The sequence below is a fragment of the Streptomyces sp. NPDC001714 genome, from assembly GCF_042892755.1.
In the GTDB taxonomy this organism is placed as follows: domain Bacteria; phylum Actinomycetota; class Actinomycetes; order Streptomycetales; family Streptomycetaceae; genus Streptomyces.
On sequence record NZ_JBIAUL010000022.1, the window covers coordinates 56234 to 112290 of the forward strand.

Here is a 56057-nt window from a genome sequence, read left to right on the forward strand (position 1 = left end):
CGTACAACAACGAGCACGCCAAGTTCCTGACGAGCGACGGCCTGATGCTCTCCGACCACGACCCGATCACGGTCGGCTTCTCCTGGTCCGAGAACGCGAACTTCCAGCTGAGCGACCAGTTCGGCGGTCCGCACGGCGACTACTACCAGGACATCGACAAGGTGGCCGCCGGCGCCCGCGCCAGCAGCATCTCGCTGCGCTCCGGCTCCCGCGTCGACCAGGTCGGCGTCACCCTCGCCGACGGCACGACGCTGACCCACGGCGGCACCGGCGGCACGGCCTCCTCGCTGACGCTGGGCGGCAGCGAGTACGTGACGACGGCGTACCTGTGCGAGGGCAAGTACAACAACACCACCCGCATCTTCTACGCGAAGTTCACCACCAACCTGGGCCGCACCCTCGCCGGTGGTACGACGACCTCGGACTGCGTGACCCGCACCGCCCCGTCGGGCTGGCAGATCGCCGGCTTCCACGGCCGGTCCGGTGACGAGCTGGACAAGGTCGGCTTCATCTACACGAAGCGCTGACCGCACCCGGCCGGGCCGGCGGACCGCGCATGGCGTCCGCCGACCCGGCCGGTGCGAGCGGCGCATCGGCGATGATGGCCGCATGGCCGCCCTGGGACTCCGCATCGACGCCACCGACCTGCCCGGCCGCTCCTGCGCGGCGCCCGAAGGCAGCGGTTTCTCCCGCTACGGCGACATCCATGTCGCCGTACAGCGCCGCAACCGCCCCGCCGAGCTGCTCGACCCGCAGCCCGGCGACGCCGCCTCCGCGACCTGGACGCTGCCGTGCGCCGCGGCGGTGTCGGCCACCGGCGTCGACTTCACGGGGCCCTACGTCCAGGGCGGTCCCGGCGGCCGGTTCGTCTACCTGTCCTGGGGGACCGTGGGCGCCGGGGGCGCCTTCACGATGTTCCGCCGGGCCAAGCTGCTGCTCGGCGCCGTCCCCGGCGCGGTGGCCGAGGCGGCGGCGCGGAACGGGCTGCTGATCGGCCGCCTCGGGCTGACCGACGGCCGGGGCATGCCGCTGTGCGCGCGGGTCGTACCGCCGGCCGTCGTCTGGAGTGCCGGGAGCGGTCCTCAGCCCAGGGCCTCGCGGTAGTCGGCGAGCGCGGTCTCGGTGTCCGTCAGGGGGCAGCGGGCGCCGAGGTGGCCGCCAGGGCGGACGACGAAGCCGGTGGGGCCGTCGGGGTGGTAGAGGCGGGCGAACTCGTCGGCCGTGTCCGGGTGTCCGGGGACGAGGGGCATGTGCGCGCCGTCTTCCGTGCGGATGGCCAGGACGTCCCAGCCGGGGGCGAGGAGGGCCTTGATCACGTCGGTGGGGTCCGCAGCACGACGTGGTCCGGGCGGTCCCGCAGGATGTCGAGCAGGTGCAACGGGTACGCGGCGAGCGGGGTGGTGAGACCGGCGCAGCCCGGGGCGCGGTCGCCGGGTTTTGCGGGACGTCCGCAGGGCCGTGGGGGCGGTGGCCAGAGGGCCGTCCCGGTAGCCGACGAGGAGCTGGGCCTCGCGGTCGGGCGTCCACGGCTCGGCGCCGGACTTCCGCAGCAGCCGGACGCGGGGAACCGGCCTTGTCCGTGCCGTTCTGGAGGGTACGGGCGGTGGTCGTGCGGCTCCCCCGGAATGTGCACGTGGGTTGCGCACGACGCTGCCGCACAGCGGTCGGGCAAGCGCTACCTGTTCAGCCCGGCGAACAGGCCGAGGGACGCGGACCGTTCGCCCCATGGTCCGTGCGTTGACCATCGATGGTTTTGATTGAGCTTTGTACCATTTTAGAGAAACCGCTTCACTCAAACACCGGCCGATCCCGATCTCTGGGTGTTAGAAATTGGCCACAGAACGTCGGGCTGTGCACAGCCCTGCACGCCATCCCTGTTGTGAAATGGGACGATCTTGTCCAAGTCGAGACCTCTGACCGGCAATTGGCCCGTCGCAAGACGCCTCCAGGCCATTCTGCTCATCCCCGTGCTCGTCGCCCTCGGCCTCGGCGGCGTCCGGGTGAAGCACTCGATCGACACGCTGCGCGACGCCAACGACGCGGTGCACGTCGCGGAGTTGGTGCAGGCGGCGAACGCCTACGCCAGTGACGCGATCAACGAGCGCGACGTGTCGGTCATCCCGCTCCTGGAGGGCAAGCGGGACGCGCCCGCCGTGGTGGCGGCCCGCAAGGTCACCGACGCCGACGCGAAGGCGTTCGACACGGCAGTGGCCCGGGCACCGAAGACCGCGGGACTCACCCGGCGGATCGAGCTGGTGCGGGCGGGCGAGAAACAGCTGGCGGCGGTACGGGCCAGCGCGTTCACGGCCAAGTCGTCGGGGGTGCAGACGGAGGAGAGCTACCACGCCGTCCAGCACCCGCTGATGGAGCTCTCGAACGAACTGGGCTTCGGCAGCAACAACCAGGCGAGCTTCGGGCGGACCCTGTACGCCATCTCCCTGACCCAGGCGGCCGAGTCCCTCGTGCGCGCCATCGGCACGCACCTGCTGGTCGAGGACCGTGACACCCTCGCCGGTGGCGAACTGCAGAACCAGCTCGGCTCGTTCAGCTCCTACGCCTACCTGGAGCAGGTGGGCCTCCAGGAGTACGCGGGCGCCGGTACCGCCGGTGACATGACCCGGCTGCGGACGGCGCTGGCGGACGCGCAGCAAAAGGGTGCGCAGCAGACGGCCAAGGCGGCCGAGGAGGCCAAGGCGGCCGGGCAGGCCTTCGTGGCGCCGCCGGCGCTGACGAAGATGATCAGCGAGATCGCCACCGGGAAGACGACCGGGCAGCTGGCCGCCGAAGGCATCACGCCCGAGTCGTTCTTCGCCGCCTCCGCGCTCGCCTTCGACGCCTACCGGGGTATCGAGGTGCATCTCACCGACACCTCGCTCGCCGGTGCCCGCAGCGTCGCCGCCGACGCCAGACGGGACGCGATCACCAACGGCTCCGCCGCGCTCGGCGCCGTACTCGCGGCTGTTCTCCTCGCCGCGTGGGTGGCCCGCTCGATGAGCCGTGGCATGCGCAGGCTCAGCGCCTCGGCGATGGAGATCGCCGCGCAGCGGCTGCCGGCGGTGATCACCCAGTTGTCGCAGGCCGTGCCCGGCCAGGTGGACACCAGGGTCGCGCCGATCCCGATCACCACCACCGACGAGATAGGCGAGGTCGCCCGCGCCTTCGACCATGTGCACCGGGAGGCGGTCCGGCTGGCCGCCGAACAGGCCCTGCTGCGCGGCAACGTCAACACGATCTTCACCAACCTCTCCCGCCGCAACCAGTCGCTGATCGAGCGCCAGCTCGCCCTGATCACCGACCTGGAGGAGCGCGAGGCCGACCCCGAGCAGCTGGCGAACCTGTTCAAGCTGGACCACCTGGCCACGCGGGTGCGCCGCAACGGCGAGAACCTGCTGGTACTCGGCGGCGAGCGCCCCACCCAGCAGTGGGACCACCCGCTGCCCCTGGTCGACGTCATCCGGGCGGCGGCCTCCGAGGTGGAGCAGTACGAGCGGATCGAGCTGGAGGGCATCCCGGAGGCGGAGATCCACGGCCGCGCCGTCACCGACCTGGTGCATCTGCTCGCCGAGCTGCTGGAGAACGCCACCTCGTTCTCCTCGCCGCGCTCGACGGTCCGGGTCACGGCGACGCGGCTGCCGGACACCCGGATCATGGTGGAGATCCATGACCAGGGCATCGGCCTGGTGCCCGAGGACTTCGCGCTGATCAACCACAAGCTGGCGAACCCGCCGACCGCCGATGCCGACGTCTACCAGTACATGGGCCTGTTCGTGGTGGGCAGGCTCGCCGACCGGCACGGCATCCGCGTCCAGCTGCGGCCGGCCGCCGGGGAGTCCGGCACGACCTCCCTCGTCATGCTCCCGGGCTCCATCACCTGGAGCAGCGACACCGAGTCCGACGCCGACACGCTGGCGCTCGCGGCCTTCACGGCGCGCGCCACGCCCGGTCTGGCGGACCTGCTCGCGGCCGGGCCGGTGGACCCGTTCGGCGCACACGAGGCATGGGACGACGGCACCCTCGCAGCCGGCTCCGCGGCGCGGCCCGGCCCTGCCGCCCCGTCCGGTGCTCCCGCCACGGCCCGACCTCCCGGCGCCTCCGCTGCTCCGGCCGGGTCCGCCGTTCCCGCCGCGCCCGACGCGCCAGCATCGTCCGGTCGTCCCCGTCGCGCGTCCAAGCGCGGCCGCCGCCCCGCCAAGGACGGCTGAGCCCGCGGCACCGGGGGTCAGGGCGGCGGCACCGGGCGCAGGGCCCGCGCCACCGCCCAGACGACCGAGATGAACGGCACGGCCACGACGGCGCCGATCACCCCCGCGACGATGCTGCCCGCGATGACGGACACGGCGACGACGAGGGGGTGCAGCCGCACCGCCCAGCTCATCACCAGCGGATGCAGCACGTGCCCTTCCAGCTGGCCGATGACGACGATGAGCACGAGGACGGCGGCGGCCGTGAGCGGGCCCCGCCCGGCCAGCGCCACCACCGTGGCCACGCTCAGCGCGACCGGTGAGCCGACCAGCGGGACGAACGCGGCGAAGAACTCCAGCAGGGTGAGCGGCAGCGCGAGTGGCACCCGCAGGACGAGCAGCGCGATGCCGACGAGGACGGCGTTGGTGGCGGCGACGATGATGATGCCGCGGGTGTATCCGGCGAACGTCCGCCAGGCCGCGCGCCCCGCCCGGTCCCAGGCCCCGCGGGCACCGGCTGGCAGCAGTTCGCTGCTCGTCCAGGCCCACAGCCGTTCGCCGGAGTGGATGAAGAAGACCGAGGTGAAGAGCGCGAGCGCGCCGCCGGTGACCAGTTCGACGAGGGTGCCGAAGCCGCTGAGCGCCCTGCTCGCGAGGTTCGAGCGGTGGGCCTGGATGTAGTTGACGATCTGCTGCTGGAGATGCGACAGGGCGCCCGGCCCGAGCCGGAAGGGCGGGCGCTGCAGCCAGACCTCGATGCGGTGGATGCCGCCGCGGAACTCTTCGGCCAGCGTCGCCGACTCCTGCGCGACCGCGTTGCCCACCAGGGCCAGCAGGCCGAAGAACAGGCAGATGCTGCCGACCAGGCTCACCGCCACGGACAGCGGCCTGGGGAGCCACCGGGCCAGCAGGTCGGCGAGCGGGCGCAGCACCGAGGTGATGACCAGGGCCAGGAACACGGCCACCGCGATCAGCTGGAAACGGCCGAGGACGACGAAGACGCCGTAGACGACGGCGCCGACCACGATGAGCCGCCAGGCGTAGGCGGCGGCGATCCGCAGGGCGGGGACGACGACCGCGCTGACATCGGCGGCGGCGCGCGGGTCGCGGGCCCGTTTCGGGAGCCGGAGCGCGCGTGCGGTCCGGCTGCCCGGTGCCGCGCCCCGGGCCCGGCGCGCGCGGCCCCGCCCGGCCACCGGCCCGCCCGCACCCGCCACCGCGCCTCCCGTTGCCGGCCTTGGTCACCTCTCATGCACGTTAGGGGCATTTCGGGCGGCAGGCGGGCTGCGGTGGGCCAAGGGGGTCAGCCGGCGGCGGTCTCGGAGACGGCGGTGCGGACGGCTCGTTCCACCAGGTTCACGCCGTCCGCCATGGACGCGTTGCCGTCGGAGAGGACCGCGACCAGGTAGTGGTGGCCGCCGGTCGTGACCCGTCCGATGCTGTTGATGTCCCAGAGGCCGGTCGTGGTGCGCATGAGCCAGCCGTTCTTCAGCGCCCATCCCGAGTCGGCGGCGGCCGAGACGCCCCAGGACTGGTCGGCGGCGATCTCGGTCATCAGGGTGCCGATACGGTTTCGGGACGCCGTGTCGAGGGGCGTGGGGCCGCTGCCGAAGATCGCACGCAGCAGTCGTATCTGGTCGGCGGCGGTGGTCCGGGTGAGTCCCCAGAGGCCACCGGGTCCGCCCTCGGTCGAGGTGAGTCCGAGCCGCTTGTTGGCCGATGCCAGACCTGGGGCCTCGCCTATGGCCCGCCACAGGGCGGTGGCCGCGGTGTTGTCGCTGTCGCGGATCATCACCTCCGCCTCGGCGCTCTCCCGGGTGGTGAGGGCGCGCCGGTGGTCCCGCGCGTGGAGCAGCATGGCGGAGAGGATGTCGACCTTGACGATGCTCGCCGTGTCGTACGGCGTGTCGTCGCCGTAGAGGGCGGGTTCCCCGGCGGTGCCGTCCAGGTCGAGGACGGCGGCGGTCACCCGGGCCCTGCCCTGCGCCTCGACGGCGGTGCGGAAGGCGGCGGAGCCGGAACCGGCGTCGGCCGCCATGGCCGCCGGCGCGGCTCCGGCGAGCAGGGTCACCACCGTGGCCACCACGGACAGGGTTCGGTTGAGCATGGCGGGAGCCTTCGCAGTTCGGAGGGGAGGGACGCAGAACTGCGAACGTAGACAAAATGCCCGTCCCGCGACATGACCGCCGCCACGACGCGACCCGTTACGGGCCGATTGTGAGCAGGGCAACAGGGCCGCTTGTGAGCGGGGCAACAGGGCCGCGCGCGAAACGGAGCTTCCGTTTGACGGAACACGAATTCCGCATGCCTCATCCGGATCCGTCCGGGGGAAGAATGTGGTCAGAGCGACGGACCGGGCCCCTGGGAGGTGCCATGAGCACATCGGCGGAACCGCGGGTCAGCGGTCTGGAGGTCCGGTCCATCGACTACGTGCCGCTGGACGAGCGGCACGGCAAGCTGTGGCACCTCGGGCCGCTGTGGTTCATGTCCAACGCGCAGATCGCCACCCTGGCCGTGGGGCTGATCAGCATCACGGAGGGCGGCAATCTGATCTGGTCGCTGCTGGCGATCGTCGCGGGCACGCTGATCGGGACGTTCTTCATGGCGTTCCACTCGGCGCAGGGGCCGCAGCTGGGACTGCCGCAGATGATCCAGTCCCGCCCGCAGTTCGGCTACGTCGGGGCGCTGCTGGTGTGGCTGTTCGCGTATGTGCAGTACGCGGGCTTCAACGTGTTCAACACCATCCTGGCCGGTCAGGCCCTGAACACGACGATCCACGGCGGCGTGAAGCTGTGGGTGGTCGTGGTCACGGTGATCGGGCTGGTCGTGGCGCTGGTGGGGTACGACGTCATCCACAAGGCGGAGCGGTTCCTGACCTACACGTTCCTGGTGGTCTTCGGGATCTTCACCGTCGGCGTCCTGGTCACGCTGCACTACCCGGCGGGCTCCTTCGACCTCGGCGCCTTCAAGGCCACCCCGTTCCTGGCGCAGTTCGGCGTGGTCGCGGGCTACCAGATCAGCTGGGCCATCTACGTATCGGACTACTCGCGCTATCTCCCCCCGGACGTCACCGTCCGCAAGACGTTCTACTGGACGTACTTCGGCTCCGCGCTCGGCGGGATCTGGCTGATGGTGCTCGGGACGCTGCTGGCCGGCTGGGCGGGCGACAGCTTCGACACGATCCCGTCGATCAACGCCGCCGGCGACAAGGTCTTCGACGGCTTCGGCGCGATCGTGCTGCTGTTCTCCGCGCTGGGCCTGATCTCCGTCACGGCGCTGAACATGTACGGCGGATCGCTGACCCTGATCAGCGCCATCGACTCGTTCAAACGGGTGCGGCCGACCCTGGGCGTGCGTCTGGTCACCCTCGTGGTGACCGCGGCGCTCTCCCTGATCGGCGCGCTGGCGGCGACGTCGAACTTCCTGACGAACTTCAACAACTTCCTGCTGCTGGTGCTCTACCTGTTCATCCCGTGGACGTCCGTGAACCTGATGGACTACTACGTGGTGCGCCGGGGCCACTACGCGATCGCCGAGATCTTCAAGCCGAACGGCATCTACGGCCGCTGGGGCTGGCAGGGGATCGTCTCGTACCTGGTCGGGTTCGCCGTCATGATCCCGTTCTTCTCCGTCGGCACCCTCTATGTCGGTCCCGCCGCCAAGGCCCTCGACGGCGCCGACATCTCCCTGTTCGTCGGGTTGCCGGTGTCGGCGCTGCTGTACTGGTGGCTGACCCGCTCGATCGACGTCGAGGAGGAGACCCGCATCGCCGAGGCGGAGGCCGCCGCCCTGGAGCAGGCGGCACACGAGCACCGCGAGCCCTGACCAGCGGTTGTCAGAGGCGGCAGCTGATCTCCATGCCGTCCTCCACGGGGAAGGCGACGCTGCGGTAGCCGTTGGCCACCTGGCGCACGTATGCGAGGTACGGCTGCATGCTCGCGAAGGAGGAGTCGTCGGCCACGACGAGGGTGCCGGGCGCCAGGCGCGGCTCCAGCAGCTTCAGCACGGGCAGGCAGAGGTCCTTCCAGCCGTCGAGGAGCACGAAGTCGGCCGGGGCGTCGAGGCCGGCGAGGCTGTCCCGGGCGTCCCCCTCCAGCACGGTGATCACGTCGTCCAGGCCGGTCTCGGCGAAGGTGCGGCGGGCGGCGGCGATCTTCTCCTTGCTGAGCTCCGTGGTGACGACGCGGCCGGCACCGTTGTCCCGGACCGCGGCCGCGAGATAGAGCGTGGAGATCCCGTACGACATCCCGAACTCGACCACCGTGGCCGGGCGGACCGCGCGGACCAGGCTGTAGAGGAGCTCGCCGCCCGCGGCCGAGATCGGCATGTAGATCTCCGCGGCCGCGTCGGCATGTTCCTGGGGGGACATCGACCCCGTGCCGGATCCCCAGTCGACCCGGGACGCGACGGCGTCGTCCTGCTCGGCCTGCTCGAACATCCGGCGCAGGGCCGCCGCGACCCGGACGTCGGTGAGTGTGTGGGTGTGTGTCATGAACGCTAGAGTAGACGCGACGTTGCGTCACTTCTAGAGAATTTCGGCCGTATCGCGGGGCGAACACCCTTGCGGAAGGAAGGGACGACATGACACCCGGTCCGGAACGACGGCACCACGGCAACCGGCACGGACGGAGCGAGGAGGCCCGGCTGGCCGTACTGGAGGCGGCCGACGACCTGCTAGTCGAGAAGGGCTTCGCGGGCGTCACCATGGAGGGCATCGCCGCGCGGGCGGGGGTGGCCAAGCAGACGATCTACCGCTGGTGGCGGACGAAGACCGACGTCCTGATGGACGCCTTCCTCCAGGACGCGGCCGAGGATCTGACTCCGCGCGACTCCGGGGACCTCGCCGCCGATCTGCGCGCCTATCTGCGGCGACTCGCCGCGTTCCTGGGCACGTCCCACGCCGGCGCCGTCTACCGGGCCCTGATCGCCCAGGCCCAGCACGATCCGGCGTTCGCCCGCGAGTTCCGCGCCCGCTGCCTGGCGGCTCAGCGCCACCGCGACGTGGTCCTGCTCGAACGGGCCGTGGCGGCGGGCCGGTTGCCCGCCGGGCTCGATCTGGACGCGGAGGCGGACCAACTGGTGGGTCCGCTCTACTACCGCGTGCTGGTGTCGGCCGGTCCGGTGGACGAGGGGTTCGTGGACACCCTCGTCGACACGTTCCTGCTACGGCACGACGGCCAGGTCAGTACGCCGAGTTGACGTTGTCGATCGAGCCGTACCGGTGGGCGGCGTAGTTGGCGGCGGCGGTGATGTTGGCCACCGGGTCGGTGACGCTGTGGGCCGTGCCGGCCACGTGGTACGCGTTGAAGGTCGGGTCGATGACCTGGAGCAGCCCCTTGGAGGGGGTGCCCTTCTGGGCGTTGACGTCCCAGTTGTTCTGGGCGCTCGGGTTGCCGCCGGACTCGCGCATGATGTTGCGCTTGAGGCCCTCGTAGCTGCCCGGGATGCCCTTGGACTTCATGATCTGCAGGGACTGCTTGATCCAGCCGTCGAGGTTGCCGGCGGAGCCGGACTGCGAGGCGGTGCGGCTGCTGTCGCCGGAGGTGGCCGTGACCGCGGTCGAGCTGTGCGCCTGCGTCATTTCCGCGGCCTGTGCGTTCGCCGGCATCAGGGTGAGGGCGGCGGCCGCGGCACCGGTGGTGGCCAGGCCGGTGAGGCCGAGGGTGCGCAGGCGGGCGATGCGGGTGCGAGTGGTCGTGGTCATGTGTGAGCAACTCTCCGGTGGGGGACGGCGTCGGCGCTGGCCGCGGTGGGCGGCGGCGGTGGGCGGAGCCCGTACTACCGGCGGGAGTGGGCGGGCCCGGCGGTGATCCGCTCGGCCCGTCGCCCGTCTCCCGGCGACGAGAGCAATGGTTAGCGGCAGCCGGAGCGGGTGGCAATGATGTGACGTACTACCCGACTTAGGAATCAATGACCGAAATGCCCACTTATATATGCCTTGCATGCAGTTCAGGGGGTTCCGTTCCTACGATGCCGGATAGGATGTGATCTGGCTCCTATGGGGGGTGTCACGCGTTCAGGGCCCTTCGCGGGGTCCACGACACGACGCCGGCGATCTCCACAGCGCATGTACAGGCCGCCACGAGAGCATCCGTCCATGTCCGACACCCCCACACCGGCGCCGGGCGCGATCATGCGCAGCACGCCCGGCGACACCCGGTTCACCGTCACCCTGCCGCTCGCCGCGGCACGGAACCGGTCCGCCGGCGGTGCCTGACGTCACCGCACCGCCGGCAGCTCCTCCCCCGCGGGCTTCCACCGCAGATGGACGCTCTCCCCCGGCTGCCCGGCCCGCAGCAGCGACAGGCGGGGGCGTACGGCGTCGGTGCGTGCGGTGGGCGGCTTGCGGCGGCCGGCCTGGAACTGCACGGGCCAGTCGGCGGCCGCTCCCGTGTACTCCTGCTCGGCGGCCGCGTGCAGCGTCCAGTGCGGGTCGTACAGGTGGGTACGGCCGAGGGCGCACAGGTCGGCGCGGCCGGCGAGGAGGATGGAGTTCACGTCGTCGTAGGAGGCGATGGCGCCGACGGCGATGACGGCCGCCCCGGTGGCGGCGGCGACCTCGTGCCGGATGCGGTCGGCGAAGGGCGTCTGGTAGGAGCGGCCGTAGGCGGGCTTCTCGTCCTTGGTGACCTGGCCGGTGGAGACGTCGACGCCGGCCGCGCCGTGGGCGACGAAGGCACGGGCGATCTCGACGGCGTCGTGCTCGGTGTTGCCGTCCGGCATCCAGTCGGTGGCGGAGATCCGCACGATCACAGGGCGGTCGGCGGGCCAGACGGCGCGGACGGCGTCGAAGACCTCCAGGGGGTAGCGCAGCCGGTTCTCCAGCGGCCCGCCGTACGCGTCGGTGCGGTGGTTGGCGACCGGCGAGAGGAACGAGGAGAGCAGGTAGCCGTGGGCGCAGTGGAGTTCGAGGAGGTCGAAGCCGGCGTCCGCACCGCGCCGGGCCGCAGCCGTGAACTCGGTCTTGATCCGGTCCAGGTCGGTGCGGGTGAGTTCGCGGGGTGCGGGTGAGCCGGGGCCGTACGGCAGCGGGGAGGGGCCGACGGTCTCCCAGTTGCCGTCCGGGAGCGGGTCGTCCATGCCCTCCCACATCCGGCGGGTCGAGCCCTTGCGGCCGGAGTGGCCGAGCTGGAGGCCGATGCGGGCGGTGCTGTTCGTGTGCACGAACTCCACGACGCGGCTCCAGGAGTCGCGTTGCGCGTCGTTCCACAGGCCGGTGCAGCCGGGGGTGATCCGGCCCTCGGGCGAGACGCAGACCATCTCGGTCATCACCAGGCCGGCCCCGCCCATGGCCTTCGAGCCGAGGTGGACGAGGTGGAAGTCCCCCGGAACCCCGTCGACGGCGGAGTACATGTCCATCGGGGAGACGATCACCCGGTTCTTGAGCTCCAGTCCGCCGATGCGGAACGGCTGGAACATGGCGGGAGCCCGGCCGCTCAGGCCCTGCGCCGCGGCGAAGGCGGTGTCGACGCGGTCGGCGAACTCGGCGTCGCGGGTGCGCAGGTTGTCGTAGGTGATGCGGCGGGAGCGGGTGAGGAGGTTGAAGCAGAACTGGGTGGGTTCCTGGCGGGCGTACATACCGATGTTCTCGAACCACTCCAGCGAGGCCTGCGCGGCCCGCTGGGTGGACTCCACCACCGGGCGCCGCTCCCTCTCGTACGCACTCAACGCGCTTTCCGTGTCCGGGTGTTCGTGCAGGCAGGCAGCGAGCGCGAGGGCGTCCTCCATGGCCAGTTTGGTGCCGGAGCCGATGGAGAAGTGGGCGGTGTGCGCGGCGTCGCCGATCAGGACCAGGTTCTCGTGATGCCACCGCTCGTTGCGCACCGTCGTGAAGTTGAGCCACTTGGAGTTGTTCGCGAACACCTGGTGCCCGTCGAGTTCCGCGGCGAACAGCTCACGGACCCGGGCCACCGCCTGCTCGTCGGAGGCGCCCGGCGCGAACACCGTGTCCTCGGTGGCGTCGAAGCCCGCCCGGCGCCAGACGTCCTCGTGCATCTCCACGATGAACGTCGAGCCGGCGTCCGAGTAGGGGTAGCCGTGGACCTGTACGACCCCCCACTCCGTCTCCTTGACGAAGAACTGGAAGGCCTCGAAGACCCGGTCCGTGCCCAGCCACATGTACTTGCTGTGCCGCCGGTCGAGGGAGGGGCCGAAGGCGTCCGCATGGGCCGTGCGCACACCCGAGTTGACGCCGTCCGCGCCGACGACGAGGTCGTACGCGGCGCGCAGCTCGGCGGCCTCCGGTGCGGGGGTGCGGAAGTGCAGGGTGACGCCCAGGTCGTGGCAGCGCTCCTGGAGGAGGCGCAGGAGTTCCTTGCGGCTCATCGCGGCGAACCCCTGGCCGCCGACGGTGTGACTCTCGCCCCGGTAGTGGATGTCGATGTCCGTCCAGCGGGCGAAGCGGCGGGCCATGGCCTCGGCGAAGACGGTGTCGGCGTTCTCGATGCCGCCGAGCGTCTCGTCGGAGAAGACCACGCCGAAGCCGAAGGTGTCGTCGGGGGCATTGCGTTCCCAGACGGTGATCTCGTGGGCGGGGTCCAGCTGCTTCATCAATGCCGCGAGGTAGAGCCCGCCCGGGCCACCGCCGATGATCGCGATTTTCACCGGAGTTCCTCTCACTGCTCGGCGACCGGCTCGGCGGCCCGCTCTTCTTCGATGGCCCGCTCTTCTTCGATGGCCTGCTCTTGGTCGATGATCCTGCGGAGCGCGAACCGCTGGAGCTTGCCGCTGGTGTTGCGCGGCAGGGTGTCGCGGAAGCGCACGTCCCGCGGGTACTTGTAGGGCGCCAGGACCTGCTTGACGTGGTCCTGGATCTCCTTGGCCTTCGCCGCGTCCCCGGCGACGCCCTCGCGCAGCACGACGAAGGCGCACACGACCGAGCCGCGCTCCGGGTCGGGCCGGGCGACCACCGCCGACTCGACGACGTCCGGGTGGGTGTCGACGGCCGCCTCCACCTCGGGTCCGCCGATGTTGTACCCGGAGGAGACGATCATGTTGTCGCTGCGCGCGTGGTAGTGGAAGTAGCCGTCCTCGTCGCGGTGGAAGATGTCGCCGGTCACGTTCCAGCCGCCCACGACGTAGTCCTGCTGCCGTTTGTCGTCGAGATAGCGGCAGCCCACCGGGCCGATGACGCCGAGCCGCCCCGGCTCCCCCGGGCCGAGCTCCTCGCCGTCGAGACCGAGGATCGTCGCCCGGTAACCGGGCACCGGGCGGCCCGTGGCGCCGGGCCTGATGTCGTCGCCGGCGGCCGAGATGAAGATGTGCAGCAGTTCGGTCGCGCCGATGCCGTCGATGACCTTCAGCCCGATGCGGTCGCGCAGTTCCTCCCAGGTGGTGAGGGGTATGTGCTCACCGGCGGACACCCCGGTCCGCAGTCGGCTCAGCTGGCCTTCCCTGCCGTCGCGGACGATCGCCTTGTAGGCGGTGGGTGCGGTGGCGAGGACGGTGACGCCGTGTTTCTCGACGAGGTCGGCGAGCTGCGGCGGCGTCGCCGTCTCCGTGAGCAGGGCGCAGGCGCCGGCCCGCAGCGGGAAGACGACGAGCATGCCGAGGCCGAAGGTGAAGGCGAACGGCGCGGTGCAGGCGACCAGGTCGTCCGGCCGCAACCGCAGCACGTGCCGTCCGAAGGTGTTGTCGATGGACAGGATGTCCCGGTGGAAGTGCATGGTGATCTTCGGGACTCCGGTGCTGCCCGAGGTCGGACCGAGGAGCGCCACGTCGTCGGCGGCGGTGTCGACGTTCGTGAACTCGCCGGATTTCACGGCGCACCGGGCCACCAGGTCGCCGTCGCCGGTCCCGCCGTACTCGACCACCGTCAGGCCGGGCAGTGCGCCGCGGACCTCGTCGGTGAAGCGGTGGTCCACGAGGGCGAGCGCGGGCCGGGTGCGCTCGGCGATCGGGAGGATCTCCCGGGCGCGCAGCGCGGCCATCGTGGTGACCACCACCCCGCCGGCCTTCAGGACACCGAGCCAGCAGGCCACCGTCCAGGGGGTGTTGGGCGCGCGCAGCAGGACGCGCTGCCCCGGCACCAGGTCCAGGTCCGCGGTGAGCACCTGGGCGACCTGGTTGGCGCGGGTGCGCAGTTCGCCGTACGTCCACAGTTCCCCGGCCGGGGTGCGCAGGGCGGGTCGGTCGGGGCCGTGGCGTTCGACGGCCGCGTCGATGAGTTCACCGGCCGCGTTGAGGCGCGACGGATAGGCCAGTTCGGGGGTGGTGAACTCGATGGTGGGCCACTGTTCGGCGGGCGGCAGGTGGTCCCTGGCGAAGGTGTCCAGATGCGAGGTGGGTGAGAGCGGAAGAGCCAACGCGGGGTTCCTTCCGGGAGCCCGCCGGTGGTGTGCGGCGGGCGGCTCAGGCGGGACGGATCATGCCCTCCTGGACCACGGTGGCCAGGTGGCGGTGGTCGCGGGTGAAGAAGCGGCCGCTGCCCAGTCCGCGGCCCGCGTCGGCGGCCACCGCTTCCTGGGCGTAGAGCAGCCAGTCGCCGACCGGTGCGGGGCGGTGGAACCACATGGCGTGGTCGAGGCTGGCGGTGACCAGGCCGGGGTCGGCCCAGGCGAGGTCGAGGACGCGCAGGACGGGTTCGAGGATGGTGTAGTCGCAGACGTAGGCGAGGGCGGCGAGGTCGCGCTGGGCGTCGGTGAGTCCCTCGACGGGACGGAGCGCGTCGAACGGCCGTACCCAGACGGCCTGGTGGGGCAGTCGTTCGCCGTCGACGGTGAGGTAGACGGGACCGGGCACATGGCGCATGTCGAAGCCGCGGCCGCCGCTCCAGTAGGCCTTGGAGCCGTCGGTCATGGTGCCGCCGGTGCGCCCGGCGAGATACTCCGCCGTACTCGGCAGCGACCCGGGGTCGGGTACGTCCGCTGAGAAGTCGGCGTGGAAGGACGAACCGGGCTCCCCCGCCGCGAAGTTGGCGAGGCAGACGTACAGGACCTTGCCGTTCTGGTAGCCGCGCACCTGGCGGGTGCTGTAGCCGCGGCCGTCGCGCACCACCTCGACCTCGTAGCGGATCTCGGCGCCGATGTCGGCCGGGCGCAGGAAGTAGCTGTGCATGGAGTGGAGCGTCTTGCCGTCGGTCACCGAGCGCATCGCCGCGGCGGCGGCCTGGGCGACGAGGTCGCCGCCGTAGGCCTTGGGCCAGGGGCAGGGCTGGGTGGTGGCGGTGAAGGCGAGGTCGAAGCGCTCGGGCGGCGCGGGCTTGAGGGTGAGGGCCGCGGTGACGATCGCGGAGGTCGGGGTGGCCTGGCCGGCCGGGCCGGTCGGGGCGGCGGTCACCGGTTCAGCCAGTCGCGCAGGTCGGTGTCGGCCACGTCGGGCAGGTTCACCACGATGTTCTCCGGGGTCCGGGTGGTCATCCACACCAGCGGTTTGGTCCGGGACAGGTTGCATTCCACGTGCGGCATGAACGGCGGGACGAAGACCCAGTCGCCCTCCTCCATGTCGAGGTAGTCCTCGAACTTCTCGCCGAAGTAGATCCGGGCCCGGCCGGACAGGACATACCCGCCGGTCTCGGCCTCGCCGTGGTGGTGGGAGACCGAACGGTAGCCGGGCTCGTTGCTGACCTTGCCGTACCACAGGCGGCGTGCCGGGGTGTGCCGGGCGCTGACGCCCGACACACGGACGGCGCCGCCCGAATCCGCGGTGTTGACGTCCTCCTGGCCGGCCCGTGTCACGACCGGGGCGACGATGCCGCTGGGCAGCCGGTACATCGCGTTGTCGCCCTCGAGCCGGTACTTGCCGAGGTCAGGCTCCATGGAATCGACTCCGTTTCCGTGGGCTCGCCGGGGTCCGGAACCGGACCGCGCGCTCTATCTCGTATTTTTCACGGTCGTCATTTATTGTCAATACGACCGGCCGTGCGGCCGGAGCCGGACACCACCGAACCGGAGGCCTGATGACTCCCGTCGCCGTGAACCCGCCCGCTCTGCCCGCCCCGAGCGGCTACTCGCACGGAACGCTCGCCGGGAACACGCTCTACCTGGGCGGCCAGACCGCTCTCGACGCCGACATGAAGATCGTCCCGGGCGGGATCGTCGAGCAGTTCCGTCAGGCGTTCGGCAATGTGCTGACCACGCTGCGGGCGGCCGGGGGCGAGCCGCAGGACCTGGTCAGCGTGACGATCTACCTCACCGACATCCCCGACTACCAGGCCCACGGCAAGGAGATCGGCAAGGTGTGGCGGGAGCTGGCGGGGCCGGTGTACCCGGCGATGGCGGGCATCGGCTGCACCGCGCTGTGGCAGCCGGAGGCGGTGATCGAGGTCCTCGGCGTCGCGGTGATCCCGGAGGAACGGCTGGTCAGGCCGTAGGCCCTGGGCGGAACTCCGGGTCCCGGTGCCGGGTGCGGCAGCTGCCCTAGCGGGTCTGTATGACCGCCAGGGCGTGTGCGCGGGCGGGCTCCCGGAGGGTTTTGTCGAGTTCCTCGAAGAGCGCGCCGGCGGTTTCCCCCATCCAGCCCGGCGGCAGCAGGGACAGCGGCAGCCCGGGGTCGCGGTACGGGAGCCTGCGCCACTCGGTGAGCATCGGCAGATAGATGCCGAACGCCTCCCGGGCCGGTATCGCGCCCGCCGCCGCGCGCTCGCGCACCGGCCGGTACCGCTCCAGGAAGTCCGCGTAGAGCGCGGTGAGCTCGTCGAGGTCCCACCACTCGCGGACCTTCGCCGACAGGTCGCCGAAGGCGAAGTGGTCGCCGGTGAAGATGTCCACGTACGGCGTCAGTCCGAGGCGTCGCAGGGTGCGGCGGGTCTCCTCGGCCAGGATGCCGGGCGCGACCCACACGCCGGGGGCCGCGGTGCCGAAGCCCAGGCGGATCAGGGCGGTGCGCAGGGCGTGGCGCTTGTCGCGTTCGGACTCGGGCACGGAGAACACGACGACGAGCCAGCCGTCGCCGGCCGCGGCCCGGTTCCGTTCGAAGATGCGCACGTCGCCGTCTTCCAGCACCTCCAGCGTGGCGTCGGACACGGCGTACCCGGCGGCGCCCTCGTGGCGCTCGCCGCGCAGCACCCCGCGCCGTTTCAGCCGGGAGACCGCCGAGCGTACGGCCTGCCCCTCCACGCCGAGGTCGGCCATCAGGCGTATCACGGAGGCGACGGAGAGCCAGTTGTGCTCGCCGCGCGCGTACAGCGCGAAGAGGGTGATGATCAGCGGCCCAAGCCGGCTGTCCCGGCCGCTCGCGCCGACGGCGGACGACGGCTCGACGTGCGCTGTCATGCCCACCCACCTCCGGTCGGAGTCACCCTTCTGATCGCGCAGCAGCCTATCGCGCGTGCGGCGGCCGCACCGGCGCTGCCGATCGGCGCTCCGGGGCCCGGCGCGCTCACGCCGTGCTGCGCCTCGCCCGCCGACGGCACAAGGTGGTGGTACGGCACGGGCGGCAGCGTCCCCGCGCCGGCCGGGCGGCAGGGACGACCGGTCCGGCCCGAGGGCGGGAGACTGCCGGGCGCCCGACCCGGGCATCGTATTCACCGGCGCGACCGTTGTCTCTGATACGTCTGGTACGCCTGATAGCCCTGGTGCTCAGATACCTCTGGCGCCTCCGTCGTCTCTGTTGGGGAGTCCGACATGACCACACCCCGGGACCTGTTCCTCGTCACCGTGTACGACGCCGCCGCGCGGCCCGTCGAGCAGGGTGACCTCTCGCTGGCGCTCGCGGGAGCCGAACTGGTCGATCTCATCGACGCCGGGGCGGTCACGCTCGACGGCGAGTTCATCGTGCCCGCGGCGGCGGGCGGGACGGGTGACCGGCTCCTCGACGCGGCGGTGGCGGCGCTGCGGCGGGAGACGCCGTACGAGTCGGTCGAGGACTGGCTGTGGCGGCGGGGGCGCGGCCTGGGCGCCGCCTATCTGGACGCCCTGGAGGCGGACGGGACCGTCGCCCAGCAGCGGAGGCGCTGGCTGCCGCTGCCGACAGGGCGGACCGAGCCCGCCGACTCGCCCGAGCGCGGGCGGGCGCACGAGCGCTGGGCGTCCGGCGAACCCGTGCTCGCCGCCCTCGCGGCCGCGGTGGGGATCCGGGACGAGGCGGCCAAGGACCTCGCGAGTGCGGTCTCCGACGCGATCGTGACGGTGGTGGCCGCCGTGGACGACGCCGTGACGGAACTGGCCGCCGTGCGCCAGCGGAGGGAGATCGAGGACGCGGCGTTCGACAACGTGTGGCGCGGCCTGTGACGGTCGCTGTCGTGCGGCGGCGTCCGGATCGCTCGTGATCACCGTCGTACGGCCGTCTCACCCGCACGGCCTACCGCCGTGGCCGCACCGTTGCGCCCGTTACTGTGCCGCCTTCTCACCGGTCGGGCCGACCGCGAACCACTTGCCGTCGAGCCCCTGGCCGTTCAGGTCGCCCGGCTTGCTGTCGCCCGAGAAGCGGTAGACGGGCCGGCCGCCGACGGTGATCTGGACCTGGCCGTCCGGGCGGCGGATGGCCCCGACCTCCTTGGGGTTCACGCCGGCCAGGTAGACGTTGCCGCCCTCCTGGATGGTCACGGGCGGCCACTTCACCGCGCAGGCACCGGTGCAGGACGACGTCGGCGGGTCGGCGGTGTCGTCGTCGAAGCGGTACAGCGCCGCCTGGTTGATGTTGATGAGGTGCGCGGCGGACAGCGGCGCCGAGGTCACCGCGGACAACTGCACCCACTTGGGCGGCGCTTCCTGCACGGCCGCTCCGACCACGGTCCCGCCGGTGCCGCTGAGGCCGGCGTCCTGCGCGGTGGAGTCGACCACCTGCAGCGCCGAGTTGCCCGAGCCCTGGGCCGGCGTCGTGGAGGTGGACGAGGCGGAGGGGGACGGCGACGGGGTGGACGAGGTGGCCGGGGACGAGCTGTCGCCGATGGAGATCGTCTTGCCGCAGGCCGTGAGGCTCGCCGCCGCGCAGAGGGCGAGAGCGGATGCGACGACGGCACGGCGTGCCGCACCGCCGTGGGACGGCGGCCGGGTGAGGAGCGAGGTCATGCCTGCTACACGAGACGGGCACCGGCGAGGGTTCAATGCCACCCGCGCCGCGCGGGGCCTCGGGGCCACTCGGACCGTCCGCGACGGGTGAACGTTTTGCACCGTCGGCCTCGTGTTCCCCGCAGAGACGAATCCTCACCGCACAGGAACGGGGGCCCGCAGTGGCGTCGGACGTCAACATCCCCGGGAGCGAACTCAAGGAGGCCCAGGACATGCTGGGCTTCGTGCACGACTTCATCGACATCGGACACCACACGTTCGACTTCGATGCCGCGTTCGGGCCCGAGCTCTCCCACGGCTCCGCACAGAACTTCGAGAACAGGTGGGAGGACGGCAAGCACCAGTTGCAGAAGCAGGTGCAGGGCATCCGGGACGCCATCGGCAACATCCTGGACTCCTTCGAGAAGACCGACCAGGACGCGGTGTCGAACCTCGACGACGGCAGCGGCCGGTGAACTCCCCGGCGGATCCCCCGACTTGTCCCCCACTTCCCCCGAAGGCGACGGCTGACCGATGAGCACGGCACAACGATTTCTGCTGGACATACCGGACCAGTGGCAGCAGGTGGACCTGAGCGGCGAGGAACTCGCCAGGACCCGCGCCCAGGCCCTCGCCGCGACCGACGACCCACGCGAGAAGGCGCGGATCAACGACATGTTCCGGCAGGGCCGGGAGGTGACCCGGGCGGCCCGCCGCTACGGGGCGCTGCTGGCAGCGGGCACGGCGACGATGTACACCGAGGGCCTGTTCATGGCGTACGGCATGGTCTTCGCCGTCAACACGCCCAAGGGCGAGGAGCTCACGTTGCCCGTGCTGTCCACGCGGCTCGGGGTCTCCTCGGCGACCGGTGCGGCACCGAAGGACCGGGTCATCGCCTCGGCGAAGGTGCCCCACGTGGGCACGGTCGCCCGGGTCACCGGCACCGAGGTGACCCGGCTGACCGGGGACATCGACGTCAAGCTGCTGACGATGCACACGATGATGCCGGTACCCGGCAGCACCGAGGACTTCCTCGTGGTCACCCTCGCCAGCCCCAACCTGCCGTTGAAGACTGAGGTGTACGACCTTTTCGACGCCATCACGAGCACGTTCCGCTTCGTGACGGACGACGGCGTCCAGGTTCTCCCGGACGACGACGGGAGCGACGGCGTCGCCGCCTGAGCCTGTCTTTCAGCCTCCGGGGCGGTCGCGCTCGATGATGCTCGCGGCGCGGAACGAGTGGCCGGCCTCGGGTGTCCGAGGAGCGTCCGCTGCGGCCGTGGACGTGGCGGAACAGACGCTCCGCGCTGGTGGGGGGAGCGTCAGGGCGGAGCCGGTTGCTGACGTCATCCTCATTCGCCACCGCGGAGCGATCACATGAGATGACGTCTAGAACACCTTCCAGTGGCCCTCGGAGACCACTTCCACGGCGCCGTCGGTCACCTTGATGGCGGTCTGCTCGTCGATCGCGTACGCCGGGCCCCCGATCTCGGCCGCCCATCGCTCTGCCGCGGCCATGGTGTTTTCCGGGCAGGACGGATGATCCAGGTGCGGGAAGATCGAAAAGTCGACCAGGCCCAGCGCACTGTCGCCGCCGGTGGGCGGCTTCCAGCCCACGAAGTCCTCCCCGATGCGGGGGGTCATCACCATGCTCCCGGCGCTGACTCCCACGTAGACCGTGTCGGGCAGCGACGGCATGAGTTCAGCCAGCCCGGATTCCCGCATCCAGTGGCTCAGATACAGCGCGTCACCGCCATTGACCAGCAGCACGTCGGCTTCCCTGACCCAGGAGACCCAGTGCGCCTTCTCGATGCTGGGCAGCGCGGTGAGCTCCAGCACGCCCACCGACTTCCAGCCCAGCCCGGTCATGGGACTGGGGGACCGCCCGCTGATGAATCGCCACGGCCCGACCGGATCGGCGTCGGGGGCCCCGTACCCCGCGGTGGGAATGCACAGGGCGCTGGACTCGGCGACCGGCTTGCCCAGGAGGTCGACCAGCGCATCCTGGATGCTCGCGTTCTTGACGCCGGAGTCGGTGAGGAGCAGCTTCATCATGTCCTTCCCGAGGAAAGCCGCATTCGTACAAGGAAGCCGTGAGGCCACGGGAGGTGGGTTCTGACTCCAGTGAAGCGGTGGTGGCAGGAGTAGCTGGAAAACGTCGCCTTCCGCACCGACCCTGCCACAGCCCTGATCGATTTCGACCTGGCGGCCCCCGGCCGGGCCGTGTGGGACGTCGCCATGACCGCCCGCTACTGGATACCCATGCTCGATCCCACGTCCGCGGCGGTTCTCTGTCCCACCGGGCTGGACGCCCCGGCGCGGCTGCGGATCCTCGCCGGCGGCTACGGCCACTCCCCGCAGGAGCGCGCTGAACTGTCCGGCGTCATCGAGCAGGCCACCGCATCCTGCCGGGCCTTCGTCGCCGGCCGAGTGGGCGACGGCGACCCCGGCTACACCCAGGCGCTGTCCGAGCATGGTGGCTGGCAGCGCTGGGACCGCATCCAGCGGTGGCCGGCGGCTCACCACGAGATGTTCACGGCTGCCCTGTTGGGATGACCGGCCAAGAGGTCGAAGAACAAGATCAGCGCCTGTTCCCATGGGCGGCCGGCCCCGGGCACACGTCGTAGTGGCACGGCATCGTCCCTCCCGCCGGGTCGGCCAGGGATCGGGGCCACTCAGCGCATGCGTCGACCGCGATGGCCGCGCTGGCGTCGTGCAGGCGCCTCAGCAGGCTTCCCACCGATCTCAGCGCGGTCTCGGTCATCACCCGGCGCGGAAACGGCGGCAGAGCGACGTCGCCCGGGACGAAGGTCAGCTGCTCACGGCCGTCTGCGGTGAGACGGATCGGTCTCGGAGCCGCGTCGGCGCGGAGCACAGGATCTTTCACGTCTACGGGCGCAAGCGAAGGGCGTCCGGGCCTGCGGGTGGGGGGAGGCGCGCCCCAAGGGGGAAGTGGGGGCGCGCCTCCCGGCTTCACAGGTCCGCTGTGAGCGCCTCCAGGAACGGGACCTGGACCGTCCGCAGCGTTCCGTCGCCCAGGTGCAGCAGACCCCGGCCCGGCTGCGGCGCCTGTCCTACGACGCCCCGGGTCAGCTTCACTCCGATGACCTCGCCGTCACTCAGCCCCTGCGGGGAGAGCAGCATGCCGGTGCGGTTCCGCTTCACCTGGCCCATCCAGCCGGCCAGGCTCAGCGCCAGCGACTCCGCGTTGCCGGCCGCGAGCACGCCCCAGCCGGTGCCGGCGCCGCCGCGGGCGAGCAGCGCGAGGTCGGGGTCGATCTCGGCGCCCATGAACAGTTCGGCGTCGTCCACGACGATCACGCCCTGCTCCTCCGGCACATTGCCGAGCGCCTGCCGGAACTCCTGTGCCGTCACCTCGGCGTCGGTGATGAGCGCGGCCACGCCGGGCCGTCCCCGCAGCTGCCGCAGCGGCGAGCGCCGGGGTGCCAGCACGATGAGGCCGGCACCGGCGGCCAGCAGGGACTCCGCCGCCGTGAGCAGGGCGGTGCTGCGGCCGGTGCGCGGCGGCCCGGCGATGACGAACGTGGGCACGTCCGCCAGGTCCGGGGAGAGCGAGGTGAGCGTGTCGCCGCCGACGGCCACCAGGGGCCGCATGGGACCGCCCCGGGTGTGCAGGGCGAGGGCCTCGGCGTACGTGATCTGGTCGGGGAGCACGTCGAGGCGGATCGGGCGGCGCGCGGCGGGGACCGGGGACTCGCGTTCGGTCAGCTCCCGGCCGAGGGTGACCAGGATCTCGGCCTGTGCGGTGCCGGACAGGTCCTCGCCGAGCACCGCGATCTGCGCCTCGCTGAGGTCCTGGGTGCGGATGCCGCGCCCCGGTGCGGGGTCGGTCGGCGCGGACTTGGAGGGGATGCCCACGCTGGAGTAGTCCTGGCGGTCGTTGAGCCTGAGGACGATCTTGTCCTCGGTGGTTCCGGAGAACCGGCTGCTGCCCAGCACCCGGTCACCGGCGAGCACCACGTGGATGCCGACGCCCGCGCCGTCGCGCAGCAGCCGGATCATGCGCTCCATGTAGCTGCCGTTGTCGTACTGGGTGAACTCGCGCTCGAAGACCTCGAACCGGTCGACCATCAGCACGATGTGGGCGAGCCGTTCCTCGGCGGCCTGGGCCCTGCGCAGTTCGGTCAGGTCGGCCGTGCCCCGTGCGCCCAGGATGCTCTGGCGGGCGGTGAGTTCGGCGCCGAGGCGGTCCAGGAGGCGGCCGAGGCGCTCGGTCTGGTTGCGGTCGACGACGGCACCGCAGTGCGGCAGCGCCGTCAGGGCGTTGAGCGCGCCGTTGCCGCAGTCGATGCCGTACAGGTGGACGTCGTCGGCGCCGTGGGCCTGGGCGAGGGCGGCGGCCAGGGTGCGCAGCGTCTGGGAGCGTCCGCTGCGGGGCGAGCCGACGATGTGCAGATGGCCGGCCCGGTCGAGGTCGAGGACCAGGGGGACGCGGGTCTGCTGGGCGGGCAGGTCGACCACGCCGTACTCCACGGCGGGCAGGGCCGCCTCCCGCTCGGCGGTGGGCTTGGGCGCGGGCGGCGGGGTCCACGGGAGCAGGGCGGGCAGCGGCGGCAGCCAGGGGCTGGGCTGGCGCGGTACCTCCGCGAGCCGGGCCGCCTGGGCGACGGCTCCGGCGAGGACGGCCAGGTCGGTGACGGCCTCGGTCTGTGCCGCTCCCGAGCCGCCCCGGGAGCGGGTGGCCGGCAGCGGGCCGCCGAGGTTCTGCCAGATCACCGTCTCCGCGCGGACGGACACCTCGGTCCCCACGGCGGCCTGACCGCCGGGGCGCCGGCCGCCGACGCGGCCCGACTGGAACGGCAGCAGGGCCGAAGGACCGAGCCGGGCGTACGCGCGGCCCGGGTTGGCGGGCGAGATGTCCCCGGAGTCGGGGGCGTCGATGATGTCGCGGCTCTCGCTGGTGTCGGTGGTGCGCAGCGCGATCCGCAGGTTGGTGTTGGCGCGGATGTCCGGCGTGACCGCGCCGCCGGGACGCTGGGTCGCCAGCACCAGGTGGATGCCGAGCGAGCGGCCGCGCTGCGCGATGTTCACCAGACCGGAGATGAACTCGGGCAGTTCCCGCACCATGGACGCGAACTCGTCGATGACCAGCAGCAGTCGGGGCAGCGGGGGCAGTACGTTGCCGCCGCGGGCGCGCTTGTCGAGGTAGTCCTCGATGTCCTTGGCGCCGGCCTGCGCCAACTGGGTCTCGCGGCGGCGCAGTTCGGCGCCGAGGGAGACCAGTGCCCGCTCCACGAGGCGGGTGTCGAGGTCGGTGACCAGGCCGACGGTGTGCGGCAGGTCGGCGCATTCGGCGAAGGCGCTGCCGCCCTTGTAGTCGACGAGCACGAACGTCATCTCGTCGGGCCGGTTGACCACCGCGAGGGTGGCGACCAGGGTCTGGAGCAGCTCGGACTTGCCGGAGCCGGTGGTGCCGGCGATCAGTGCGTGGGGGCCGTCGCGGACCAGGTCGACGGCGAACTCACCGTCGTATCCGACGCCGAGCAGGGCCCGGGTGCTGCGGCCGCCCAGCGACCAGCCGGCCACCACGGCCTCCGCGGTGGGCGGTTCGATGTGCAGCAGGTCCAGCAGGCGTACGGAGCCGGGCAGGGCGCTCTCGTCGCTGTCGCCGACGCCGCGCAGCGGGGCCAGGGCGCGGGCGAAGTGCTCGTACCAGTCGGGTTCCGGCGAGTCGCTGCGGACGTTCTCCAGCGCGGCGCCGGAGCCGGTGCGCACCCGGCACGTGGTGGCGCCCGGTTCGGTGACGACGACGGCGCCGCACTCCTCGGGCAGCAGCCGTTCCTCGCGGTCGATGCAGATCGTGTGGACGCCCACGGACGGGCCGTCGCGCAGCAGCGCGATCACGCCGGGCAGCGAGCGGGCCCGGCGGGCCTGTTCCAGGACGACGAGGACATCGGGGTAGCCGTTGGCCCCGCCGCGGGTGACGTCGGGGCCTGCGGCCGTGCGGGAGGCCACGAGCTGGCCGAGTTCGCCGATGCGCCGGGCCAGGGAGTCGGCGGTCGAGCCGATCAGGGCGTAGGCGTCCTCGCCCTGGGCCTGGGTGTGGGGCAGCCAGCGGGTCCAGGACCAGTCGCGTTCGCCGTCCGGTCCGGCGAGGACGACGATGCGCAGGTCGGTCGGGCTGTGCAGGGCGGCGGCCTGGGCGGCCAGCCAGCCGGCCAGCCGCGTCGCGCCCGGTCCCGCCACGCCCGCGACTCCGGCCCGGCGCAGTGGCACGGCGACCGGCACCTGGTTGAGCCACGGCACGGTGGAGCGCCGGTGCTCGTCCTGCTCGGGGTCGTCGACGCTCACCGACGAGGGCAGGTCGGTGGTGCCGACGCGTACGGTGAGGAAGTCGGGGTCCTGCCAACGGCGTTCCCACAGCCGTTCCGAGGGCTGCACCGCCATCTGGAGCAGGGTGGCCGGGTCGGGCAGCGACAGCCGCAGGTTGTGCTGCTCCTCAAGGACGGCGGCGTCGATGTCCGCGCGTACCCGGGCCAGTGTCCGGTCGTACTCCTCCTTCTTCTCCAGGTACTTGAGCATCGCCTGCTTGCGGCCGCCGAACTGGGTGACCAGCGCGGCGATCGGGGAGAGCAGGGCGATGAAGACGAAGGACCAGCGGTGGGTGACGAAGATGGCGATCGCGGCGCTGCCGGCCGGCAGCAGCAGGATCGGCAGCAGCGGGATGGGCCGCTTGTCGGGCTTGACCGGCGGGGTGGGCAGCCGGAACTTGGCGCCCGCGGCGGGCGGCAGGAACCTCGGCGGCCGGTTGAACTCCAGGCCGAGCCCGTCCTGGGCCGGGGTCAGCGGAGCGCGGGCCGCCGAGCGCGAGGTCAGCTCAAGGAGGGTGTCGCCCACAGCCAGTTGGCTGCCCTCCCGCCACGGGCCGGGGTCCTCGGCGGGCTTGCCGTCGAGCAACGCCCCGTCCGTCATGAGGAGTTCGGCGCTCCCGTCGAGGCGGACCCGGATCCGGGCCGCGAGCGGCGGGGCACCCTCGGGGAGGCGGATCCGGCACAGGGGGCCGCTGCCGATGTCGTAGTCGCCCGGGACCAGCCGGAAGACGGTTCCGGCGCCCGGGCCCGACGCCAGTCGGACCTCGGTGCGGCCCTCGGGCTCGGGCTCCCGGGGAAGGGGAGCGCCGAGCCCGAGGTCCATGCCGTCCCGGACACCGGCGCCCTGGAGAGTGGTGTCCGGGTCGACGAGGGTCGAGCCGATGTAGAGGGACGGCTCCCCCGCCGTCGCCCCGGCATACCCGACGGCCCGGGCCAGCTCGGCCGCGAACCTGCCCGTCTGCGCGGACGGTTCGGTTTCCACGGCGACGGTGGCGGACACCCCCTCGACCTGCGGGTCACGCACGCTGACGGTCAATCGCACTGCTCATCGTCCTTCTCGTGTGGAGGCTCGGGTTGAGGTGGGTGCGGCACCGCCCGCCGTGGCGGCGGACCGGCCCCGTGGGTCAGGAGAGGTTGGAGCCGAGCTGGCTGTCGGTCTGGTCGAAGGCCTCGCCGACGGACTTCACGTACTGGCCGATCCCCTGGAGGCCCTGGTTGACCTGGTCGAAGCCCTTCGCGAACTCGTCGAAGAACGGCGAGAACTTCTGCTGGGCGGCCGGCGTGCTGTAGCCGTCGGCGAGCAGGTTGGAGATCTTGCCCTTGACCTCGTTGAGCTTGTCCTGGAGCTGGGAGAAGTCGTTGAGCAGGGCCTGCGAGGTGGAGGCGGTGGTGTCCGAGTTGACGGCGTAGTTGGGCATGGAAGAGCTCCTAGCTGGTTGGTTGGTGCGATCCGTCCCTTCGAGGACGGAGGACTGGGTGCGGGGTGCGCGGACGGCGGGGCGGCTAGCGGCCGTTGCCGCCGTCCTGCCCTTCGGCGGGGCTCGTCGGCGCGGTGACGAAGCCATCGCTCGACGGGGACGACGGCTCGATGCCGGAGTTCGACTGCGAGTCGGAGGTGCTGATCGGGGGGACCGCGGGGCGGCCCGGAGAGCTGCCACCGTCCGAGGCGGTGGGAGCGGGCGACGGCACGTCGGGGGCGTGCGAGGTGGTCGGGGAGGGCGGCAGCGGTACGTTCGCCGGTTCCACCGGGGGCGGGGTGGAAGGGTGCGGGCTGGTGGGCGACGGCGGGATCGGTACGTTCGCCGGATCCACCGGGGGCGGGGTGGAGGGGTGCGGGCTGGTGGGCGACGGCGGGATCGGCACGTTCGCCGGATCCAGCGGAGCGGGCGTCGCCGGGTGCGCCCCCGCCGGGGTGTTCACCGGGGCCGGGGTCGTCGGCTGGGCGCCGGCCGGGGTGTTGGCCGGGGCCGGTGCGGCCGGCGGGGCGGCGGGGGGTGTGTTCGGCGTACCGGTCGAGGGCCTGGGGCCGGTCTTGACGGGGATCTTGTCCGTGAGGCCGTCGATCGCGCGCCCGAGGCCCGCCTTGCCGACCGGTCCGGCGCCGAGCTTCGGGGCGGAGTTGGCGATCTCGCCGGCCGCGACCTCGTTGGGGTCGCCGCCCTGGGCGACGCCCACGCCGATCTTCGTCCCGAGGGTGGCGCCCTCCTCGACGAAGCCCCCGACCTGGTCGGCGGCCCGCTTGCCCACGGTGTCCCCGGCCGCGGGTTCCGTGGTGTCGCCGAACCGGCCGCCCTTGCCCTCCTCGACCGGAGGGTTCCCGCGCCTCTTTCCGATACTGCCGATGCCTCCCTTGAAGGCGGCCCCGGCCACCGCCCCGGCCGCGGCCCCCGCGAACACGCCCGCGGCCGTGATCTTGTCGCCGTTGGCCGCCTTGGCCCCCGCCTCCAGCGCCGAGTTGGTCAGGAAGTTGCCGGTGATCTCCGCGCCCACCTTGCCGACGGGGTTGGCGAGGACACCGCTCACGACCTTGTTGGTGGTGAGGGACTCCCCGATCTTGGTGAGCGACCCGCTGCTCCTGGCGATGAACCCGGAGTTCTTCACGGCGGCCACGGCGGCGGGAGCGATCGCCTCGACGGCCCTGCCGCCGAGCTTCAGCAGGGAGCCGCCGGGGACGATCCCGAGCAGACCGACGACGAAGTCACCGGCCTTGATACCTCCGGTCTGACTGGCGATGACTTGGTTGAAGACGAACAACGCCCCGCCGAGCAGCGCGCCGACCACGGGGAAGAACACCGCCACGACGGCGACGAGGGCGGCCAGCAGGATCTGGACGAACGGGAAGTCCTTGAAGAAGTCGGCGATCTTCTGGAAGATGTTCCGCTCCGGAATCGCCTCCTGCGCCGCCCGGTCCAGTACATCCGCACACTGGCGCTGCGCGCTCTCCCGCATCGATCTGGCCTGCTCCGCCAGGCTCTTGGCCGCGTTCAGCTCCGACTTGCCGGCGTCGATGGCGTCCTGGGTCCTGCGTGCCTCGGACTTCTCCGCGTCCGTGGGGTTCGCACCCAGCTCCTTGGGCGTCTGGTTCGCCTGCGGTGCGGCGGTCCGCGCCTGGTCCACCGCCCGGTCGAAGGTGTCCTGGGCCTCCCGCAGTCGCGGCATGTAGTCGCTGTAGGCCTGGGCCGCGTCGTGGTAGGAGGTCATGGTCTTGGTCAGCTTGTCCGGGAGATCGTCGCCGATCTTCTCCTTCAGCTGGTCCATCGCCGAACCGCGGCCCTGCGAGATCGTCCCGTCCTTCTTCAGGACGTTGAGCGCCTTCTCCGCGGCGTCCCCGATGTCCCGGTACCGCTGCATCACGCCCTGGATCAGGTCGGGGTCGCCGGGCGTCGGGTCCGAGTCCATGCCGACGAGCTGGAAGTCCTCGGGACTCGCGTGCCGACGTGCCATTGGGGTCCCCCGGTCCGGTGCCTGTTGGTGCTGTTCGCCAGGTACACGGGGGCGGCGTCGCGAAGGGTTCAAACCGAGTTCGGTCCGAAGTCCGCCCGGAAGTTCACATCGAAGTTCACACCGGAGTTCGCTTCGAAGTTCACACCGGAGTTCGCTTCGGAGTTCGCTTCGAACGTTTTCACCGGGCGGCTCCGTGTAGTCGGTGCAACGGAACCACGGAGGGCATGGGTGGACACGATGAGCAGCAGCGCGGACCGAGGATCGGGGCACAGGCCGGCGACCCCCGCGGTACGGACACTCCTGCGTGCCCTGGTGGCGCTGCTGGCGGCGTGCCTCGTGGCGCTGGGCGGGACGGGCTCCGCGCACGCGGCGGGGTCCGACGACGAACTGATCAAGGTGTTCGTGGTGCCCGACCCGGCGCAGTCCGGCGGGCAACTCGCCACCCTGCAGTCGATCGCCGCCGCCACGCTGGGCGACGTCTCGCGGTCCGGCGAGATCTTCGGCCTCAACCGCGGCCAGGCCCAGAAGGACGGCGGGGCCCTGAACAGCCCGGACGACCAACTGCACCCGGGCTGGATCCTGCGGCTTCCGCAGGACGCCTCGGGGCCCGGCGTCCAACTGGCCCGTGACACCGGGAACCAGGGCGCGACCACCGCACCCCCGGCGTCCGGACAGCAGACGGCCCCGCCCGGCGCACAGCAGTCCACGACGTTCACCTTTCCGCTGGCCGCGGCCGTGGCGGTGCTCGGCACGATCCTTCTCGCCCTGGTCACCGCCGGCATCGTCGGCAGGCGCAAGGTGCGGATCGCGTACGGCTCCGTACGGCGCGCCGTACGCCGGCTCGGCGAGCCGATGCGGCGCAGGCGCCGGCTGATGCGGCGCCAGGCGACGGGCCGCCGGTTCGCCACCGACGCGGACGCGGTACGACGCGCCTACGGCACCCTCGGCGAGTTCGCGCCCACCCCGCAGCGGCCGGAGCGTCCGGTGCACGCGCTGCGCGTCGACGGCACGGGCGTGACGGTGTGGCTGGCGGCCGCCGACACGGCCGACGCCCCGTGGACGAACATCGACGGCACCCGCTGGCGCCGCCCCGCGGCCGCCACCGGCTGGCTGACCCGCGGCGAGGACACCGCCACGACGGCACAGACCGCGGTCGGCTCCGCCTGCCTGGTGCGCGCGGGCACGGACGGCGACGGCGAGCCGGTGTTCGTGGACCTCAGCCGGCTGGACGGCGTCCTCAGCGTGAGCGGTGATCAGAACGTGGCCCGGGACGTCGTGCAGAACGTGCTGGCGGAGATCGCGCGCACCCGCCCGGAGACTCCGGTGACCGTGCTGCGCGGGGCGGACGGTGCCCTGCCGCTGACCGTGCCGGCGGGGCTTCGGCAGCTGCCCCGGGTCGACGCGCCTGCTCCGGTCGCGCCCGCCGAAGAGCAGGGGACGGTGCGTGCCGGAGCCGCGCGCCGGCCGGTGCGGGGCCTGGTCGTGGTGGCCGGGACACCGGGCGAGGCGGCGGCCGCCGAACTGGCCGCGCTGTGCGGGCCGGGCGGCGCGGGCTGGACCGGTCTGGTGTGCGGCGAGGCCGTCGGCGCGCACTGGCGCTGGCGGACCGACGCGGACGGCCAGGTCGACATCCCGGTGCTGGATGTGCGGCTCACCGTTCCGGCCTGAGCTCCTGACCGGTCCTGGCGCGCAGGGTGTTGAGGGCGTAGTGCCGCCGGGACTTGACGGTTCCGGCGGGTATGCCGAGGAAGCGGGCCGTCTCCTGCGCCGTCCGGCCGCACACGTAGGTGTGCAGGAGTACCTCCCGGTGCTCGGGGGACAACAGCCGCAGCAGGTCGGCCGCCTCGACCGCGGCCAGCACGGCGCCGGAGTGGTCGGGCAGGGGCACGTCCCGGTCGTCCGCGCCGATGGTCTCGTGCCGCGCGGTGGCACTGCGCATCCGGTCGACGACCAGGTTGCGGGTGACCTTGAGGAGCCAGCCCCGTACCGATCCCTCGGTGCTGTAGAGGCGTTCCGCGTGCGGCCAGGCGCGGATGAGGGTCTCCTGGACGATGTCCTCGGCCGTGTGACGGTCGTTCAGCAGCTTCTCGGCGTAGGCGAGCAGTGCCTTGGCGTGGTCGGACACCATGGTGTGCAGCAACTGGTCGCGACGCGCGGCCGAGGCAGCGGCCGCGTGCGTGGTCGTAGTCATCTTCGAGTTCCTGACGGGAATGCGGTACGCACCTCCCGCTCCGGACGGAGCGGAGCAGGGAGCGTAGGCAGGGCCCGTTTCCTAAACTCTGAAGGACTTCTGACGGTTTACTGACGTGGGGCCGGATCGGGTGCGGCGAGGTCCTTCAGCCGCTCGCGGAGGTCCGTGGCCTCCGGATGGTCGATCTCCTCCAGGATGCCGAGCGCTTCGCGCCAGGCGAGCGCGGCCTGCGCGTCGTCCCGCGCCGCGCGGTGGGTGTCGCCGATGTGCACCAGCGTGTCGGCCTCCAGATAGCGGTCGCGGATCTCCCGGTACAGCTCCAGCGCGTGCCGGTAGCAGTCGAGGGCGCGGTCGTGGTGGTCCAGGTGGTGGTGGGCGTAACCGAGGCTGTCCCAGGCGGCGGCCTCGCCGTTGCGGTCGCCCGTCTCCCGGTGGACCTGGAGCGCCCGGCCGCACTCCGCCAGGGCGTCCTCGTACCTGCCCATCAGGATGTACGTCCATCCGACCTCGTTGGCGATGGTCGCCCGGACGCCCCGCTGTCCGGTCTCGCCGTAGAGGGCGCCGGCCCGGGCGTAGTGGTCCAGGGCCGCCGCGTGGCGTCCGCGCCGGTTGGCGAGGAAGGCGGCGTAGCGGTGGGTCCTGCCCTGGCCGGCCCGGTCGCCGGTCTCGCCGAAGAGTTCCAGGGCACGCGACAGGTGCGCGTCGGCCTCGTCCCACCGCTCGAAACGGCCGCTGACGAAGCCGAGCGCCCGGTGCCCGTACGCCTGGCCGCGTATGTCGCCCAGGCGCTGGGCGGCCCCGACGGCCGTGGTCTGCGCACCGAGTTGCTCCTCCCAGCGCCCGATGCGGTCCAGGTACAGCTCCAGGGTCGCGGCCAGCTGCCAGCTGTGTTCGCCGCTGCCGTGCCGGGCGTCCTGTTCGATCACCGCGAGCAGGACGGACCGGTTGGTCTCCAGCCAGTGGTCCGCGGCTGCCTGGTCGGGCAGCCGCGGGACGGTCACCCCGCTCGCGTGGGGCCGTAGCCGGATGCGTTCCCGGGCGGGGGCGAGGACGCTGTCGGCCGCGTGCACGCCGTGCAGGTAGTGGTCGAGCATGCGGCGCCGCGCGGCGGTCAGCTCCTGCACCGTGTCCTGCGTCGGGGCCAGTTCACCGGCATAGGCGCGCAGCAACTCGTGGCAGCCGTACCGGCCCGGCACGGGCTCCGAGATCAGGTGGGCGCGGGCCAACTCCGCGAGCAGCGGCCGGACCTCGCCGGTCCGCTGCCCGGCCAGGCTGGCCGCGGCGGCGAGCGAGCAGTCGAGACCCGGATGCAGGGCGAGCAGGCGGAACACGCGGGCGGCCGCAGGCGTGAGGAGCTGATACGACCAGGAGAACGCGCTGCGCGCGTCCGCGGCCGGGGCCTCTCCGGAGAAGGCGTCGAGACTCTCCTCGCTCTCGTGCAGTTCGGCGGCGACGGACGCGAGCGGAAACGTCGGGTTCACGACCGCGCGGGCGCTGACGACGGCCAGTGCCAACGGGAGCCGTCCGCACAGGCCGATGATCTCCGCGACGGCGGCGGGTTCGCGCGCGACCCGTTCGGCACCGAGCCGGCAGGTCAGGAACGCGTGGGCGTCGGCGTCGCTGAGCACGTCCAGGCTCAGCGAGTGCGCCCCCTCGCCGGCCACCAGGCCGTAGAGCTGGTTGCGGCTGGTGACGACGACCATGCAGCCGGGTGCACCGGGCAGCAGGGGCCGGACCTGCTCGGTGTCCCGCGCGTTGTCGAGAACGACGAGGACGCGCCGGTCCGCGAGGATGCTGCGGTACAGCGCGGCCTGCGCGTCCAGCCCCGCAGGGATGCGCTGGGCTGGGATGCCGAACGCGTCGAGGAAGGACCGTATCGCCTCCGCAGCGCTCATGATCGAGCCGGTGGGATGGAAGCCGCGCAGGTTGACGTAGAGCTGCCCGTCGGGGAAACGGCCGGCGACGCTGTGCGCCCAGTGCACCGCGAAGGTGGTCTTGCCGACGCCGGCCATGCCGCCGATGACGCTGATCACCACCGTCGACGCCGGTTCGTCGGTCGCGGGCAGCAGTGCCTGGACACGGGCGAGTTCCTCGCGCCGGCCGGTGAAGGCGGCCAGGTCCACGGGGAGTTGGGCGGGGCGCACGGTGGGGACGGCTCCCGGCCGGACCGCCGCGGCATCGGCCGTCCGGTCCGGGGCCTCGCCGGACTCGGCCGGTCCGGTGCCCGCGGAGCTGGGGTGGGTACGGCCGAGCACGCGCTGTTGGGCGGCCTGGAGTTCGGGGCCCGGTTGCACGCCCAGTTCGTCGGCGAGGCGGGTGCGTACGGTCCGGTGGACGTCCAGGGCTTCGGCCTGGTGCCCGGTGGCGGCGAGCATCAGGATCAGTCTGGCCTGCAGTCCTTCGTCGAGGGGGTGCTGGGCGGCGGCCTGCCGGAGCGTCACCAGGACCCGTGCGCCGAGGCCTCCACCGGCTTCCAGGGCCAGTTCGGCGGCCTCCTTGACGGCGGCGAGATGCTCGTCGTCGAGTGCGGTGAAGGCCGGGTGGGCCCGTACCTCGGCCGCGATGCCGGAGGCCGCGGGGCCGCGCCACAGCGCCAGTGCCTCGATCAACAGCTCGGTGGCGGTGGCCGGTTGCCCGTCCTGCGCCGCTCGGTCCGCCTGCCGTCGCAGCGCCCGGAAGCGGAGCAGGTCGAGGGAGTCGGCGTCGACTTCGAGGCGGTAGCCGCCCGAACCCCGCACCAGGCAGCGGGATTCGCCCCTGGCCGGGAGGCCGGGCTCGAGCAGCCGGCGCAGCGCTCCGATGTGCCGCTGGACGACGTTCACGGCGCTGTCCGGCGGGTCCTCTCCCCACAGCGCGTCGACGATCTCATGGACCGAGACCGGATGCCCCGCCTCGGTCAGCAGCAAGGCGAGCAGCGCACGCTCCTTGGGCGGCCCCAGCACCAGTTCCGTGTCGCCGCGCCAGGCCCGGACGGGTCCGAGCACGGCGAATCGTGTTTGCACCGGGTCCCCTGTACCGACTGTGACGACATGCGAGGCCGACGCGTCCGCCCCCTGGGGCGCGCGGCTTCGCACGAGCATAAAGTCCGTGCGCCCATGCCGACGCACGGTTCCGTCGCCACGGTGCGTCGCACGCACCGAACCGGCCACGCGGCGCGGAGCACCCGCCGGTCCGACGCCCTCGGCTGTGCGGTCCGTGTCCTGCCCGTGTAATTCTCCGCCACTCATATGGTTCTCATAAACATTCCCTGAGCCTCTTCAGCGTTGCCGCTTCAGCGTAAGGATGGCCTTGGCGATTGACGTCATTCGATTCGGGCTGCATCGGGACCGGCGGAAGATGCGCAGGACTTCAGGCGGGCGACGCCACGCTCGACGGGCGCTCGTGCAGCGGCAACTGCCCGGTTGAGGGTCTTTTCGGTGGGAGAGAGTTCCTGCCGAACCCGGCGGCGATCTTCGCCGGAGTGGTGTGTTCGCGCAGGTATCAAGGCCCCCGCCTGCGGATTTCCCGCAGGCGGGGGCCTTTTCGCCGTGCCGACGCCGTAGCGGGAGTCGACCACTCACCTGGGATTCAGCCGGTGGGCGAGATCGTGGGCGGTGGCGCTGCTGAGATCCCCGACGTAGGCCCCGACGATTTCGAAGCGGCCGCCGGTGATCGAGGAGGTCACGTGGGGGTTGCCCCAGAGCTTGCCGTCGATGACGATGGCGAATTCGTTGCGCGGGACCGGGGCCGCCGCGATGGAGCCGGTGAGGGCGGCGAAACGGGTCCGGTCGGCGGGGCTGAGGGTCACCTCGACCTGCCAGGTGCCGTCGATGGTGCTTTCCCCGGCCTTCGCGGAGGTGACGCGGACGTCGGTCATGCCCTTGGCCCGGTCGGTGTGGACGCAGAACGCCGGTTGGGTCGCGGTCGCGTGCACGGTGTAGCCGTCGCTGCCCTGGGTGCAGGCGCGCTCCACGGACGAGGTGACCGGCAGGAGGGAGACCGGGGTCGCCTTCCCGGTGCCGCCCCCTGTGGCGGGCTGGACCACGTGCGCGCGGGGGGTCGCGCCGTCCGCGACGGCCACCCAGGCGGTGGCGACCACGGCGGCTGCGACGACGCCGACGCCGGCGCGGGCCAGCCACTGCCGCCGCCGGGCGACCCGCAACGCGCCGTCGGCCAGTCCGACCAGATGGGCACCGGCGGCGTCACTGCTGCTCTCCCGGACATGGGCGTGCAAGGCATCGTGCAGCGGGTGTTCGGTCGAGTCGTTCATGCGGTGGCGCCCCTTCCGGCGGCGGTGGAGGAGGAGGCGGCCGACGGCCCTGCCTCGGCCAGGGTGGTGCGGAGAGAGGCGAGGGCCTTGTGGGTCTGGCTGCGGACCGTCCCCTGGGCAACGCCCAGAATCGCGGCGATCTCGTTGTCCGGCCGGTCCTCGAAGTAGCGCAGGACGATCACCGCACGCTGGCGCTTGGGCAGCCGCCGCAGCGCGGCCATGATGTCCTGCCGCTGGACCACGGTGTCGGCCCAGTCGGCGACCTGCCCGGACGGCTGGTCCGGCACGGTGTCCGTGACCGTTTCCCGCCCCCAGCTGAGGAGCCGGAAGCGATCCACCTGGGCGTGGTAGAGAGCCCGGCGGACATAGATCTCCGGCTGTTCCCGGTCGCGCAGCTTCGACCAACGCCGAGCGGTGGAGGCAAGCGCGGTCTGGAGCAGGTCCCGGCCCTGCTCCCAGTCCCCGGTCAGCAGGTAGGCCGTGTGCAGCAGCGATCTCGACCGCGCCGCCACGAACTCGCGGAACTGGCGTTCCTCGTCGGCGTTCAATGCGCCCTCCCTCGTTCCCCCGTAAAGACGGGTACGGAAGGGGGTTCGACTGCCCTGCCGGTCAGACTTTCTCGACCGTCACGTCTCCGGGCCCCAGTGCTCCGGCCCCCCTCCCCGCCAGTCGATCCACGGCGACTCCGCCACCTCCACCGGGTCGGCGAGAACGCCATCACCGCCGTCATCGAGGCCGAGGGCACCAAGGTCGGCACCGCGGTGTGGGACGCGGGCTCCGACGCCGCGCAGTTCGCCGCGGACGTACGCGCCCTGGAGAAGCAGAAGGCGCCGGTCAACTACGCGACCTTCCTCACGGGGACGGTGACGGCCACGACCGATGCGCTCAACGCGCACACGGGGACCTGGCAGATCGCCTACTCGATCCCCGGTATCCGGGAGTGGCTCATGAAGCAGTCCCTGTGACCCCGGGACCGGCCGTACCGACCGGGAGACCTTGAGCGTGCGAGGTCCGTGAGGCACGCCGACGGGCCTCGCACACCGCCGCGTGGCGCCCGGCGGATCACTGGTCCATCAGGATCCGGTACAGCGTCCGGCGGGCCGCCTGACGGCGGCGATCGCCTCCTCCAGCTGCTGCGGGGCGGCTTCCGAGGCCGACACCTGGCGGGCGGCGGCCTTCAGCCCTTCCCATCTCCCTCCGCAGCGGTGAGTGGTGCCCGTCCAGGGACGGCACCGGCTCCGCGGTGCCGTCCCGCTGCTGCAGCGCCTGCTCGCGGCCGGCGTCCGTCAGCTCGAAGACCTTGCGCCCCTGGGCCTCCCGCCCCTCGACCAGGCCGCTGTCCACGAACAACTGCAGCAGCGGCTACCCGGAACCGGGGCTCGGCCGCCATGTTCCGCCGCCGGAGGCCTCGAGACGGTCCATCAGTTCGTAGCCGTGCGCAGGGCCGTCGAGCAGGGAGGTGAGAAGCGGGTTCGGCACTCTGCCGCGGCGCATCCGGCGGCCTTCGCCCCCGCGGTCGTGACTCCCGCTGGGCTTCCGCCTCATCCCGCGCTTCGAGCAGTCCACACTCTCCGCGGTCCCGACCTGCGGGAACGGCCGTCGCAGGCCCGGGCTGAGCGGGCTTGCCGCGGCTTCGCCGCGCTCCCCGACCTATCGATACGTCGTGACACGCTCGGCGGGCGCGGCTCGGGATGCGGGGCCCTCACTTGAGGCCGCTGAGCATGACGCCCCTGATGTAGTACTTCTGCAACAGCAGGAAGAGGACAAGGACCGGCAGGACGCTCAGGACCAGGCCGGCCATCACGATGGGCAGCGTGCGGGTCGGGTCGACGTAGTCCTGGAGGAACTGGATGCCGACGGGCAGGGTCATCACGTCCGGGTTGGCGGTGGAGACGAGCAGGGCCCAGATGTACTCGTTCCAGGCGTCGACGAAGGTGAGCAGGCCGAGGGTGACCAGGACCGGCTTGGTCTGCGGGACGACGATCCGCCACCACACGGTGAACTCGCCGCATCCGTCGATGCGCGCGGCCTCCAGGACCTCGTCCGGGATGGAGACCATGAACTGGCGCGTCAGGAAGATCCCGAAACTGCTGACGAGGAACGGCATGGCAAGGGCCACGATACTGAGGGTCAGACCCGCGCCGCCGCGCCCGAGCAGGTCGTTTCCGCCCGCCAACGGCCAGTGCACCAGGATCAGGAAGTGCGGGATGAAGAAGAGGAACGGCGGGAACATCATCGTCGACAGCACGAGCCGGAAGACGAAGTCCCGGCCGGGGAAGCGGAGTTTGGCGAGCGCGTAGCCCGCGAGCGACGACGTGAGCAGCACCGAGCCGGTGATCATGGCCGTCGCGACGACGCTGTTGCGGAAGAGCACCGGCAGATCGAGCTGGTGGATCGCCGCCCGGTAGTTGGACAGGTCGAACGCCTTCGGCAGGAACCGGTAGGGCAGCGTGCCCGCCTCGTCCGGACCCTTGAAGGACGTCATCAGCATGTCGGCGAACGGCACCACCGTGAGCACCGCGCCGGTGACCACCAGCAGATACGACAGCCACGGGAAGCGTCGCCGGATCACGCGTCCTCCCCCTTGCGCCGGAAGATCCACAACTGGACCAGCGTGACCGCGAGGACCACCGCGAACAGCACGAAGGCGGCGGCGCTCGCGGTGCCCCAGTCTCCGTAGGAGAAGGCCTGCCGGTACATCTCGAGCGCGGCCACGTTCGTCGCGTCGCCCGGTCCGCCCTTGGTCATCACGATGATCAGCGCGAAGGACTGGAGGCCGGTGAGGAACTGGGTGACGCACACGAACAGCAGGGAGGGCCGCAGCAGCGGCAGCGTGATCCGCCAGAAGACGGTCGCGGGCCTGGCGCCGTCGAGCGCGGCGGCCTCGTAGTACGACTCGGGGATGGACTTCAGCCCGGCGGTCAGGACGAGGATCGCCGAGCCGACGGAGGCCCAGGCCTGGACGACCACCACCGCGGGCAGCGCGGTGTCCGGGTCCTCGAGGAACGCCACCGAGCCGAGCCCGACGGCGTTGAGGACGCCGTTGACGAGGCCGCCCGGCTGGTACATGTACTTCCAGACGTTGCCGACGGCGACGACGGTCGTGACGATCGGCAGGAAGTACAGGGTGCGCCACAGCCCCTGGAACCTCAGCTTGTCGATGCAGGTGGCGACGAGTACCGAGCCGGCGAGTGCGAGTGCCACGGTGCCGAGGGCGAACAGCAGCGTGTTGGTGAGGATCGGGGTCAGGAACGTCGAGCCGCCGGCGAACAGGCCGGCGAAGTTGTCCAGGCCGACCGGGTCGATGTCGCCGAGGTCGAAGCCGGCCCAGCGGGACGTCGACAGCAGCACCGCGAAGCCGAGCGGCAGGGCGAGGAAGACGGCGTAGAACAGCAGCGTCGGCGCCAGGAAGAGGTAGGCGACGACCGCTTGGCGGCGCCGGCGACGGCCATGGACGCGGACTCCGAGAGCGGCGGACCTGTCGTGCGCCGCCGGTTCGGTCGGCTCCGGTGCCAGGGTGGCGTTCACCATGACCGCGACACCTCCTGGTCGACCTGGCGGCGGGTGGAGCGCAGGGCCTCGTCGACCGTCTGCTGGCCGGTCCACAAGGCCTCGATGTTCTTGCGCAGCAGCGACTTGGCCTGCTGCGCGCCCGGCACGTTCGGTTCGGGTACGGCATACGCCAGGGCGTCCAGGAACGGGTGCAGGTTCGGGTCGCCGCCGGTGCCGAGGAGCGTGCGCATGTCGTCGGCGCGGCCGGTCAGGGAGCCGACCGACGCCTGCAGGGCGCTCATCCGGGTCGTGCCGCGCACCTTCTCGGCGTTGAGCCAGCGCAGGAACTCCCAGGCCTCGCGAGGGTGTTGGCTGGCGGTGTTGACGCCGAGCATGAAGCCGGTGGAGAGCGTGGCGCGTCTGCCGTCCGCCGCCGGAAGGGGCACGGGAGCGACGCCGACGTCGCGGTAGGCCGCGCCCATCAGCGCCTTCAGGTTTGCGGTCCACCAGCCGGCGCTGATCACCATGGCCACCTGTCCGGAGGCGAAGGCCTGGTAGACGTTGACGCCGGGGGCGCTCGCGCCCCTGTCGACGAGGCGGCGCTCCAGGTCGAACACGGCGCGGCCGGGCGGCGAGTCGATGGCGGTGCGCCTGCCGTCGGCCGAGACGAACCGTCCGCCGGCGGCGTTGAGCAGGGCGAGGGTCTGGCCGACGGTCGTGGAGTCGTCGAAGGTCGACAGGCCGAATCCCTGGACCAGCGTGTTGCCGTACCGGTCCTGCCGGGCGGTCCGGTAGGCGGTCTCCTCCAGCTCCGGCCAGGTGCGCGGCGGGCCGTCGACGCCGGCCTCGCGCAGCAGCCGTTTGTTGTAGTAGAGCGCGTACGTCTGCATCTCGGTGGGGTAGCCGTAGACCCTGCCCGCCACCGACGCGGAGCCGACGGCGGCGGTGCCGTAGCCGCGGCTGATCTCCGCGGCATGCTCGGGCGGCGCGGGCCTCAGCACCCCGGCCCGGACGAGCTGGCCGTTCCACAGGCAGTACGGGTGCAGGATGTCCGTGCCCTGGCCTGCGGCCTGCCGGACCATGAAGGTGGTCAGCAGGTCGGTGAACTCGACGGCCTTCGTCCGCACCTTGACCCGGTCGTGCAGGGCGTTCCACTCGTCGACCGGCCCCTGGAGAGCCTTCTTGAGCTCCCCGCTCGCGTAGTGGGAGAGCAGGGTGAGGACGACCGGATCACCGGGCCGCCCGGTTCCCTGGTGCGGCGCGGCACACCCGGCGAGGAGCGCCGAGGGCAGCCCGAGCGCGAAGTGACGGCGGCTCAGTGACGGTGTCACCGGGCGGTCTCCCTGCGCATCACCTTGAACACCCGGGTCGTGGTGAAGCCGCTCTTGCGGTAGAGGTGACCCGCCGGCGACTGTGCGCCGGTCCACAGGAACCACGCGGAGTGCGCCCGCAGCGCCCGCATCCGCTCCAGGACCAGGTGGAGGAGGACCTCGCCGAGTCCGGTGCCGCGCATCTCCTCCAGCACGCCGATCGGCCCGAACCGCTCGTCCACCGAGTCGAACGCGCCGTGCATCGCCCAGCCGACCATGCGGCGCCCGGGGTCGCGGGCCACGACGATCCGGTCGAGCGGCGTGCCCGCGGTCAGGCACGCCCGGATCGTGCACGCCCAGTCCGGCCCGAAGTGGCTCCCGGCGAGGGCGAGAAGATCCACCAGGTCGTCGTCGGCCGGGGTGCCGAACCGGTAGCCCCGCGCGGTCAGGTCGCCCACGCGGAGCACGATCTCGTCCGGAACGCGGTAGCCGACCAGGACGCGGTCCATCGCCGCCGCCTCGTACAGGGTGCGAAAGCCCAGGGAGTCGAGCAGCCCCGCCGCCTCCGGGTAGGCCTCGGCGTCCAGGCCGGGGAAGACGTAGTTCGGGGTGTACGAGGAGAAGTCCACCTTCGTACGGCCGTGGCCGTGCAGCCAGTCGAGGGCCTCGGTCAGCAGCCGGCGGCCGAGGCCGCGCCCGCGGGCGTCCGGCTCGACGAAGAAGAACGGGATCCAGCCCTGCTCCGGCTCCAGATCCGTGCCGGCCATCGGGACCTGCCGGCGCACCGCGTAGGCGGCGCCGACGACCCGCTCGCCTTCGACGGCGACCCGCAGCCCCTCCGGGTCGAAGTTGGGGTCGAGCAGTACCAGGGAGCGGAAACGGTCCGGGGTGACGGGGTCGGCCGGCGCGCTCCGCCGCCATGCCTCCAGCACCTGTGGTCCGTCGCCCGCACGGAAGCCGCGGATCCCGGCCCGGTTGGTCGTCGTGAGGGTCGTGAGATCGGTCATCGACGGGGTGTCCTTCCGAGCGGGGCGGGAGCTGTCGGGGAGGGAACAGCAGGTCTCAGGGGTAGAGCAGGACGTCGTCGCCGGCCCAGCGGGCGGGCGCGGCCGGCGGGTCGCACAGCGGCAGCGGGTCCTCGCCCGCGTCGACGGCGCGCCGCAGCCGGTCGGAGCCCCACAGCAGGTCGACGAAGTGCCGGTGACCGGTCCCCTCGGCGCCGCCGTCCGCGATGTGCCAGGCGAAGTCGTCGGGGTACAGCCGCCGCAGCACGGCGAGCATCGCGACGGCGGTGCGTACGGGGGCGAACGCCGCGCGGTCGGTGACGTGGAGCTGGACCCCGCGCAGCTGCCGTCCGGCGTGCTTGTGGAAGGCGGGCACGAACCGCAGGTCACGGAAGTGCACCCCGGGCAGGCCGAGTTCGGCGAGCGCGGGTGCGAACCGGGCGTCGAGGTAGGGGGCGCCGACGATCTCGAAGGGCTGGGTGGTACCGCGGCCCTCCGAGAGGTTCGTGCCCTCGAAGAGGCAGGTGCCGGGGTACACGGTGGCGGTGTCGGGTGTCGGGATGTTCGGCGAGGGGGCGATCCAGGGCAGGCCGGTGGCGGCGGCGTCCAGGGCGCGCCGCCAGCCGAGGAGCTCGATCACCGTCAGGTCGGCCGCGCGGCCCGCCGCCCGGGGCACGGCCGAGGCGTTGAGATGGCGGGCGAGTTCGCCGCAGGTGAGGCCGTGCCGGACGGGGACCGGCGCGCGCCCGACGAAGCTGGCCCAGGCCGGGTCCAGCAGCGGGCCCTCGCTGACGAGTCCGCCGAGCGGATTGGGCCGGTCGGCGACCACGAACCGGATACCGGTGCGGGCCGCCGAGACCATCAGGTCGAACATGGTCCACACGTAGGTGTAGTACCGGGCCCCGATGTCCTGCAGGTCGTGGACGAGGGCGTCGACGCCGCTGTCGATCAGCAGCTTGTCGAGGCGCTCGCCGTCGCAGCGGTAGGTGTCGTGGACCGGCAGGCCGGTGCCGGGGTCCGTCCGGGCGGCCTCGCTCTCGCCGGCCTGGCCGGTCCCGTGCAGTCCGTGTTCGGCACCGAACAGGGCGACCAGGGGCGCGCCGGCCGCAAGCAGCGCGGCTGCGGCCGGGCGCAGGTCGGGCAGGACACCCGTGTGGTTGGTCACCAGCCCGAACCGGCCGGGCCCGGCGAGTGCGGGCGTCGCGTGCAGTCGCGCGATCCCGGTCGTCACCGCGACGCGGTCGTCCGTGCTCATCCTCTGCCCCGTCTGCCGGTGGGAACTCCCTCAGTCAACGGTCAGGAATTTACTCTTATATCCCGTCATTACGGTGAGGAATCGCGGGGAACCGGATTGCCCCGATGGTGTGACGCCGCCGGTCGCGCCGACTCCCGTGCCCGTCGCGGGCGTTGGAAGGGGCATGGGCTTCAGCGACACTCCTTCCTTCGCCCAACTGTCCGACGCCTACTGGCTGGACAGTCCCCACCTGGGTGAGGACGTCCCCGACCCGGCGCCCCCGCCACCGCGGCCGTCCTTCGCCTGGCGGACCGCGATGGTCGGGCTGTCGGCACTCACCGTCGCGGTCGCCCTGGTCGTGGCGTTCGTGTGAGCCGCCGACCCGCCGGACCGGGCGTCACGACACGCCGACGGCGTCCCCCGGACGTGGGACGTTTCCGTGTCGTTCGGGCATCCGGGTGCGGTGACGGTGTGTTATGTCGCCGGGCCCCGGACCCGGGGTCCCCGTAGGTCACCGTTCCACGTTCACGAAGGACTTCACGATGCGCCTCCTCCGTCCGCTCGCCGTCGCTCTCGGCGGGCTCGCCCTCACCGTCATCACCATGGGACCCGCGGCCGCCGCCGACGGGACCTTCGTCTGGGTGGGGCCGAAGGGCAAGGCGTACGCCGTCCAGAACCCGCCGGACCGCAAGTGCCTCGACATGGCGCAGGAGGCGCGCGGGCCGCAGAACGCGACGAAGAAGGCGCTCGTCGTCTACAGCAAGGCGAAGTGCAAGGGCACCGAGCACCGGGTCGCTCCGGGGCACTCGGCGTCCGGCAGCGTCCGCTTCGCCAGCGTGCTGTTCAACCCCCGCTGAGCAGCGGCTCCGGCAGGTGCGGGAATCCGGGCGCACCGGCCGTGGCCTGTCCAGCCCTCCGGTGGCGCCGGTCGCTTCGCGGTGATCGGCGCCACCGGTCGTTGCACGAGCGCCGGGCCATGATCACCGCGACGGCACCCGCCGGGTGCGGTCAGACTCCCCCGGCCACCGCCACACCGAGCGCGCACAGCACCACTCCGGTGACGACGTCCAGCGCGCGCCGCACCACACTTTCCTTGGAACCTACCCACTTGAGGGTTTCTTGGGTGCCGAACGTGCCGTGATCAACGTGCCGACCCACTTTGTCCACGCGGTCACGAGCCTCTGGAGATCGGACCGCTGTTCCTTCGACAGCAGTGGCCACAGAAGCCAGGTTGGGCCCATGAGGATGATCATGCAAATGAGGCCGACAGCGCAGAGGATCGCCGTCAGCGCGGTAAGGGCCCGGAACATGACCCCGCTCAGCGCGAACATGCACATCTCCAAGTCGCATCCACACTCGTGGTGACACGGTGCTGACGGACTCGGCTCTGGACGATCGCGGTGCCTAGCGGGTTAGCTGTCGGACTCGGACGACCTTCGCCCTACGGCAACGCAGCCGCCTCCTGCGGCTTCGCGTGTCGATTCGCCCCTGACCTGAAGGTGGGTCCCCGCCTCCGTTCGTATGGGGAATGTAGACCGAGAGGTATGTGACCGGGAGCGTGAATGGGAGCACTCGAGGCGCAGGGGCGCATTCGGGCCCGACTCGTGCCTCGCCTCACGGTGCACGGCTGGCACAGGGGCGTGGGAAAGCCCCAGCCGCTGCGAGACGGCCAGGGCTTTCTTCCTCACGGGCAGCTTGGGGGAGCCATCTGATCAGTTGGCCACCGCTCCGCGAGGGGTTCTGGGGATCTGAACCATTCGGGAGCGCCCGTCCATTCGCTCCATGCCGTGGTCGTGCATGGTGAGCAACTCCTGTACGCACCTCCGGCACGCGTACCGCGGAGTCTCGTCCCCGTCGCTGGTGATCTCGCCGATCCGCGCCACCTGAACGCCCTGGCGGGAGCAGCGGAAGCAGGAGCCCAGCCCGTACTGGTACGCCGCCAGGAGGACGCCCATACGGTCTGCCGGAGCGTGCTCGGGTAACTCGGTCATGACTCCTCTCGAAGGCGCCTGCACAGCTCCTCGCGCGTGACGGTGATCTCCAGCTTGTCGGGGTCCGCCGTCCAGGGGACCGACCACGGTTCTCCGGCGTGTGCCGCTGGCCGGCTCGCCAGGCCGCGAAGTCCTCGTCCTCGTTCTCGACCCCGTAGACCAAGGCTTTGACCTGCCACGATGACGCCTCCAGCAGCACCATCGTGAGAAGAGAACGCGACGTGATCGAGGTCCAGGGCAAGGGCGGACAGATTCAGTTCGACGGCCAGTACGTGACTCTCACCCGCAAGGGTGGCGCTGAAGCGCATGGAATCGCAGACCCAGTCGCTCCGGCAGGACATGAAGGTCGAGCGGGACGCCGGTCAGGCGATCCAGCCACCGATCCGAGGCGAGCCTGGACGTCACAGGGGTGAGCGGGCGACCGCCATCAGATAGGCCCCGAACAGCAGCGAGACCGCGGTGAGGGCGCCGACGACGAGAACCGCCTGGACGGGCCGCACGCGCCAACTGCCGACCAGGGCGCGGACGAGCGGGATCAGCAGGGGGAAGGCGGGGAGCAGGAAGCGGGGCTTGGAGGAGAAGGAGCCCGAGCCGCCCACGACCACCAGGACCAGGACGCCCGCGAAGACCACCAGGACCAGCGGGGCCCGGTCCAGGCAGAGGAGGCAGAAGAGCAGGAGTCCCGCGGCGACGATCACCAGGTCCGCCGCGTACACGAAGCCGCCGCCGTGCAGCAGCAGGGCCTTGAGGAAGCGCAGTGAGCCCGCACCGAAGTCGAAGCGGGAGCCCCAGGCGCGCTGCACCTCGAAGTAGCCGTGCAGGAGGCTACCGGTGCGCCGCCCGACCCACAGGACGTAGCCGAGCCAGCCGAGCGGGGCGAGCAGGCATCCGGCGCACAGGGCGAGCGGGACGCGGCCCCGTCGCCGTACCGCCTCGTGCGCGCCCGCGGCCAGGACGGCGGCCGCGACCGCGAAGCCGCTGGGGCGGGACAGCCCGGCCAGCGCGGCCAGGCAGCCGGCCCACAGCCAGCGGCCCTTGAGGACGCAGTAAAGGGACCAGGCCGCGAGGGCGCAGAAGAGGGACTCGGTGTAGGCGATGGTGAGTTCGACCGACTGGGGCAGTACGGCCCACAGGGCGACGAGCGCGGTGGCGACGCCCCGGCCGTACAGGTGATCGCCGATCCGGTGGATGCCCCACGCGGCCACGACGGCGGCGGTCCAGGCGACGGCCAGCGCGGCCTTGCCGGGGGTGAGGGGCAGGACCGTCGTCACGGCACGGATGAGCCCGGGGTACAGCGGGAAGAACGCCCAGTCGGTCTGGACGGCCCCCTTGCGCGTGATCTCGATGAGGTCGCCGTAGCCGTGGGTGGCGATGTGCAGGTACCAGCGGGCGTCCCAGGCATGGGCCAGGTTCCTGACCAGGGGTCGCCCCATGGCGTGGTTCGCCATGGCGACGGCCGCGACTCCGGCGAGTCGGACGGCCGTGAACAGGACGAGCGCGGACACCAGGCCGGACGGGGTGCGGCGGACGGGTGCGGGGTGGGCGGGACCGGTCTGAACGGCGGACCCGGGCCGCGGGACGGAGGACGTGCTCACGCTCCGACCTTCGGCAGCGGCCCGCGACGGCGCAACACGACACGGAGGCCTCTTACGGTCTTCCGCCCGGGTTCAGAACTTCGCGACCCGCATCACACCCGGACCCCCTTGATCGATCATTCACCGGCCGGTTTACCATATGAGCGCCACCCAGCTCGATCGAGAGATTCAGGTCTGTGACTGTCAACGACGACTCGTTCACCAACTGGAAGAACCGCGAGGAGATCGCGGAGTCGATGATCCCGCTCATCGGGAAGCTGCACCGGGAGCGGGACGTGACGGTCCTCCTCCACAGCCGCTCCCTGGTGAACAAGTCGGTGGTCAGCATCCTCAAGACCCACCGCTTCGCCCGCCAGATCGACGGTGCCGAGCTGTCGGTCACCGAGACGATGCCGTTCCTGCGGGCGCTCACCGCCCTCGACCTCGGCCCCTCCCAGATCGACATCGGCATGCTCGCCGCCACCCACAAGGCCGACGACCGGGGCCTGAGCGTCGAGGCGTTCACCGCGGAGGCGGTCGCCGGGGCCACCGGCGCCAACAAGATCGAGCAGCGGGAGCCGCGGGACGTCGTCCTGTACGGCTTCGGCCGCATCGGCCGCCTGGTGGCCCGGCTGCTCATCGAGAAGGCCGGCTCGGGCAACGGCCTGCGCCTGCGGGCCATCGTGGTGCGCGGCGCGGGCGGCGAGGACATCGTCAAGCGCGCCTCGCTGCTGCGCCGCGACTCCATCCACGGCCAGTTCCAGGGCACGATCACGGTGGACGAGGAGAACAGCACGATCCTCGCCAACGGCAACGAGATCAAGGTGATCTACGCCGACGACCCGAGCGCCGTGGACTACACCGAGTACGGCATCCACGACGCGATCCTCATCGACAACACGGGCAAGTGGCGGGACCGCGAGGGCCTGTCGAAGCACCTGCGCCCGGGTATCGAGAAGGTCGTCCTGACCGCGCCGGGCAAGGGCGACGTCCCGAACGTCGTGCACGGCGTCAACCACGACACCATCAAGCCGGACGAGCAGATCCTGTCCTGCGCCTCCTGCACCACCAACGCGATCGTGCCGCCGCTGAAGGCCATGGCCGACGAGTACGGAGTGCTCCGCGGCCACGTGGAGACGGTCCACTCGTTCACCAACGACCAGAACCTGCTGGACAACTACCACAAGTCCGAGCGCCGCGGCCGGTCCGCGCCGCTCAACATGGTGATCACCGAGACGGGCGCCGCCTCCGCCGTGGCGAAGGCGCTGCCCGACCTCAAGGCACGGATCACCGGCAGCTCGATCCGGGTCCCGGTGCCGGACGTGTCGATCGCGATCCTCAACCTCCAGCTGGCCCGCGAGGCCTCCCGCGAGGAGGTCCTCGACTACCTCCGCGAGGTGTCGCTGACCTCGCCGCTCAAGCGCCAGATCGACTTCATCACGGCCCCGGACGCGGTCTCCAGCGACTTCATCGGCTCGCGCCACGCGTCGATCGTGGACGCCGGCGCGCTGAAGGTGGAGGGCGACAACGCGATCCTCTACCTCTGGTACGACAACGAGTTCGGCTACTCCTGCCAGGTGGTCCGGGTCGTCCAGCACGTCTCGGGCGTGGAGTACCCGACGTTCCCGTCCCCGGCGGTCTGACGCCCCTCCCCTCCGGCAGCCCGGCTCCCTGCGCCCGCAGGGAGCCGGGCTGTCCGCGCTCTTGACGCGATCACGGCCCGATGGCAGCTTTTTATCGATACAACCGAGTCCACGAACTTCGTTCCGTATATCGAACAATCCAGCCGGTCAGGAGTGCCCGCGTGCCCACCGCCACCGCGATCATCAACCTCGACATCGAGGGCCCGACGATCAGCCGACACCTCTACGGCCACTTCGCCGAGCACCTCGGCCGCTGCGTCTACGGCGGCTTCTGGGTCGGCGAGGACTCCCCCGTCCCGAACGAGGGCGGCATCCGCCTGGACGTCGTGGCGGCCCTGCGCGCCCTGGACATCCCCAACCTGCGCTGGCCGGGCGGGTGTTTCGCCGACGAGTACCACTGGCGGGACGGGGTCGGGCCGCGCGAGCAGCGGCCCCGGATGGTCAACACGCACTGGGGCAACGTCGAGGAGAACAACCACTTCGGCACCCACGAGTTCATGGCCCTGTGCGAACTCCTCGGCGCCGAGCCGTACATCAGCGGCAACGTCGGCTCCGGCACCGTCCGCGAGATGAGCGAGTGGGTGGAGTACATCACCCGGGACGGCGACAGCCCGATGGTGCGGCTGCGCAAGGAGAACGGCCGCGAGGAGCCGTGGCGCGTGAAGTACTGGGGCATCGGCAACGAGACCTGGGGCTGCGGCGGCAACATGCGCGCCGAGTACTCCGCGGACCTGGCCCGCCAGTACGCCACCTACTGCCGCGACCACGGCGACAACAAGCTCTACCGGATCGCCTCCGGTGCCTCCGACGCGGACTACAAGTGGACCGAGACCCTGATGCAGCAGATCAGCTGCTTCGGCTGCGAGGCCGCCCCGAAGACCTTCTTCCAGGGCATCTCCGTCCACTACTACACGCTCTCCGGCCCCTGGGAGGCCAAGGGCAGCGCCACGGAGTTCGACGCCGAGGACTACTACCGCACGATGCTGTCGGCCCACCGCATCGACCGCATCCTCACCGGCCACTCCACGGTCATGGACGTCTACGACCCGGGGCGTACGGTCGGCCTGGTCCTGGACGAGTGGGGCACCTGGTGGGACGTGGAGCCCGGCACCAACCCCGGCTTCCTCTTCCAGCAGAACACCCTGCGCGACGCGCTGGTGGCGAGCACCCACTTCGACATCTTCCACAGGCACGCGGCCCGCCTGCACATGGCCAACATCGCGCAGACCGTCAACGTGCTCCAGGCCATGCTCCTCACCGACGGCGACGCCCTGGTCCTGACCCCGACCTACCACGTCTTCGAGATGAACAAGGGCCACCAGGACGCCACGTCGCTCGCCGTGCACCTGCGGGGCGACGACGCCCGGCGCACGGTCGGGGACGCGGAACTGGAGACGGTGTCCGCCTCCGCCAGCGTCAAGGACGGCACCGTCCTGATCTCGGTGAGCAACCTGGACGCCGAGGAGGCGGCCGACGTCACCCTCGACCTGCGCGGCGGCGCCCTCGGCGAGCCGACCGCCCGGATCCTCACGGCCGACAAGCTCCAGGCCCACAACACCCCGGAGGCGTCGACGGCCGTCGCCCCCCGGGCGTTCGACGGCGTGTCCGTGACCGCCGGCGGACTGCGGCTCACCCTCCCGCCCCACTCGTTCGTCACCGTCCAGGCGCCCCTGGACCGGCGCTGACCCGCAGGAGCGCGCACATGACCCGATCCGCACGCCCGCTGCCCGCCCGTCGGCTGCGGCCGCCCATGGGCTGGAACAGCTGGGACTGCTACGGCACCACCGTCACCGAGGAGGAGGTCCTCGCCAACGCCGGGTTCATGCGCGAGCATCTGCTCCCGCACGGCTGGGACACCGTCGTCGTCGACATCCAGTGGTACGAGCCCACCGCCCGCGCCCACGGCTACAACCCGGACGCCCCGCTCGTCCTCGACGGCCACGGCCGCCAGCTCCCCGCACCCAACAGGTTCCCCTCCGCCGCGGGCGGGGCGGGGTTCGGCCCGCTGGCCGCGCGGGTGCACGGCATGGGCCTGCGGTTCGGGCTGCACATCATGCGGGGCATTCCGCGCCGCGCGGTCGAGGCCCGACTGCCCGTGCTCGGCACGGACTTCACGGCCGCGGAGGTGGCCGACACCGATTCCGTGTGCCCCTGGAACTCCGACAACTACGGCCTGAACCACGACCACCCCGGCGCCCAGGCCTACTACGACGCCCAGGTCGCCCAGTTCGCCGCCTGGGGCGTGGACTTCGTCAAGGCCGACGACATGCTCTTCCCGTACCACGAGCGGGAGATCGCCGCCTACGCGCGGGCGATCGAACGCAGCGGGCGGTCCATCGAGCTGAGCCTCTCCCCCGGTACCGACATGTCCCTCGCCCGCCTGGACCATCTGCGGGAGCACGCCACCATGTGGCGGGTCTGCGACGACCTGTGGGACCGCTGGGAGGACGTCGAGGCGCAGTTCGCGCGGATGGCCCGCTGGGCCCCCTGGCAGGGCGAGCGGGGCTGGGCGGACGCCGACATGCTGCCGCTCGGCCACATCGGGATCCGCGCGGAGCGCGGCGCGGACCGCCAGTGCGCCCTCACCCACCCCGAGCAGGTCAGCCTGCTCACCCTCTGGCTGATCTCCCGCTCCCCGCTGATGATGGGCGGCGACCTGCCCACCTCGCCGCCCGAGACCGTCGCGCTGCTCACCAACGACGAGGCCCTCGACGTCCTCCTGCACAGCACCGGCAACCAGGAGGTGCTGCGGGAGCGGGACCTGGTGCTGTGGACCGCCCGGGACACCGACGGGCACACCCGGTACGCGGCGGTGTTCTCGCTGGCGGACGAGGAGCGGCGCGTCGAGGTGCCGCTGGGGTCGGTCGGAGCCACGCCCCGCGACCGGGTCCGGGAGCTGTGGACCCGCACCGACTCCGCCCATGACGGCCGGCGGCTGGTCACCGTGCTGCCCGCCCACGGTGCCGCCCTCTATCGTCTTGCCGAGGACGGCCGGCGGGAGTGAGTGTGGCGACGATCCAGGACGTGGCGAAGGCGGCCGGGGTGTCGGCGATGACCGTCTCCAACGTGATCAACGGGCATCCCAACGTCCGCCCGGCCACCCGGGAGCGCGTCCTGGAGGCGATGGACCGGCTCGGCTACCGGGTCAACGTGGCCGCCCGCAACCTGCGCAAGGGCCGTACCGGGACCATCGGCCTGGCCGTCCCCGAGATCAACCGCCCGTACTACGGCCGGCTGGCCGCGTCGATCATCGCGGCGGCCGGCCGGCACGGCCTGCGGGTGAGCATCGAGCAGACCGGCGCCCGCCGGGAGAGCGAGCTCGCGGCCCTCTCCCTGTCCCGCAACCGGCTCTACGACGGTCTCATCCTCAGCACGGTGGGCATGGGCCCGGCCGATGTCGGGGCGCTCGACGTCGACCATCCGGTGGTGATCCTCGGCGAGCGGATCTTCGGCGGCCCCGTCGACCATGTCGCCATGCCGAACGAGGCCGCCTCCGAGGCGGCGACACGCCATCTCGTCGAGCGGGGCTGCCGGAGGATCGCCATCGTGTGCGGGCGGCTGGGCGACGAGGTCGACGTGTCGACCCTCAGGCACGCCGGGTACCTGCGGGCGCTGGCGGCCGCGGGGCTGCGGGCGGACCCGGAGCTGGTGGTGACGGCCGAGTCGCTCACCATGCAGGAGGCCGCCCGCCGCATCCGGGAGCGGACGGCTGACGGTCCCGGTTTCGACGGGGTGTTCTGTGTGACGGACACGGTGGCCATGGGCGTGCTGCGCGCGCTCGCCGACACCGGGATCCGGGTGCCGGAGCAGGTCAAGGTGATCGGCTTCGACAACGTCGACGAGAGCGCGTACCTCGTCCCCTCCCTCTCCACCGTCGACCCGGACCACGACCTGATGGCCGAGCGCGCGGTCGCCCTGCTGGCGGCCCGCATCGACCGGGGCGGGCCGGGACCGGAGCGGGAGGAGTTCGCCGGTCCGTTCCGGCTGGTGGTGCGGGAGTCCACGGGCGGCTGACCCGGCGGCACCGGCGCGGTGTCGGAACCAGGTGTCGGACCGTGTGTCAAAACCAGGTGTCAGACCAGGTGGGCGAAGACCACCAGGTTCTCCGTGTAGTCCCTGACGTCGTGGTCGTAGTCGCCGGCGCAGGTGATCAGGCGCACCTCGGGGCGGCGGGTGTCCGCGTAGACGCGGTCGCTGGGGAAGTCGTCCTTGGCGAAGGTGTCGGCGTCGTCGACCACGAATTCCGCGTCCGTGCCGTCGGCCCGGCTCACCGTGAAGCGGTCGCCGCGCTCCAGTTCGTCCAGCCTGGCGAAGACGGCCGCCGAGGTCACGGTGTCGACATGGCCCGCGATGATCGCGGTGCCCGCCTCGCCGGGTGTCGCGCCCCTGGAGTACCAGCCGACGAGGTTGGTGTCGGCGGCCGGCGGGGGCTGGAGCTGGCCCGTGGAGCCGATGGTGAGGGCGGTGAAGGGGGCGTCGACGGAGATCTTCGGGATGACGAGGCGGGTCGGCGTGGACCGGGGCAGCGCCTCGACGGTCCGGCGGGGATCGGCCGAGGGGACGGCGTCCGTGCTCTCGGCCCTGGTGGTGCCGGTCGTGTCGGAACCGCCGGTGTGTCCGCCGATCAGCGCCACGGCAATGAGCAGGACGGCGACGCCCCACACGGGCAGTCGTCCGCCGGAGGGGGGACTGCCGGAGCCGTCCCGGTCGTCGGGGCCGACGGGGGCGTCGGGGTCTGGCTTGGTGGGGGTGGTGGGGCCAGCTGCCATCGGAGGTCACCTTTCTGGGGCACGGCAGCGGGAGGGCGGGACACGGGGGACGCGGTCCCGTCGGAGTGTGGAGCGCCGACGGCACCGCGGCCCCCGCATGCGTGGGCCCATCAGGACGCTGACCCGGGGACTCTCCTGCGCCGCAGCGCGTAGGCACCGGTGGCGGCTACGCCGAGCACGGCCAGCCCGCCGGCGGTGACACCGGGCGTGGCGAGGGCACCGCCGCCGGTGTGCATACCGCCGTGCGGCCGGTCGCTCTCCTCGTCGTCGCCCCACGACGAGCCGCCCTCGTCCTTCCCCTTGCCTCCCTGGTCCTGCTTGCCTCCCTGGTCCTGCTTGCCTCCCTGGTCCTGCTTGCCCCCTTGGTCTTCCTTGCCTCCCTGGTCCCCCTTCTCCTCGTCGTCCTGGCCCTTGTAGGTGTCGGGGTCGAACTTGCTGTCGTTGCTGCTGTAGGAAGAGTCGTCACGGCCTCCGTCGTCCCAGTCCCCCGCGACCGCGGCCTGGGCTGCGGGGGCGGAAAACGCGAGGGCAGCGGTGGCGGCCGTCGTCGCGAGGATCATGCGGGCAGAACGCATCTCGATGTCCTTCCGCCGCGGCCGGGCGCCGATACTCCATCAGCTGTAACGACCCGGCCCCGACATGAACCACCGTCAGCCAGCCCCGCGGCGCGCACCATCCAGGCCGCCCATCCGGGGTCACGACACGCCCAACACCGCCCGGCTGGGTCAATCGCCCGGGCGGGCACGCCGCCATTCGGGCGGTCCCGGGCCCGTCGTGGGCGTGTCGCCGCGGGACGGGCCCGGCGTGGTGTCAGTAGCCGACGTAGAAGGTGGCGTCGGCCTGGTCCGTGCTCGTGGTGACGGGGTCGATGCGCAGCACGTAGTCGGAGTGGCGGATGTAGCGCGTCGGGTAGTTGTACGAGCGGAACGAGGACCAGGTGGAGTCGGCGAGGCCGGCCGTCCGGTAGAAGGTGGCGTCCTGGGCGAACGTCGTGGTGCTGTCGTTCTCGTCGAGCCGCAGCTGGTAGTCGTAGTGGCGCAGGTAGCGGGTCGGGTAGTTCACCGACTGGAAGGACACGCCGCTGCTGTCGGCGAGACCGGGGACCAGCTTCCACATGCCGTCGGTGTACGGGTCGAAGGCGTACTCGTCGATCCGGCCGACGAAGTTGCTGTGCCGGACGTATCTGGCCGGGTAGTTGTAGGATTTCAGCCGGTTCCAGGTCGGGGTGCCCCACTTGGCGACGAGGTTGTTGTACTCGGTCGAGGTGATGGGCTGGATGCCGCAGTGCTTGGAGTTGAGCGGCTGGGTGTAGATCTTCTGGTCGAGGGCGGTCCAGGTGCCGGCGGACAGGGCGCTGGTCTGCCAGGCGTAGAAGACGCCGTTGGGGTCCCAGGTGTCGCCCCAGAGATACCAGGTCGAGTTGGAGGCGAGGGACTTGACCAGGGTCGGGGCCTCGGTGCCGTGGTGCGAGACGGCCGTGGAGAACTCGGTGAAGCTGCCGGGGTCCAGTGAGGTGGAGCGGGCGCCGACGAGCGTCGAGTTCTTCTTGAAGTACAGGTAGTTGACACCGTTGACGCCGACGGCGAGGTCACCGTCGATGACGTCGTAACCGGGGTCGAAGAAGACCTGGGGGTCGCCGGCGGTGATGAAGTCCCCGGTGTAGTTGATCATGATGACGTTGTGGCCGCTGTCGTTGACGGCGGAGTAGATGACGCCGTACGTGCCGCGTCCCGCGTCCCAGAAGGCCTCGGGCGCCCAGGCGTGGGTGTCCATGTCGTGCAGCTTCATCCGCCGGTAGCCGGTGAAGCTGCGCAGGTCGGTGGAGTCCCAGACGTGGATGTACTGGCTGACGTAGCTCCAGTCGGTGCCGTAGAGGTCGGTGGCGAGCACCACGAAGGTGCCGTCCTGCTTGCGCAGGATGAACGGGTCGCGCAGGCCGAGCGAGCCCGCGGTGGGGGTGGCGACGGGGTCGTTCTGGTTGAGCGGGGTCCACTGGAGGCCGTCGGTGCTGACGGCCAGGTGCAGGCCGTAGTTGGCGGCCAGCATGTCAGGGGACTCGGTGAAGTAGCACATCACGTAGGCCGAGTTGGTCGCGGCCTGCGCGGCTCCGGCGCCGAGGGCGAGGGCGCCGGTGGCGGCGAGGGGGACGGTCGCGGCCGCGCCGAGGAAGTGGCGGCGCGACAGGGGGGTGCCGTTCATGTGCGCTCCAGACGAGGGGGGACGTCCGGTATTTCGGACGTGGTTCGGAAAACCGATCAGAAACTAGAGGGGCGCGTGGGGCGCGTCAATGCTTGCGTAACAAGGGAGTTACTGGGAATTCCCTGTGTGCGGCGGTGCCGCGGGGGTGGCGATCGCGCGTCCCCGGTCGCGGGAGGCACGCGGGAACCCGTTCGGTGGAAGTCCCCTGGAAATTCGCCTGCTTTCGGGCAAGGCGGATGAGACTCTTCGTTACGGTCCGATGAGCACCACAGGGGGAGGCATCACCTCAGTGAACCGTATGCGTACAACTTTCCGAGTCCTGGCCGTCGCCGGCGCCCTCACCACCGCCCAGATCGCGCTCGCCACCGGCGCGTCCGCACGGGCGGATTCCCCGGCGGAGACGGCGAAGAGCACCGGCTGCCCGGTCGACATCGTCTACCCGAGCCGCTTCTCCGTGAACGCGAGCGGCTGGGTGACCGACGGCGGCCTGTACTTCGCGGTCAAGAACAAGAGCGCGACCAAGAGCTTCAAGAAGGTCACGTTCACCGTGACGGACGTCAAGAACATCCGCTTCGGCACCGCCACGGCCAAGGGCGGCAAGGTCAGCCACAGGACGTCGAAGACGGTGTCGGTGTACACGACGACGCTGAAGAAGAAGAGCACTCTCGGGGTGAAGGTGCAGACGCACCTGCTGAACACCCACACCTACAAGGTGCGCTTCACGCTGCACGGCACGGGATGGAACTGCGCCGTCGACCAGGGCACCTGGGGCTCCTGATCCCGGTCGCCCCGTACCCTGGTGGCCGTGGTCGACGGCGGCGAGGGTCCGGGCGCGGTGGCCGCCCGGCTCACCGGGCGGCCGGTCTCGGCCGAGCGGGCACGGTCGGGTGGCCTGACGGAGGTGACACTCGCGGGCGGTCCCGCGGTCATGGTCAAGCGCGGTGACGGTCCCGGGGCGGTACGGGCCGAGGTGGCCGGGCTGCGCTGGCTGGCCGCCGCCCGGGCGGTCCCGGTGCCGGAGGTACTCGGGCACGACGAGCGGTGGATGGTGACCGAACTGGTCCCCACCGGGCGTCCGGACGCCGAGGCGGCGACGCGTTTCGGCCACGCGCTGGCCGCTCTGCACGCGGCAGGTGCCCCGGCCTTCGGGGCGGCGCCGCCGGACGGCCCGCGCGACGCCTGGATCGGTCGCGCCCCCATGAGCAACGAGCCCGGCACCGACTGGGCACGCTGGTACGCCGAGCACCGGGTGCTGCCGTATCTGCGCGCGGCCGTCGACCGGGGGACGCTGCGGCCGGGTGAGGCCGCCGTGATCGAGCGGGTCTGCGAGCGGCTGCCGGAGCTCGCGGGGCCGCCCGAGCCGCCGGCTCGGCTGCACGGCGACCTGTGGAGCGGCAATGTCCTGTGGGGCGCCGACGGCCGGGTCCGGCTGATCGACCCGGCCGCACACGGCGGGCACCGCGAGACCGACCTCGCGATGCTCCGCCTCTTCGGCTGCCCGTGTCTGGACCGGATCG

The 56057-nt window shown here is 71.7% G+C and carries 50 protein-coding genes, 3 pseudogenes and 1 riboswitch (2 of these 54 running past the window's edge); of the genes and pseudogenes, 20 read left to right on the plus strand and 33 right to left on the minus strand.

The window, feature by feature from the left end; translation table 11 throughout:
* A protein-coding gene (locus tag ACFY0P_RS41785) for a jacalin-like lectin (protein ID WP_388926045.1) crosses the window boundary here: on the plus strand, positions 1-527 show its 3' end. The gene continues 811 nt to the left of window position 1, outside the view; the window shows 527 of its 1338 coding nt (coding positions 812-1338); its start codon lies beyond the left edge, outside the window; it ends in the stop codon at positions 525-527.
* A gap of 82 nt (positions 528-609) precedes the next feature.
* Positions 610-1104, plus strand: coding sequence for a DUF5990 family protein (locus ACFY0P_RS41790; protein WP_388926047.1), 495 nt, complete (start codon positions 610-612; stop codon positions 1102-1104).
* Here ACFY0P_RS41790 and ACFY0P_RS41795 read toward each other — a convergent pair.
* Entirely contained in the window at positions 1083-1316 is a 234-nt protein-coding gene (locus ACFY0P_RS41795) for a hypothetical protein (RefSeq protein WP_388926050.1), read from the minus strand. The two genes, ACFY0P_RS41790 and ACFY0P_RS41795, sit on opposite strands and share 22 nt — an antisense overlap.
* A gap of 651 nt (positions 1317-1967) precedes the next feature.
* Here ACFY0P_RS41795 and ACFY0P_RS41800 point away from each other — a divergent pair.
* Positions 1968-4202 (plus strand): nitrate- and nitrite sensing domain-containing protein, encoded by a 2235-nt coding sequence (locus ACFY0P_RS41800; RefSeq protein ID WP_388926053.1) that lies wholly within the window; start codon positions 1968-1970, stop codon positions 4200-4202.
* Between the two features lie 17 nt (positions 4203-4219).
* On the opposite strand, the gene ACFY0P_RS41805 is transcribed toward ACFY0P_RS41800, so the two are convergent.
* Both ACFY0P_RS41805 and ACFY0P_RS41810 read right to left on the minus strand, forming a co-directional pair.
* Positions 4220-5398 carry an AI-2E family transporter gene (locus tag ACFY0P_RS41805; RefSeq protein ID WP_388926056.1) on the minus strand — a complete coding sequence of 393 codons (1179 nt, stop codon included), beginning with the start codon at positions 5396-5398 and terminating at the stop codon, positions 4220-4222.
* An 86-nt stretch (positions 5399-5484) separates the two neighbouring features.
* Entirely contained in the window at positions 5485-6288 is an 804-nt protein-coding gene (locus tag ACFY0P_RS41810) for a serine hydrolase (RefSeq protein WP_388926059.1), read from the minus strand.
* A 266-nt stretch (positions 6289-6554) separates the two neighbouring features.
* On the opposite strand from ACFY0P_RS41810, the gene ACFY0P_RS41815 reads away from it, so the two are divergent.
* Complete coding sequence (locus tag ACFY0P_RS41815) at positions 6555-8006, plus strand: purine-cytosine permease family protein (protein WP_388926062.1); 1452 nt, start codon at positions 6555-6557, stop codon at positions 8004-8006.
* A gap of 10 nt (positions 8007-8016) precedes the next feature.
* Here the strand turns inward: ACFY0P_RS41815 and ACFY0P_RS41820 are convergent, their stop codons facing one another.
* Positions 8017-8673, minus strand: a complete 657-nt coding sequence (locus tag ACFY0P_RS41820) for an O-methyltransferase (protein ID WP_388926065.1) — start codon at positions 8671-8673, stop codon at positions 8017-8019.
* 89 nt (positions 8674-8762) lie between these two features.
* Between ACFY0P_RS41820 and ACFY0P_RS41825 the strand changes: the two genes are divergently transcribed.
* Positions 8763-9380 carry a TetR/AcrR family transcriptional regulator gene (locus ACFY0P_RS41825; protein WP_388926067.1) on the plus strand — a complete coding sequence of 206 codons (618 nt, stop codon included), beginning with the start codon at positions 8763-8765 and terminating at the stop codon, positions 9378-9380.
* Here ACFY0P_RS41825 and ACFY0P_RS41830 read toward each other — a convergent pair.
* The 5 genes from ACFY0P_RS41830 to ACFY0P_RS41850 form a co-directional block, all read right to left on the minus strand.
* Positions 9364-9885 (minus strand): transglycosylase SLT domain-containing protein, encoded by a 522-nt coding sequence (locus tag ACFY0P_RS41830; protein ID WP_388926070.1) that lies wholly within the window; start codon positions 9883-9885, stop codon positions 9364-9366. The two genes, ACFY0P_RS41825 and ACFY0P_RS41830, sit on opposite strands and share 17 nt — an antisense overlap.
* A gap of 515 nt (positions 9886-10400) precedes the next feature.
* Positions 10401-12785 carry a bifunctional salicylyl-CoA 5-hydroxylase/oxidoreductase gene (locus ACFY0P_RS41835; protein ID WP_388926072.1) on the minus strand — a complete coding sequence of 795 codons (2385 nt, stop codon included), beginning with the start codon at positions 12783-12785 and terminating at the stop codon, positions 10401-10403.
* 11 nt (positions 12786-12796) lie between these two features.
* The gene (locus ACFY0P_RS41840) at positions 12797-14485 is read right to left on the minus strand and encodes an AMP-binding protein (protein ID WP_388926074.1); all 1689 of its coding nucleotides are present in this window, start codon (positions 14483-14485) and stop codon (positions 12797-12799) included.
* A gap of 46 nt (positions 14486-14531) precedes the next feature.
* On the minus strand, positions 14532-15458 hold the full coding sequence (locus ACFY0P_RS41845) for an acyl-CoA thioesterase (protein ID WP_388926076.1): 927 nt from the start codon (positions 15456-15458) through the stop codon (positions 14532-14534).
* Positions 15455-15937 carry a cupin domain-containing protein gene (locus ACFY0P_RS41850; protein WP_388926078.1) on the minus strand — a complete coding sequence of 161 codons (483 nt, stop codon included), beginning with the start codon at positions 15935-15937 and terminating at the stop codon, positions 15455-15457. Before ACFY0P_RS41850 ends, ACFY0P_RS41845 begins: the two co-directional genes overlap by 4 nt.
* Before the next feature lie 140 nt (positions 15938-16077).
* Between ACFY0P_RS41850 and ACFY0P_RS41855 the strand changes: the two genes are divergently transcribed.
* Positions 16078-16491 carry a RidA family protein gene (locus tag ACFY0P_RS41855; protein WP_388926080.1) on the plus strand — a complete coding sequence of 138 codons (414 nt, stop codon included), beginning with the start codon at positions 16078-16080 and terminating at the stop codon, positions 16489-16491.
* A 46-nt stretch (positions 16492-16537) separates the two neighbouring features.
* On the opposite strand, the gene ACFY0P_RS41860 is transcribed toward ACFY0P_RS41855, so the two are convergent.
* Positions 16538-17392, minus strand: coding sequence for a PaaX family transcriptional regulator C-terminal domain-containing protein (locus ACFY0P_RS41860; protein WP_388926082.1), 855 nt, complete (start codon positions 17390-17392; stop codon positions 16538-16540).
* 351 nt (positions 17393-17743) lie between these two features.
* Here ACFY0P_RS41860 and ACFY0P_RS41865 point away from each other — a divergent pair, with 351 nt between their 5' ends.
* On the plus strand, positions 17744-18349 hold the full coding sequence (locus tag ACFY0P_RS41865; RefSeq protein WP_388926084.1) for a GPP34 family phosphoprotein: 606 nt from the start codon (positions 17744-17746) through the stop codon (positions 18347-18349).
* A 99-nt stretch (positions 18350-18448) separates the two neighbouring features.
* On the opposite strand, the gene ACFY0P_RS41870 is transcribed toward ACFY0P_RS41865, so the two are convergent.
* Entirely contained in the window at positions 18449-19129 is a 681-nt protein-coding gene (locus ACFY0P_RS41870) for a hypothetical protein (protein ID WP_388926086.1), read from the minus strand.
* 161 nt (positions 19130-19290) lie between these two features.
* Between ACFY0P_RS41870 and ACFY0P_RS41875 the strand changes: the two genes are divergently transcribed.
* Both ACFY0P_RS41875 and ACFY0P_RS41880 read left to right on the plus strand, forming a co-directional pair.
* Complete coding sequence (locus ACFY0P_RS41875; protein WP_388926088.1) at positions 19291-19584, plus strand: hypothetical protein; 294 nt, start codon at positions 19291-19293, stop codon at positions 19582-19584.
* A 58-nt stretch (positions 19585-19642) separates the two neighbouring features.
* Complete coding sequence (locus ACFY0P_RS41880) at positions 19643-20290, plus strand: hypothetical protein (protein ID WP_388926090.1); 648 nt, start codon at positions 19643-19645, stop codon at positions 20288-20290.
* Between the two features lie 207 nt (positions 20291-20497).
* On the opposite strand, the gene ACFY0P_RS41885 is transcribed toward ACFY0P_RS41880, so the two are convergent.
* A complete protein-coding gene (locus ACFY0P_RS41885) occupies positions 20498-21160 on the minus strand; it encodes a Type 1 glutamine amidotransferase-like domain-containing protein (protein ID WP_388926375.1) in 663 nt (220 codons plus the stop codon).
* A gap of 99 nt (positions 21161-21259) precedes the next feature.
* On the opposite strand from ACFY0P_RS41885, the pseudogene ACFY0P_RS41890 reads away from it, so the two are divergent.
* Positions 21260-21664: pseudogene (locus ACFY0P_RS41890) on the plus strand (phosphotransferase); the annotation flags it as partial.
* Positions 21665-21719: 55 nt separating this feature from the next.
* On the opposite strand, the pseudogene ACFY0P_RS41895 reads toward ACFY0P_RS41890, so the two are convergent.
* From ACFY0P_RS41895 to ACFY0P_RS41910, 4 genes and pseudogenes are all read right to left on the minus strand, one after another.
* Positions 21720-22085, minus strand: a pseudogene (locus ACFY0P_RS41895) (hypothetical protein); the annotation flags it as partial.
* Positions 22082-26476, minus strand: a complete 4395-nt coding sequence (locus ACFY0P_RS41900; protein WP_388926093.1) for an FtsK/SpoIIIE domain-containing protein — start codon at positions 26474-26476, stop codon at positions 22082-22084. The pseudogene ACFY0P_RS41895 and the gene ACFY0P_RS41900, both read right to left, overlap by 4 nt.
* A gap of 88 nt (positions 26477-26564) precedes the next feature.
* Positions 26565-26858 carry a WXG100 family type VII secretion target gene (locus tag ACFY0P_RS41905; protein ID WP_383718804.1) on the minus strand — a complete coding sequence of 98 codons (294 nt, stop codon included), beginning with the start codon at positions 26856-26858 and terminating at the stop codon, positions 26565-26567.
* Positions 26859-26943: 85 nt separating this feature from the next.
* Complete coding sequence (locus tag ACFY0P_RS41910) at positions 26944-28884, minus strand: putative T7SS-secreted protein (protein ID WP_388926095.1); 1941 nt, start codon at positions 28882-28884, stop codon at positions 26944-26946.
* Positions 28885-29121: 237 nt separating this feature from the next.
* Here ACFY0P_RS41910 and ACFY0P_RS41915 point away from each other — a divergent pair, with 237 nt between their 5' ends.
* Positions 29122-30552, plus strand: coding sequence for a hypothetical protein (locus ACFY0P_RS41915; protein ID WP_388926097.1), 1431 nt, complete (start codon positions 29122-29124; stop codon positions 30550-30552).
* Here the strand turns inward: ACFY0P_RS41915 and ACFY0P_RS41920 are convergent.
* The 5 genes and pseudogenes from ACFY0P_RS41920 to ACFY0P_RS41940 form a co-directional block, all read right to left on the minus strand.
* Entirely contained in the window at positions 30536-31075 is a 540-nt protein-coding gene (locus tag ACFY0P_RS41920; protein ID WP_388926099.1) for a sigma-70 family RNA polymerase sigma factor, read from the minus strand. The two genes, ACFY0P_RS41915 and ACFY0P_RS41920, sit on opposite strands and share 17 nt — an antisense overlap.
* 107 nt (positions 31076-31182) lie before the next feature.
* Positions 31183-34077, minus strand: coding sequence for a BTAD domain-containing putative transcriptional regulator (locus ACFY0P_RS41925; RefSeq protein ID WP_388926101.1), 2895 nt, complete (start codon positions 34075-34077; stop codon positions 31183-31185).
* A 255-nt stretch (positions 34078-34332) separates the two neighbouring features.
* Positions 34333-34523: pseudogene (locus ACFY0P_RS41930) on the minus strand (transposase family protein); the annotation flags it as partial.
* A 108-nt stretch (positions 34524-34631) separates the two neighbouring features.
* Entirely contained in the window at positions 34632-35324 is a 693-nt protein-coding gene (locus ACFY0P_RS41935) for a hypothetical protein (RefSeq protein WP_388926103.1), read from the minus strand.
* Entirely contained in the window at positions 35321-35872 is a 552-nt protein-coding gene (locus tag ACFY0P_RS41940; RefSeq protein WP_388926105.1) for a SigE family RNA polymerase sigma factor, read from the minus strand. Before ACFY0P_RS41940 ends, ACFY0P_RS41935 begins: the two co-directional genes overlap by 4 nt.
* 96 nt (positions 35873-35968) lie before the next feature.
* On the opposite strand from ACFY0P_RS41940, the gene ACFY0P_RS41945 reads away from it, so the two are divergent.
* Entirely contained in the window at positions 35969-36289 is a 321-nt protein-coding gene (locus ACFY0P_RS41945; RefSeq protein WP_388926108.1) for a hypothetical protein, read from the plus strand.
* A gap of 97 nt (positions 36290-36386) precedes the next feature.
* Here ACFY0P_RS41945 and ACFY0P_RS41950 read toward each other — a convergent pair whose 3' ends face one another.
* The 6 genes from ACFY0P_RS41950 to ACFY0P_RS41975 all read right to left on the minus strand — a co-directional run bounded on the left by ACFY0P_RS41950 (position 36387) and on the right by ACFY0P_RS41975 (position 42385).
* Complete coding sequence (locus tag ACFY0P_RS41950) at positions 36387-36674, minus strand: hypothetical protein (protein WP_388926110.1); 288 nt, start codon at positions 36672-36674, stop codon at positions 36387-36389.
* A 352-nt stretch (positions 36675-37026) separates the two neighbouring features.
* Positions 37027-37896, minus strand: coding sequence for a carbohydrate ABC transporter permease (locus ACFY0P_RS41955; protein WP_388926113.1), 870 nt, complete (start codon positions 37894-37896; stop codon positions 37027-37029).
* Complete coding sequence (locus ACFY0P_RS41960; protein ID WP_388926117.1) at positions 37893-38855, minus strand: carbohydrate ABC transporter permease; 963 nt, start codon at positions 38853-38855, stop codon at positions 37893-37895. Before ACFY0P_RS41960 ends, ACFY0P_RS41955 begins: the two co-directional genes overlap by 4 nt.
* The gene (locus ACFY0P_RS41965) at positions 38849-40147 is read right to left on the minus strand and encodes an ABC transporter substrate-binding protein (protein ID WP_388926120.1); all 1299 of its coding nucleotides are present in this window, start codon (positions 40145-40147) and stop codon (positions 38849-38851) included. Before ACFY0P_RS41965 ends, ACFY0P_RS41960 begins: the two co-directional genes overlap by 7 nt.
* Positions 40144-41133 (minus strand): GNAT family N-acetyltransferase, encoded by a 990-nt coding sequence (locus tag ACFY0P_RS41970; RefSeq protein WP_388926123.1) that lies wholly within the window; start codon positions 41131-41133, stop codon positions 40144-40146. Before ACFY0P_RS41970 ends, ACFY0P_RS41965 begins: the two co-directional genes overlap by 4 nt.
* Before the next feature lie 55 nt (positions 41134-41188).
* Complete coding sequence (locus tag ACFY0P_RS41975; RefSeq protein ID WP_388926126.1) at positions 41189-42385, minus strand: exo-beta-N-acetylmuramidase NamZ domain-containing protein; 1197 nt, start codon at positions 42383-42385, stop codon at positions 41189-41191.
* Between the two features lie 163 nt (positions 42386-42548).
* Between ACFY0P_RS41975 and ACFY0P_RS41980 the strand changes: the two genes are divergently transcribed.
* Both ACFY0P_RS41980 and ACFY0P_RS41985 read left to right on the plus strand, forming a co-directional pair.
* Positions 42549-42737, plus strand: coding sequence for a hypothetical protein (locus ACFY0P_RS41980; protein ID WP_388926129.1), 189 nt, complete (start codon positions 42549-42551; stop codon positions 42735-42737).
* A 169-nt stretch (positions 42738-42906) separates the two neighbouring features.
* Positions 42907-43221, plus strand: coding sequence for a hypothetical protein (locus ACFY0P_RS41985; RefSeq protein ID WP_388926132.1), 315 nt, complete (start codon positions 42907-42909; stop codon positions 43219-43221).
* A 151-nt stretch (positions 43222-43372) separates the two neighbouring features.
* Here the strand turns inward: ACFY0P_RS41985 and ACFY0P_RS41990 are convergent, their stop codons facing one another.
* The 3 genes from ACFY0P_RS41990 to ACFY0P_RS42000 form a co-directional block, all read right to left on the minus strand.
* Positions 43373-43531, minus strand: a complete 159-nt coding sequence (locus ACFY0P_RS41990; RefSeq protein ID WP_388926135.1) for a hypothetical protein — start codon at positions 43529-43531, stop codon at positions 43373-43375.
* 220 nt (positions 43532-43751) lie between these two features.
* Positions 43752-43910: riboswitch (cyclic di-AMP (ydaO/yuaA leader) on the minus strand.
* A 166-nt stretch (positions 43911-44076) separates the two neighbouring features.
* A complete protein-coding gene (locus ACFY0P_RS41995; RefSeq protein WP_388926138.1) occupies positions 44077-44355 on the minus strand; it encodes a hypothetical protein in 279 nt (92 codons plus the stop codon).
* Positions 44356-44756: 401 nt separating this feature from the next.
* Complete coding sequence (locus ACFY0P_RS42000; protein WP_388926141.1) at positions 44757-45950, minus strand: hypothetical protein; 1194 nt, start codon at positions 45948-45950, stop codon at positions 44757-44759.
* A 176-nt stretch (positions 45951-46126) separates the two neighbouring features.
* On the opposite strand from ACFY0P_RS42000, the gene ACFY0P_RS42005 reads away from it, so the two are divergent.
* The 4 genes from ACFY0P_RS42005 (at position 46127) to ACFY0P_RS42020 (ending at position 51586) form a co-directional block, all read left to right on the plus strand.
* Positions 46127-47572, plus strand: a complete 1446-nt coding sequence (locus ACFY0P_RS42005) for a glyceraldehyde-3-phosphate dehydrogenase (RefSeq protein WP_388926144.1) — start codon at positions 46127-46129, stop codon at positions 47570-47572.
* A gap of 161 nt (positions 47573-47733) precedes the next feature.
* Positions 47734-49257, plus strand: coding sequence for an alpha-N-arabinofuranosidase (locus ACFY0P_RS42010; RefSeq protein ID WP_388926147.1), 1524 nt, complete (start codon positions 47734-47736; stop codon positions 49255-49257).
* A 17-nt stretch (positions 49258-49274) separates the two neighbouring features.
* Positions 49275-50576 (plus strand): glycoside hydrolase family 27 protein, encoded by a 1302-nt coding sequence (locus tag ACFY0P_RS42015; RefSeq protein ID WP_388926150.1) that lies wholly within the window; start codon positions 49275-49277, stop codon positions 50574-50576.
* A 2-nt stretch (positions 50577-50578) separates the two neighbouring features.
* Positions 50579-51586 (plus strand): LacI family DNA-binding transcriptional regulator, encoded by a 1008-nt coding sequence (locus ACFY0P_RS42020; RefSeq protein WP_388926153.1) that lies wholly within the window; start codon positions 50579-50581, stop codon positions 51584-51586.
* 59 nt (positions 51587-51645) lie between these two features.
* Here ACFY0P_RS42020 and ACFY0P_RS42025 read toward each other — a convergent pair whose 3' ends face one another.
* The 3 genes from ACFY0P_RS42025 to ACFY0P_RS42035 all read right to left on the minus strand — a co-directional run bounded on the left by ACFY0P_RS42025 (position 51646) and on the right by ACFY0P_RS42035 (position 54540).
* Complete coding sequence (locus ACFY0P_RS42025; RefSeq protein ID WP_388926156.1) at positions 51646-52341, minus strand: class F sortase; 696 nt, start codon at positions 52339-52341, stop codon at positions 51646-51648.
* 110 nt (positions 52342-52451) lie between these two features.
* The gene (locus ACFY0P_RS42030; RefSeq protein WP_388926159.1) at positions 52452-52916 is read right to left on the minus strand and encodes a hypothetical protein; all 465 of its coding nucleotides are present in this window, start codon (positions 52914-52916) and stop codon (positions 52452-52454) included.
* Positions 52917-53151: 235 nt separating this feature from the next.
* Positions 53152-54540, minus strand: coding sequence for a glycoside hydrolase family 43 protein (locus tag ACFY0P_RS42035; RefSeq protein WP_388926162.1), 1389 nt, complete (start codon positions 54538-54540; stop codon positions 53152-53154).
* Positions 54541-54838: 298 nt separating this feature from the next.
* Here ACFY0P_RS42035 and ACFY0P_RS42040 point away from each other — a divergent pair, with 298 nt between their 5' ends.
* Entirely contained in the window at positions 54839-55318 is a 480-nt protein-coding gene (locus ACFY0P_RS42040) for a hypothetical protein (protein WP_388926165.1), read from the plus strand.
* Positions 55319-55345: 27 nt separating this feature from the next.
* On the plus strand, positions 55346-56057 hold the 5' portion of the coding sequence (locus tag ACFY0P_RS42045) for a fructosamine kinase family protein (RefSeq protein ID WP_388926168.1). The gene runs 155 nt beyond the window's last position; the window shows 712 of its 867 coding nt (coding positions 1-712); the start codon lies at positions 55346-55348; the stop codon falls past the right edge of the window.

Bases quoted from the DNA above. Each gene is read 5' to 3' on its own strand.
- ACFY0P_RS41790 (WP_388926047.1), top strand. From the start codon at position 610: ATGGCCGCCCTGGGACTCCGCATCGACGCCACCGACCTGCCCGGCCGC.
- ACFY0P_RS41810 (WP_388926059.1), bottom strand. From the start codon at position 6,288: ATGCTCAACCGAACCCTGTCCGTGGTGGCCACGGTGGTGACCCTGCTC.
- ACFY0P_RS41815 (WP_388926062.1), top strand. From the start codon at position 6,555: ATGAGCACATCGGCGGAACCGCGGGTCAGCGGTCTGGAGGTCCGGTCC.
- ACFY0P_RS41820 (WP_388926065.1), bottom strand. From the start codon at position 8,673: ATGACACACACCCACACACTCACCGACGTCCGGGTCGCGGCGGCCCTG.
- ACFY0P_RS41825 (WP_388926067.1), top strand. From the start codon at position 8,763: ATGACACCCGGTCCGGAACGACGGCACCACGGCAACCGGCACGGACGG.
- ACFY0P_RS41830 (WP_388926070.1), bottom strand. From the start codon at position 9,885: ATGACCACGACCACTCGCACCCGCATCGCCCGCCTGCGCACCCTCGGC.
- ACFY0P_RS41850 (WP_388926078.1), bottom strand. From the start codon at position 15,937: ATGGAGCCTGACCTCGGCAAGTACCGGCTCGAGGGCGACAACGCGATG.
- ACFY0P_RS41855 (WP_388926080.1), top strand. From the start codon at position 16,078: ATGACTCCCGTCGCCGTGAACCCGCCCGCTCTGCCCGCCCCGAGCGGC.
- ACFY0P_RS41860 (WP_388926082.1), bottom strand. From the start codon at position 17,392: ATGACAGCGCACGTCGAGCCGTCGTCCGCCGTCGGCGCGAGCGGCCGG.
- ACFY0P_RS41865 (WP_388926084.1), top strand. From the start codon at position 17,744: ATGACCACACCCCGGGACCTGTTCCTCGTCACCGTGTACGACGCCGCC.
- ACFY0P_RS41870 (WP_388926086.1), bottom strand. From the start codon at position 19,129: ATGACCTCGCTCCTCACCCGGCCGCCGTCCCACGGCGGTGCGGCACGC.
- ACFY0P_RS41880 (WP_388926090.1), top strand. From the start codon at position 19,643: ATGAGCACGGCACAACGATTTCTGCTGGACATACCGGACCAGTGGCAG.
- ACFY0P_RS41885 (WP_388926375.1), bottom strand. From the start codon at position 21,160: ATGAAGCTGCTCCTCACCGACTCCGGCGTCAAGAACGCGAGCATCCAG.
- ACFY0P_RS41905 (WP_383718804.1), bottom strand. From the start codon at position 26,858: ATGCCCAACTACGCCGTCAACTCGGACACCACCGCCTCCACCTCGCAG.
- ACFY0P_RS41910 (WP_388926095.1), bottom strand. From the start codon at position 28,884: ATGGCACGTCGGCACGCGAGTCCCGAGGACTTCCAGCTCGTCGGCATG.
- ACFY0P_RS41915 (WP_388926097.1), top strand. From the start codon at position 29,122: ATGAGCAGCAGCGCGGACCGAGGATCGGGGCACAGGCCGGCGACCCCC.
- ACFY0P_RS41920 (WP_388926099.1), bottom strand. From the start codon at position 31,075: ATGACTACGACCACGCACGCGGCCGCTGCCTCGGCCGCGCGTCGCGAC.
- ACFY0P_RS41935 (WP_388926103.1), bottom strand. From the start codon at position 35,324: ATGAACGACTCGACCGAACACCCGCTGCACGATGCCTTGCACGCCCAT.
- ACFY0P_RS41960 (WP_388926117.1), bottom strand. From the start codon at position 38,855: ATGGTGAACGCCACCCTGGCACCGGAGCCGACCGAACCGGCGGCGCAC.
- ACFY0P_RS41970 (WP_388926123.1), bottom strand. From the start codon at position 41,133: ATGACCGATCTCACGACCCTCACGACGACCAACCGGGCCGGGATCCGC.
- ACFY0P_RS41975 (WP_388926126.1), bottom strand. From the start codon at position 42,385: ATGAGCACGGACGACCGCGTCGCGGTGACGACCGGGATCGCGCGACTG.
- ACFY0P_RS41980 (WP_388926129.1), top strand. From the start codon at position 42,549: ATGGGCTTCAGCGACACTCCTTCCTTCGCCCAACTGTCCGACGCCTAC.
- ACFY0P_RS41985 (WP_388926132.1), top strand. From the start codon at position 42,907: ATGCGCCTCCTCCGTCCGCTCGCCGTCGCTCTCGGCGGGCTCGCCCTC.
- ACFY0P_RS41995 (WP_388926138.1), bottom strand. From the start codon at position 44,355: ATGACCGAGTTACCCGAGCACGCTCCGGCAGACCGTATGGGCGTCCTC.
- ACFY0P_RS42015 (WP_388926150.1), top strand. From the start codon at position 49,275: ATGACCCGATCCGCACGCCCGCTGCCCGCCCGTCGGCTGCGGCCGCCC.
- ACFY0P_RS42025 (WP_388926156.1), bottom strand. From the start codon at position 52,341: ATGGCAGCTGGCCCCACCACCCCCACCAAGCCAGACCCCGACGCCCCC.
- ACFY0P_RS42030 (WP_388926159.1), bottom strand. From the start codon at position 52,916: ATGCGTTCTGCCCGCATGATCCTCGCGACGACGGCCGCCACCGCTGCC.
- ACFY0P_RS42035 (WP_388926162.1), bottom strand. From the start codon at position 54,540: ATGAACGGCACCCCCCTGTCGCGCCGCCACTTCCTCGGCGCGGCCGCG.
- ACFY0P_RS42040 (WP_388926165.1), top strand. From the start codon at position 54,839: ATGCGTACAACTTTCCGAGTCCTGGCCGTCGCCGGCGCCCTCACCACC.